Source organism: Cupriavidus sp. YR651 (genome assembly GCF_900101625.1).
Classification (GTDB): Bacteria; Pseudomonadota; Gammaproteobacteria; order Burkholderiales; family Burkholderiaceae; genus Cupriavidus.
Map to the genome: position 1 here is coordinate 1 of NZ_FMYZ01000010.1, position 55,622 is coordinate 55,622.

Below are 55,622 nucleotides of genomic sequence, written 5' to 3' on the forward strand. Positions count from 1 at the left end.
TGCCGATATCTCGGATGGCATCGCGGCGCTGATGCAGATCATCGAGAACAAGGACGGCGTGGCCAGCGGCAAGATCTTCAACATCGGCAACCCGAGCAACATCCACTCGGTGCGCGAGCTGGCGGAGATGATGCTGAAGATGGCGGCGGACTATCCGGAGTACGCCGAGGAAGCGCAAAAGACGAAGATCGTGGAAACGTCGTCGGGCGAGTTCTACGGCAAGGGCTACCAGGACGTGCAGCACCGCGTGCCGAAGATCGACAACACGATCGAGGAACTGGGCTGGAAGCCGCAGGTGACGATGGAGCAGGCGCTGCGCCGCATCTTCGAGGCTTACCGCGACAAGGTGGTGGACGCCCGCACGCTGGTCGACGCCGACAACTGAGCCCGCGACCGGCTCATCCCCTCCGGTTTGCCGGCGGTCACGCCGGCGCGTCTGCGGGTAGACTATGCCTCGCGCGCCACCCAGCGCGCGAGGTGTCTACTCATCGGAACGCGCCCCCATGCACGCCACCGGCAGGCCCTGCTACCCAGACCGATCGACAGGACGGGAACCCACCCGCTCCCCGCAAGCCTCCCCCCGGCGCCGCGGCCCGACAGCCGCCGGGCGCATCGTCCCTTCCGCCCTCGCCAGCGCCTTTGGCGTTCTCTTCACCGTTTCAGCCCCGGCCCAGCCGCAGCCCGCCGACGACGCGACCTTGCCCGACGTGGTGGTCAGCGCCAGCCGCAGCGAGCAGCGCCGCTTTGATGCGCCGGCCGCCGTCGACAGCATTCCGGTCGATCCCTTCACGGCTACATCGCCGCTGGTCAGCCTGTCCGAGTTGACGCTGACCGTGCCCGGTATTGCGGTGCGGGATCGGCAAAACTATTCCCAGGATCTCCAGATCGCGGTGCGCGGTTTTGGCAGCCGCTCCACCTTTGGCGTGCGCGGGGTCCGGCTGTTTGTCGATGGCATTCCCGCCACGATGCCGGACGGGCAGGGCCAGGCATCCACGTTCGACCTGGCCAACGCGAGCCGCGTGGAGGTGCTGCGCGGTCCGTTTGCGCAGATGTATGGCAATGCGTCGGGCGGCGTGGTGCAGGTGTTCACGCCCGATCCGCCCAAGTCCGGCTACACGGGGCGGGCGTCGACGGGCTTCGGCTCCGACGGCCAGTGGCAGGCTGGCGTATCGCTGGCGGGCGGCAACGACAAGCTTGGCGGCACGCTGGACGCGTGGACCTACCAGACCGATGGTTATCGCGACCACAGTGCCGCGCGCCGCTACCAGCTCAACGCGAAGATCGTGGCCCAGCCGACCACGGCAACGAAGATCACCGGCCAGTTCAACTACTTCAACCAGCCGCTGGCCGAGGACCCGCTCGGGCTGACGCGTGCGCAGGCCGAGGCCAATCCGCGCCAGGCCGTGCCCGCCGCCACGCAGTTCAACACCGGCAAGGAGGTCGAGCAGACCCAGGCCGGCGTGCTGGTGGAGCATCAGCTGACCGATCAGGACAGCCTGAATTTCCGGCTATACGGCGGCGGGCGGCAGCTTACGCAGCGGCTGGGGTTCAGTGGCGCCGCTCCGAGTTCGGCGGGTGGGATCGTCGACCTGGACCGGACCTACGGGGGCGGCGCGTTGTCGTGGACGCGCAAGATGACGGCGAATGGCCTGCCGCTGCAATGGACCGCGGGGATCGAGGCCAACGGCATGCGTGATGGCCGCCACGGCTATGTCAACGACAACGGCCAGCAGGGCGCGCTGCGGCGCGACGAGACCGACGAGGCCGCCGACTACGGTGCCTTTGCGCAATTCAACTGGTCCGTCCACCCGGCCTGGGAACTGGTCGGCGGGTTGCGCGCGAGCATGGTCCGGCTGCGGATCGATGACCACTTCGTGACGCCGGCCAGCCCGGACGACAGCGGCACCTCCACCTATCACAATGTCAGTCCGGTGCTTGGCGTGGTCTGGCACGCGCACGACACCGTCAATGTCTACGCCAACCTTGGCCGAGGTTTCGAATCGCCGACGCTGACCGAAGTGGCCTACGGCCCCGGCGGGGTGGGATCGAATCTTGGCCTGCAGGCGTCCACCAGCCGGCAGGGCGAGATCGGCGTCAAGTGGCAAGCGGGCGGGCAACGGCTGGAGGCGGCGCTGTTCGATGCCGATAGCCACAGCGAGATCGTGCCGCTTTCCAACGACAACGGCCGGACCGTCTACCAGAACGTGAACGGCGTGCGGCGGCGCGGGCTGGAGCTGGGCTGGCACGGCGTGTTCGGCGCGGCACAGCGGCTGGCGGCGGGGCTGGCCTACACCTACCTCGATGCCTACTTTGGTGAAGCATTCGTCAACGCGCAGGGCGCCCCGGTGGCGGCCGGCAACCGGCTGCCCGGCACCGCGCGGCACAGCTTTGGCGCCGAGGTGACCTACCGGCCGTGGGGCCAGTGGATGGTCGGCGTGGAAGCCAAGGCCGACAGCAAGGTCTACGCGGACGATCTCAATACCCAGGCGGCGCCCGGTTACTTCATCGTCAACCTGAAAACGGGCTACACATTCAAGGTGGGCGTCACGCAGCTATACGTCTTCGGCCGCATCGACAACGTGGCTGACCGGCATTACATCGGATCGGTGATTGTCAACGAGGCCAACGGGCGGTATTTCGAGCCCGCGCCGGGGCGCCGGTTCTTCGTGGGCTTGCGGGCCGCGATGTAGAGGCCCCCGCGTTGCCCGGCCATTCCGACCCGATCCCGCCCTGTGACCGACTTGCCATCCGCGCGTGCCCGGCCTAAGGTGGCGGTTTCCTCCGGTACCGCAGACACCGTCATGTCCTCGTCCATGCCCCGCGACCCCAAGCTGCGCATCATGCTGTGGGTGGTCGCCGTCGGCTTCTTCATGCAGACGCTCGATTCGACGATCGTCAACACCGCCTTGCCCTCCATGGCGCGCAGCCTCGGCGAAAGCCCGCTGCGCATGCAGTCTGTGATCATCGCCTATTCGCTGACGATGGCCGTGATCATCCCGGCCTCCGGCTGGCTGGCGGACCGCTTCGGCACCCGCACGATTTTCCAGACCGCGATTGGCCTGTTCGTGCTTGGGTCGCTGTTATGCGCATGGGCGCCGACGCTGCCATTCCTGACAGCCGCGCGCGTGGTGCAGGGTGTGGGCGGGGCGATGCTGTTGCCGGTGGGTCGCCTCTCCGTGCTGCGCACATTCCCGCGCGAGCAATATCTGCAAGCGCTGAGTTTCGTCGCCATCCCCGGCATGATCGGCCCGCTGATCGGCCCGACGCTCGGCGGCTGGCTGACGCAGACCTTCTCGTGGCACTGGATCTTCCTGATCAACGTGCCGGTGGGCATCGTCGGCGCGCTCGCCACCATCCGCTACATGCCCAATTCGCGCCTGCCGGGCATGGGGCGGTTCGATCTCGGCGGCTATGCGCTGCTGGCGACGGCCATGGTGACATTGTCGTTTTCGCTCGACGGGCTGGCGGAGATGGGCTTCCAGCACGCCACGGTGCTGATGCTGCTGATCGGCAGCATGGCCGCGCTGACCGCGTATGTGCTCCACGCCAACAAGCGCCGCCAGCCGCTTTTCTCGCTGAAGCTGTTCCGGATCCATGCCTTCAGCGTGGGCCTGCTCGGCAACCTGTTCGCACGGATCGGCAACGGCGCCATGCCGTTCCTGATCCCGCTGACGCTGCAGGTGAGCCTGGGGTATTCGCCGTTCGACGCCGGCCTGATGATGTTGCCCGTGACCGCCGCGGGCATGGCCTCCAAGCGGCTGGCCACGAGCCTGATCGAGCGCTACGGCTATCGGCGCGTGCTGGTGGGCAACACGTTTGCCGTGGGGCTGGTGATGGCATCGTTCGCGCTGATCGCGCCCGGTCGTCCGCTGGCGCTGACGCTGGTCCAGCTGGCGATCTTCGGCATGGTGAATTCGATCCAGTTCACGGCGATGAATACGGTGACGCTGAAGGATCTGACGGGAAGCAACGCCAGCAGCGGCAACAGCATGCTGTCGATGGTGCAGATGCTGTCGATGAGCCTGGCGGTGACGAGCGCCGGGGCGCTGCTAACCACGTTCCAGTCCGGCATCGGGTCACACCAGATGGACGTCCTGCCCGCGTTTCACGCCACGTTCATCTGCGTGGGGCTGATCACGTCGGCCTCGGCGTGGATCTTCATGCAGCTCGAAGCCGAGCGGGCCACGGAAGCGCCTCGCGCGCAGCCGTCGGAGGAAGTGTAGGCCGGGCAGGTGCGGCGGCTATTTTCCCCGCTCTCCCATGCATTGCGAGAGCGGAGAAAACCGTGAGGCCTTTTACCTCGCCATCAGCTCGCAGAACCACGCGATATCGACATTGCCGCCGCTGATGATCACGCCGACGCGCTTGCCCTTGAGCGCGTCCTTCATCTGCATCGCGGCGGCCAGGCCCAGGGCGCCGGTCGGTTCCACGATCATCTTCATGCGCTCGGCGAAGAAGCGCATCGCTGTCACGAGCTGCGCGTCCGTTGCGGTGAGGATGTCGGTGACATCGCGCTTGATGATGCCGAACGTGTAGTTGCCCAGGTGCTGCGTCTGCGCGCCGTCGGCGATCGTCTTCGGCGTGTCCATATGGACGATCGAGCCGCTGCGCAACGATTGCTGGCCGTCATTGCCGGCCTCGGGCTCGACGCCATAGAGCTTGCATTGCGGGGCCAGCGCACGCGTGGTCAGCGCGGTGCCCGAGAGCAGGCCGCCACCGCCGAGCGGCACGAACAGCGCGTCGAGCGCGCCCACTTCCTCGAACAGTTCCTTCGCGGCGGTGCCCTGGCCGCTCAGCACGTCCGGGTGGTCGTACGGCGGGATCAGCGTCATGCCGTGCTGTTCGGCCAATGAGCGGCCGATGGCTTCGCGATCTTCCTTGTAGCGGTCATAGATCACCACGTTGGCGCCGTAGCCCTTGGTGGCCGCCACCTTGGCAGCCGGCGCGTCGTGCGGCATCACGATGGTGGCCGGCATGCCCAGCAGCTTCGCGGAGAGTGCGATGCCTTGTGCATGGTTGCCCGAAGAGAACGCGACCACGCCGCCCTTGCGCTGCTCAGGCGTGAACTTCGACAAGGCATTGAAAGCGCCGCGGAACTTGAAGGCGCCCATGCGCTGGAAGTTCTCGCATTTGATGAAGACTTCGGCGCCGAGCATGTCGTTGAGCGTGCGCGAGGTGTTCACCGGGGTGCGATTGGCATAGCCTTCAAGGCGCTTGGCGGCGGCTTCGACGTCGGCGTAGGTGGGCAGTTGCAAGGTCGTCATGGCAAGAGGGCAGGTGGAGAGAGGAGGGATTCGATCGGATTACCACGGCCAGGCCAGGCGCGTGCCCGCGCCGTCGGCGATGGCCCGTTCGTGGAGAAAGCGGGCGACGGTCAGGTCCTGCAGCGCCAGGCCGGTCATGTCGAAAACGGTAATGTCCGTGGGCTGGCGATCGATCGCCGCCCGGGCCGTCAACAGGTCGCCGATCTCGGTGCAGGGCAGTTCCGGCGCCCACTGGCATTCGCCGATCCGGCGCGCCTGTTCGCGGTCGTCGACAAAGACTTTCGCGCGCGCCAGCAGTCCCTGAGGCAGCTCGCGCTTGCCGTCGGTATCGGCGCCCACGCAGTTCAGGTGCGTGCCGGGCTGCACGGCTTGCGCGTCAAACAACGGGCCACCGCCCGGGGTGGCGGTAATGATGACGTCGCTGTCCGCGACGGCCGCATTGCGGTCGGTGGCCAGCGCAATCTCGCACTGGCCGCTGAATGCGGCTTCGAACTCCGGATGGCGGACACCCTGCGAGCTGACATAGCGCACGAGCTTCAGTGCGGGCAGCATCCGCAAGGCATAGGCTACCTGGATGCGCGCCTGCACACCGGTGCCGAACACGCAGAGTCGCGCGCTGTCGGGACGTGCCAGTTCCGCGAGCCCGACGCCACCGGCCGCGCCGGTACGCGCGGTGGTGATGGCGTTGCCATCGAGGATGCAGACCGGTCGGCCCGTGGCCGGGTCCACCAGCATGATCGTGGCCTGATGCGTGTCCCCGCCAAGGGTGCGATTGCCGGGCCAGAAACCGGCGGCCTTGAAGCCGAGGAGATTCTGCTTGCCGACATCGCCGGCCTTGATGCCGAAGACACCGCCCGTGGCCAGCTTCTCGCGGATCACGGGAAACACGCGGCCTTCGCGATGACTATGCAGCACGAAGGCCTCGCGCACGGCGGCGAGTACGTCATCGGGTTGGAGCGCCGCTTCCACGGCGTGTTTGTCGAGCAGCAGGAGTTGGGCGTCAGCGGGCATAGCTGTAGACCGATGCGCGCGACACACCGAGATGTGCCGCGACGGTTTCCATGGCGCGTCGCACATCAAGCAGGCCGGATGCCTTCAGCTCGCCGAGCAAGGCTCGCCGGTCCTCGGTCTTGAGTGAGCGCGGGGTGGTGGCCAGCCGGGCGGCAAATTCATCGATGCGCGCCCGGATGGCGTCGGTGCCGGCGGGGTCGAGCGTTTCCCTCGGTCCCTCGGTGGCGGTTTGCACAAACTGCCCCATTGCCACCTGCAGGCTGCGGAACAGCGTCAGATCCACATTCATGCACAACGCGGCGATATAGCGGCCGCTGCTGTCCTTGATGCCGATCGACGTGCTCTTGGCCTGCCGGCCATCGGCAAACTGGTTGGCGTAGTTGGTGAGGATCTGAGGGAAGTCCGGATCGGTGATGCGCGCCTGCCCGATCTCGGTGGTGGGTTCCCCTACGGCACGGCCCGACAGGTTGTTGTGGATGGCGAGAATCGACTGCTCGGGTTCCAGCAGGTCGTGCACCACGACCTCGCAGAATGGCGCAAACGTCTGGCCGAGTCCGTCGGCAATCTGGTTGATCTGTTCGAGCAGGAGGCGCTGTTCAGCGGTCCGTTGTGGCATGGGATCTGACATGCAGGAGAAAGGCGTTTGAGCATTTTGTAAATAAATAGACAAAATGTCAAGGTGGGCGAGGAGGGCGAAATTCTCCCTCAGTGTCCTGCCTGTGCTGGTGTCGGCACACCAGCTCCCGTCATGTTGAGTTTCGTGCTGACATCGAAACTTCTTCGATGGCACCGCCTGGTCGAATGGGCGCTATGTATCCTATGTGTCGCAGTTCGGGTTCTGCGCGATCTTGCCATCTCCTGTCTCCCGCATCGCCTCCACGAACAAGGCGAAGGCCGGTGACGTCAACCGGTGGCTCGCGTAATAGAGGTGATATCCGGAGATCGGTTGACTCCAGTCCTCCAGAACACGAATCAGATGACCTGTGGCGACGTATTCGTCTGCGACTGATTCCGGGAGGTAGGCCAGTCCATGTCCCGCCAGCGCGGCATGCAAGACCATCGGGCTCAAGTTAAATACGCATTGCCCATTCACTTGCACTGACAACGCGTGCCCGTCTTTCTGGAATTCCCACGGCATCAGGCCGCCGTATGTGGGAAAGCGAAGATTGATGCAGTTGTGCTGCGCAAGGTCTTTCGGAGTGACCGGCTGCTGACGCGCACTGAAATACCTGGGCGAACCGACTACCGCCATTCGGCTGTCTCGACTGATACGCACGGCAACCATGTCTTTCGCCACGCGCTCGCCCAGACGAACCCCCGCGTCATACCGCTCCGCGACGATATCGATCAGGCGGTGCTCAACGTTGACTTCGACGTGAATATCCGGGTAGTCGCGCAGAAAGCCCTCGAGTTTGGGCCAGATGATCGCTTCGGCGGCGTGAAACGGTGCCGAGATCCGGATCGTTCCCGCGGGTTTATCCCGCAGGACGGACAACGCCGCAATCTCCGATTCGATGTCCTGAAAGCTCGGACTGATCCGACCGAGCAATCGCTCGCCGGCCGCTGTTGGGGTAACGCTTCGCGTGGTGCGGGTCAAGAGACGCACTCCCAGACGCGCCTCCAGTCCCCGCACCGTTTGGCTGAGCGCGGACTGAGACACGCCTAGTTGCGCGGCGGCCTTGGTGAAGCTGCCTTCACGTGCAACGATGAGAAAGGCGAAAATGTCATTGAAGTTCTCCCGCATCGCTCGCCCCTTATGACATTCGCCAGGCGCATCACCGTGGCCTATCGGTTGACCATTTTCTGACCTTGGGCCGAGTATCGGTCACCATGGACCGTCACGCGAGAGACCGCGTCCTCGATATCGCGCAGATCATCGACGCTCAACTCAATATTCGCGGCAGCGTTGTTTTCCTCGATGCGATGCAATTTCGTGGTGCCCGGAATGGGCACGATCCACGGCCGTTGCGCCAGCAGCCAGGACAATGCGATTTGCGCCGGCGTCACGCCCTTGCGCGATGCAATGGGTGCAAGCATATCGACCAATGCCCGATTGGCCTTGCGGGCTTCCGGAGCAAAGCGCGGCACGGTATTGCGAAAATCGCTCGCGTCGAACTGCGTGTGCTCGTTAATGGCCCCCGTCAGAAAGCCTTTGCCGAGTGGACTGAAGGGGACAAAGCCGATTCCGAGCTCTTCCAGAGTCGGCAGGATCTCCGCTTCCGGCTCGCGCCACCACAGCGAATACTCGCTCTGCAGCGCCGCGACCGGCTGGACGGCGTGGGCGCGGCGGATAGCTTGTGCGCCGGCCTCGGACAGTCCGAAATGCTTGACCTTTCCTTCGCGGATCAATTGGTTCACGGTGCCGGCGACATCCTCGATGGGCACCTGCGGGTCCACCCGGTGTTGATAGAACAGATCGATCCGATCGGTGTTCAGACGCTTGAGCGCCGCGTCTGCGACCTCGCGAATGCGTTCCGGACGGCTGTCGAGTCCGGCCTTCGGATTGCCATCACGGAAGCCGAACTTTGTGGCGATGACGACCTGGTCCCGAAACGGCGCTACGGCTTCACCGAGCACTTTTTCGTTGACGAACGGGCCGTATGCTTCCGCGCTATCGAAAAAGGTGACACCTTGCTCGAACGCCGATTGAATCAACTTGATCGCCTCGGCGCGTTCCGTCGGCGGCCCGTAGGCAAAGCTCAGCCCCATGCAGCCGAATCCGATGGCGGAGACTTCCAGTCCGCTCTTTCCAAGTTGTCGTGTTTGCATCATCCATCTCCAAGGCAAAGGTACTTCGCAGACGGCCGTCCCCACGGCTGCCTATGCGGATGCGAACTGTACCTGCCAGACGATGTGCTGATTAGACCGGTAAAACTGGATGAACCTATTAGCCTGGCTTATTAATCGCGACGCGGATTTCCCGGGAAACCACTGTCTGCTCCCGGCAATTCTTGGAAGAACCAAAAAAAAGCCCGGCAGCCATTCGCTGGCTGCCGGGCTTTTCACATCCGGTGTGACTGCAGATGCAGGCTTGCGACTGAGTCGCTTAAGCCACTTCCGCCACCCGAATCTCCACCAGCAGTTTCTTCAACTCCGGCACGCACGATCCGCAGTTGCCGCCGGCTTTCACGCACGCCGTGATCTCCGCCGGGGTCTTGAGGTCGTGCTCGCGCACGGCGTCGCAGATCGTGTTGCGGCCCACGCCAAAGCAGGAGCAGACGGTGGGACCGGCGTCGGCGCCTTTCTCCATCGGCTGGCCGAGCAGCAGGCCGATGCGGTCGCTGTCTTCCAGGCGGCCCTGGCTGAATAGCTGCGACAGCCAGGCGCGCGAGGGCAGGTCCGTGCGGGTGGAGACGAATACGCAGGCCACCAGCCTGTCGTCGACCACGTAGCCCGCGTGATAGACGCCCGCGGTGCGGTCTTCGTATTCGAGCCAGTCGGCGTCGGCATCGTGCACGCCCAGCAGTTCGCGTGCCCATGCCGAGCGATCGGCGATGACCTCGCGGCCCGCGAATTCGTAGCGCTGGAACTGCTTGCCCTGGACGCGCGTCCAGTACGTCAGGGCGTCGGCGGGCAGGTCGTTGCGGCTCAGCACAAAGCCGTGCCACGACACGCGGAACTCCTCCACGCGGACGGGGGTGTGCTTGAACTCGGGTTCGCCGGAAACCGGATCGACCGCCGGGTTCACCAGCGCGCCGACGCGCGCGTCGGAGCTGAACTGGCCGTTCCAGTGAATGGGCACGAACACGCTGCCGCGCGGAATGCCGCCGCCAAATCGCACGCGGGCGACCATCGCCCCCCAGCGGCTGCTGATGCGGGCGAGCTTGCCTTCGCCCACGCCGCAGAGCAGCGCGTCTTGCGGGTGCATGTCGACGAACGGCTCGGGCAGATGGTCCGACAGTCGCGCGGCCTTGCCGGTGCGCGTCATGGTGTGCCACTGGTCACGCACGCGGCCGGTGTTGAGGATCAGCGGAAAGTCATCGTCGGCAGCATTGGCCGGCGCACGCGGGGCGGTCGCGATAAAGCGCGCGCGGCCGTCCGGATGCGCGTAGCGTCCGTCCAGGAACAGGCGCTGCGTGCCTTCGGGCGTGGCCGGACGGACGGGCCACTGGACCGGTTCCAGCCCGTCATACGCATCCTTGCCGAGGCCGGCCAGGCCGCTGATGTCGAACGCACGCGGCGCGTGACCTTCGGTGTCATCGCCATTGCGCCATGCGCTCAGGCGTGCGTGTTCGTCGAAGATTTCGTGCTGGCCGGCGTAGTCGAAGCCGTCAAAGCCCATGCGGCGCGCCACGTCGCACAGGATCGCCCAGTCGGCGCGGGCCTCGCCCGGTGCCGGCAGGAAAGCGCGCTGCCGCGAGATCCGGCGCTCCGTGTTGGTGACCGTGCCGTCCTTCTCGCCCCAGCCCAGCGCCGGCAGCAGGATGTGGGCGGCATCGTTGGTGTCGGTGCGCGTGACGATGTCCGAGGTCACCACCAGTTCGCACCTGGCCAGCGCCCGGCGAGCCTGATCGGCGTCGGGCAGGCTGACCACCGGATTGGTGGCGATGACCCACACGGCCTTGACCTTGCCCTGCTCGATGGCTTCGAACAGATCCACGGCCTTCAGGCCCGGCTTGTCGGCCATTGCCGGCGATTGCCAGAAGTCCTGCACGATATCGCGATGGACCGGATTGGCCAGTTCCATGTGCGCGGCCAGCATGTTGGCCAGGCCGCCGACTTCGCGTCCGCCCATGGCGTTGGGCTGCCCGGTCAGCGAGAACGGGCCCATGCCCGGCTTGCCGATGCGGCCCGTGAGCAGGTGGCAGTTGATGATGCTGTTGACCTTGTCGGTGCCCGACGAGGACTGGTTCACACCCATCGAGAACGCCGTCACGGCGCGCGGCGTGGCGGCAAACAGTGCGTAGAAGGCCTGCACGTCCTGCGGATCGAGCTTGCAGTCGCGGGCGATGGCGGCGATGTCCGCGCCGCCGGCTTCGGCCACGGCAAGGGTCTCTTCCATGCCCGCGGTATGGGCGGCCACGAATGCAGTGTCGACAGCGCCTTCGCGCGCCAGGTAGCTGAGCAGGCCATTGAACAGCCGCACGTCGGTGCCGGCGCGCAGCGGCAGATGCAGGTCCGCCAGTTCGCAGGTGGCGGTGCGGCGCGGATCGATCGCGACGATCTTCATCTCGGGCCGCGCTTCCTTGGCGCGCGTCAGGCGCTGGAACAGGATCGGGTGGCACCACGCGGTGTTGGAGCCCACCAGCACCACCAGGTCCGCCTGCTCGAGGTCCTCGTAGCTGCACGGGACGAGGTCTTCGCCAAACGCACGCTTGTGGCCGGCCACCGCCGACGACATGCACAGGCGCGAGTTGGTATCGATATTGGCCGTGCCGATGAAGCCCTTCATCAGCTTGTTGGCGATGTAGTAGTCCTCGGTCAGGATCTGGCCGGACACGTACAACGCCACGGCGTCGGGGCCGTGCTTCGCGATGATGTCCGTGAAGCCGGCGGCCACCTTGTCGAGGGCGTCATCCCAGCTCACGCGGTGCAACTGGCCGTCGGCGTCGCGCACCTGTGGGTGCAGCAGGCGGCCGTTCAGATCGACGGTTTCCCCAAGGGCAGACCCCTTGACGCAGAGCCGGCCGAAGTTCGATGCGTGGTCGGCGTCGCCGCTGACCTCGACCTGGCCGTCCGCGCGCACGGTGGCGCGCACGCCGCAGCCGACGCCGCAGTAGGGGCAGGTCGTCGCGGTCGTCTTGGTGGGGGTGGCGGATACCACCGCAATATCGGACAGGTTCACGGAATTCTCTCGGTCGGTGGCGGCTCGACGGATCGGTCAGGCCGCCAGGGCCTCACATTGCGCCTTGCCAAACAGCAGGCGCTGGCGTAGCGCGGCGATGGGCTTGCCCGTCTGGATCAGGTCGAAGTACCACGGGCCGTCCTGCACATCGCCATACAGCACCGCGCCGACCAGCCGGCCGCCCTGCAGCACCAGCCGCTTGTAGACGCCACGGCGCGGATCGCGCAGGACCAGATCCTCGCTGTCTTCGCTGCCGATGAAATCCCCGGCGGAATACAGGTCGACCCCAGTTACCTTGAGCTTCGTGGCAGTGGCCTGCTGTATGTAGCGGCGATGGCCCGCACCAGCGAGGTGCGCCGCGCAGACCCGCGCCTGATCCCAGATCGGGGCCACCAGGCCGAAGGTGGCCTGGCGATGCTGCACGCATTCGCCCACGGCGTAGATGCGCGGATCGAAGGTCTGGAGCGTGTCGTCGACGACGATCGCGCGCTCGCAACGCAGGCCGGCGCCGGCGGCCAGTTCGATATTGGGGCGCACACCGGCGGTCATCACGACCAGGTCCGCCGGAATCTGGCTGCCGTCCTTGAACAGCACGCCGGTCACGCGGTCTTCGCCGAGCAGGCCGGCGGTCTGCGCACCCAGCAGGAAGCGCAGGCCCTTGCGTTCCAGCGCCACCTTCAAGAGGGCGGCGGCGGGCTTGTCGAGCTGGCGCTCCATCAGGCTGTCGGCCAGGTGTACCACGGTGACGTCCATGCCCTGGCGCAGCAGGCCGTTGGCGGCTTCCAGGCCCAGCAGGCCGCCGCCGATCACTACCGCGTGGCGATGGTTGCGCGCCGCGTGCAGCATCGTCTCCACGTCCTGGATGTCCCGGAACGCGATCACGCCGTCCAGCGTGTGGCCCGGCACCGGCAGGATGAACGGCTTGGAACCGGTGGCCAGCAGCAGGCGGTCATAGCGGACTTCCTTGCCCGAGGCGGCGCGCACGATCCGGCGCGGACGGTCGATGGCAATGACGGGGTCGCCGGCCAGCAGCTCGATGCCGTGCTGGACGTACCAGTCGCGGGTATTGAGCATGATGTCGTCGACGGTCTTTTCGCCGGCCAGCACCGGGGAGAGCAGGATGCGGTTGTAGTTGCCGTGCGGCTCGGCGCCGAACACCGTGATGTCGTACAGGTCCGGCGCCAGCTTCAGCAGTTCCTCGACCGTGCGCATGCCGGCCATGCCATTGCCGACGACGACCAGTCGGGGTTTGGCGTGGGAGGTGGCGGGGGGCGTCATGGTGTCTCCGTGTTCGCGTGGGCGAGGATCGTTTCGTGATGCGTGGGTCAGGCCGCGAGTTCTTCCTCGGCCTCGCGGTTGACCACCGTGGCGGCTACCCAGACCTTGCCGTCGTAGACGCGGGCGGCGTAGGCATCGACCGAGTTTTCCGGGGCTTCCAGGCACTCGCCGGTGCGCAGGTCGAAGTGGTGCTTGTAGATCGGCGAGGCCACCACGATGCGGTCGCCGAGGTTGCCGACCAGGCCGCGCGAGAGCACGGAGGCCTGCGAGTTCGGATCGAAATTGGCGATGGCGTAGACGTCTTCGCCGCGGCCGAGGCGGAAGACCGCCACTTGCGTCATGTCGACCAGTGCACAGACACCAGTATTGGGCACGATATCGCGCAAGGTGCAGATGGCGGTCCAGGTTTCGGGATGGTGGGCTTGGCTCATCACGTTCTCCATTGAATCAGGCTGCTTTTGCGGGCACGGCAACCACGGGGATGTGGCTCAGGCGGGAACGCTGCAAGTTTCGTTCCTCCGGCGTGGCGGGGCGGATCTGACCGCGCTCCTCCAGGAACACCAGGTTGTCGTCGCGCAGGTCGCTGTTGACGAAGTGGCGGAAGCGCTTGCGGGTTTCCGGGTCGGTGACGGCCTTCTTCCACTCGTCCTCGTAGGTATCCACCACGTGCTGCATTTCGGCTTCCAGCTCGGCGCCCACGCCCAGTTTGTCGTCGATCACCACCGACTTCAGGTAGTCCAGGCCGCCTTCGAGGTTGTCGCGCCACGTGCTGGTGCGTTGCAGGCGGTCGGCGGTGCGGATGTAGAACATCAGGAAGCGGTCGATGTAGCGGATCAGCGTGTCGTGGTCCAGATCGCCGGCCAGCAGTTCGGCGTGGCGCGGCTTCATGCCGCCGTTGCCACAGACGTAGAGGTTCCAGCCCTTTTCCGTGGCGATGATGCCGACGTCCTTGCCTTGTGCCTCCGCGCATTCGCGCGTGCAGCCGGAGACGCCGAACTTGATCTTGTGGGGCGCGCGCAGGCCCTTGTAGCGGTTCTCGATCTCGATGGCCAGGCCGACCGAATCGTCCACGCCGTAGCGGCACCACGTGGAGCCGACGCAGGACTTCACCGTCCGCAGCGACTTGCCGTACGCATGGCCGGACTCGAAGCCCGCCGCGATCAGTTCTTCCCAGATCATCGGCAGTTCCTCCAGCCGTGCGCCGAACATGTCAACGCGCGCGCCGCCGGTGATCTTGGTGTACAGGCCGTACTTCTTGGCGACCTGGCCCACGGCGATCAGGCCGTCGGGCGTGACTTCGCCGCCCGGCATGCGCGGCACCACGGAGTAGGTGCCGTCCTTCTGGATATTGGCCAGGAAGTAGTCGTTGGAGTCCTGCAGGCTGGCGTGGTCTTCCTGGAGCACGAATTCGTTCCAGCACGAGGCCAGGATGCTGCCGACGGTCGGCTTGCAGATGTCGCAGCCCATGCCGTTGCCGTGCGCGGCCAGCAGGTCTTCGAACGTCTTGAACTTGCCCACGCGCACCAGGTGATAGAGCTCCTGGCGCGAGTACGGGAAGTGCTCGCAAAGGTGGTTGTTCACCGCCATCCCTTGCTTCTTCATCTCGGCCTTCATGATCTGCGTGACCAGCGGCACGCAGCCGCCGCAGGCGGTGCCGGCCTTGGTGCACGACTTGAGCGCGCCGATGCTGGTCGCGCCATCGCCCACCGCCGCGCAGATCTGGCCCTTGCTGACGTTGTTGCACGAGCAGATCTGGGCGGTGTCGGGCAGTGCGTCGGCACCCAGTGCCGGGCGGGCCTTGCCGTCCGAGGACGGCAGGATCAGGAATTCCGGCGATTCCGGCAGCTCGATCCGGTTGAGCATCATCTGCAGCAGCGTGCCGTATTCGGCGGCATCGCCGACCAGCACGCCGCCCAGCAGGTATTTGCCGCAGTCGGACACCACCAGCTTCTTGTAGACCTGCTTGCGCTCGTCGGTGAACTGGTATGAGCGGCTGCCGGGCACATTGCCATGCGGGTCGCCGATGCTGGCCACGTCGACGCCCATCAGCTTGAGCTTGGTGCTCATGTCGGCGCCGTTGAACTCGGCGGCGTCGCCGCGCAGATGGCGGGCGGCCACGCGGGCCATGTCGTAGCCGGGGGCGACGAGGCCGTAGATCTTGCCTTGCCACAGCGCGCATTCGCCGATGGCGTAGATGTGCGGATCGGACGTCAGGCAGTTGTTGTCCACGGCCACGCCGCCGCGCTCGCCAATCGTCAGGCCGCTGGCGCGCGCCAGTTCGTCACGCGGACGGATGCCGGCGGAGAACACGATCATGTCCGTGTCCAGGTGCGTGCCGTCCGTGAAATTCATGCGATGGGTACCGTCGGTGCCATCGACGATTTCGACGGTGTTCTTGCCGGTGTGGGCCATCACGCCGAGCGCCTCGATCTTCTGGCGCAGCATGCGGCCGCCGCCTTCGTCGACCTGCACCGCCATCAGGCGCGGCGCGAATTCGACCACATGGGTCTCCAGGCCCATGTCGCGCAGCGCCTTGGCGCATTCCAGCCCCAGCAGGCCGCCGCCGATCACCACGCCGGTGCGGGCGCGCGCGCCGCATTCCTGCATCGCTTCCAGGTCTTCGATCGTGCGGTAGACAAAGGTGTCCTTGCGGTCCTTGCCGGGCAGCGGCGGCACGAACGGATAGGAGCCAGTGGCGAGGATCAGCTTGTCGTACGGCAGCGTCTCGCCGGTGGAGGTGGTCACCGTCTTCGCGGCGGTGTCGATGGCCGAGGCCTTGGCATTGAGGCGCAGCAGCATGTTGTTGTGCTGCTCGAAGAACCCCGCCGGCACCAGCGACAGGTCTTCGGCGGACTTGCCGGCGAAAAATTCGGACAGGTGAACGCGGTCGTAGGCGGGGCGCGGTTCCTCGCACAGCACCGTCACTTCGAGGTCCTGCGCGCCGGCTTCGGCCAGGCATTCCAGGAACTTGTGGCCGACCATGCCGTGCCCGACGATGATGATCTTCATGGTGCTTTCCTTGTCCGGTCTTTCGGGGGTGTTTCTAGTTGTCAGGGGAAATCAGTTGGCCAGCGCGCTGTCGTACAGCGCTTGCTCGCGGGCCTTGTGCTCGGCGCTGAAGCGCACGGCGATGGCGCACAGGGCGGCCACGGTGGCGGCCACGCCCAGGTAGGTCAGCGTCATCCGCAGGTCGCCCAGGCCCTTCATCAGGAAGCCGGCCGCTACCGCGCCCACGTTGCCGCCGGCGCCGATGATCCCGGCCACGCCGCCCAGCGCCTTGCGATCGATGAACGGCACCAGCGCGTAGGTGGCGCCGCAGGCCATGTGCGTGAACAGGCCGAACAGCAGCATCGCGACGATGGCCAGCGTTACGCTGCTGGCTTGCGCGAACCACAGCAGGCCCAGCCCTTCGCCGAGGATGAAAACGAACAGCACCATCGAGCGGGCGTCCAGGCCGCGGCGGCGGGCCACGCGGTCGGAGACATAGCCGCCCAGGGCGCGGGCAAACAGGGCCAGCAGGCCGAAGCTCGCGGCGGCCAGGCCGGCGGCCGACAGCGACAGGCCGAAGCGATCGACATAGAAGGTGGCGGCCACGTTGTGGATGAAGATCTCCACGCCGAAGCAGGCGCCGTAGGTAATGAACAGCATCCAGACGCGGTAGTTGGCGCTGGCGGCGCGGAAGCTGGCCCAGCCGCCACCACCCTTGCCGCCGCTCACGGCGATGCCGCGGGCGCGCAGGTCGGAGAAGTTGCCTTCCGGGCAGTCTTGCGTATAGCGCCAGTAGACGACGGCCATGATCAGCATCAGCACGCCCGGCACGATCAGCGCGAGGCGCCAGCCGAGGGCGTGATCCACGCCGATCATCAGGATGGCGCCCAGCAGCAGCGGCATGGCGGCTTGCGCGGCACCACCGCCGGCATTGCCCCAGCCGGCGGACGCCGCGTTGGCCGTGCCGACCACGTTGGGGGCGAACATCACCGAGGTGTGGTACTGCGTGATGACGAAGCTCGCGCCGACCGCACCGATCAGCAGGCGGAAGAACAGGAAGGTTTCATAGTTCTGCGCCATCGCCACGCCCAGCACCGGCAGGGCACCGATGGCCAGCAGGCCGGTGTAGGTCTTGCGCGGGCCGAAGCGGTCGCACATGGGGCCGATCACCAGGCGCACCAGGATCGTCACCGCCACGGCTGCGATGTTGATGTTGGCAATCTGGCCCGGCGTCAGGCCGAACTCGCCCTTGAGCACCGGCATCAGCGGCGCGCAGGCGAACCACGCGAAGAAACAGACGAAGAACGCCATCCAGGTCAGGTGGAAGGCGCGCATCTGCGGGGTCTTCAGACTCAGCAGGTCGATCCGTGTGGCTTTTCCGTTCATCCTCGTGCTCCGAAAAACAAAAGGCGTCCCGAGAGGCTGGCAAGGAGGGGCCAGTTCTGGGGACGCCGTTGTCCTGACGACAGCTACATGAGATAGCCGTCGTGCTGTGTGGGGTGGGCGGATCGCCGTTGACCGGCCCGCGCTTTATATCGCAAGCGGTGTGCCAGGTCTGGAGGTGGCGGCAAGGGCGCCTGAAACGGGGATTTTTTGTGGAAAAGCGGTGCTTGCTGCACGTTTATGCATCATGGTGCGGCGCCAGCTTGGGGCGGCCGCACGGCAATGGTGCAGTGCAATGACGCTGCGCAGTGCGCGGGGTTTGCGTCGACGGCGCGTGGCGAATCAGGACGACGGATGCGTCGACAGCGTGTTGCCGCTAGTCAGGCAGGGGTGTGGGAATGCGTTGCGGTTGGTAAGGCGGGGGAGCGAGGCGCGGCAAGTGATGCGGGCCGCATGGTCTGCCGGGGCGCTACTGGCCCCCGTGTCCGCCGTGGCTGTCGGCGGTGGCCGGGGTATCGGTCTGCGTGTCTGGTTGGCCGGCAGGTCGCGCGGCGGGCATGGGGACGGCGAGGAGCCGCATATCGGACGGTGCGACCGGATCGCCCGCCTCATCCACGAGGGCCGCGCGCACCTTGAGCCCGCTCACCTTGGAGCGGACCTCGGCGGGGCCGCAGCCCACGCCAGACAAATGGGCATCGCCCCATTGCATCAGGCCGACGAGGACCGGCAGCAATTCGACCGCCGCGCGGGTGGGGTGGTACTCGAAGCGCTCGCGCTCGCCCGGTTCCTTATAGCTGACGCGACGGAGCACGCCGGCCTCGGTCAGCGTCTTGAGCCGCGCCGACAGCACGGCCGGCGAGCACTGCAGACGCTGGAGGAACTCGTCGAAGCGACGTACACCGGAAAACACATCGCGCAAGACGAGAATCGTCCACTTCTCGCCGAGCAAGGCGAGTGCGGCAGCGATGGAGCATTGGCTGAGATCGACGGGTGGCGTGGTCGGCATGGTGATTCCAGCATAGCAGGCTAACTTCATTTGAAAAAGTCAGGGTATCGCCTATACTCCTGGCTACAGAAAATGTAGTCAGGAGTGCGTCATGCGTGGTGCAAAGGTCGACAGCAAGGCACAAGCCTCCGTCCGCGAAGAAAGCTGGATGGTCCGTGGTGGTGCACAAGTGACGCTGCGTGCCGTTCAAGAGGGCGATGGCGCCGGGCTGCGGACCTTCATCGACGCGTTGTCGCGCGAAAGCCGCTATTTCCGCTTCCTGACCGGTGGCCGCATCGCGGACGAGACCATCCACGGATTTGTGAGCCACCATCCCGGACGCGACGTGGGGCTGGTCGTGACCGCGCAGCATCCCGCTGCGGTCGAGCCGACGATCATCGCCAGCGCAGAGTACGTGGTGGGCGACGACGGTATCGCGGAGTTTGCGGTGGTGGTGGCCGATGACTGGCAAGGCCAGGGCCTGGGTCGCCGGCTGATCCAGCGTCTTCAGCAACTGGCGCGGGCTGCCAACCTGCGCGGGATGCGCGGTGACGTGCTGGCCGAGAATCGCCGCATGCTGGCCATCATGCGTGATTGCGGCTTCTCGACCCGTCGCAACCCCGAAGACAATTTGCTGCACGAAGTCGCGCTCACGCTGGCGGACGTCAGCAAGCCGGTTGCCGCCAACGCGGCGAGGCTGCCGAGGGACTGGTTCTCCGCCGCCTGACGCCCGCCAGCTTCCAGCTACGGACTACCGTTATTCCGCCTGCTTCCGGCCTTTTGCCGTGACCGTGCAGCCGATCGACGCGACGATGATGGCGCCGACGGCCACCCACTGGATGGTGGTGAGCTGCTCGTGCAGGAACACAAGCCCGGCCAACGCCCCCATCGCGGGCTCCAGGCTGAGCAGGATGCCGAAGGTACGGCGCGGCAATCGCTTCAGCGCCACCATTTCCAGCGAATAGGGAATCGCGCTGGACATCAACCCGACCGCCAGCCCCGAAAGCAGCAACGCCGGGGTGAACATCGACGTGCCGGCGTGGGCAAATCCAAACGGAAACGTGACCAGTGCGGCCATCGTCAGGCCCAGCGACGTCGCCTGGCCCCCATGCGCATTGCCGGCCATCTGCCCGAATACGATATAGAGCGCCCAGCCGACGCCTGCCGCCAGCGCGAAGCCGATGCCGACGGGGTCCAGGTGCGTGGCGGCTTCGCCCATCGGCAATAGCAACAACAGGCCGCTCACGGCGCAGCCAATCCACAGGAAGTCGATGGCCCGGCGCGACGACAGGATCGCCACCGCCAGCGGGCCGGTGAATTCGATCGCGATGGCCAGTCCCAGCGGGATCGTGCGCAGCGACATATAGAACAGCAGGTTGGTGGCGCCGAGCGCCGCGCCGTACAGCGCGATGGCCCGCGCGTTGGCCGCCGACAGCGCGAATCGCCACGGCCGCCAGACGCAAAGCAGGATCAGCGCGGAAAACCCCACCCGCAGTGCCGTGGTGCCCTGGGCCCCGAGGGCGGCAAACAGGCTCTTGGCATACGAGGTCCCGATGCAGAGTGACGCCATCGATCCGATCAGGGCCAGAACGGCGATCAGCGTATCGCTTTGTTTGATGCGGGTAAGAGGCAAGTCGGTGTCCTGGATGCAGAGGGGGGCGGTTTGCGCCGGAGCCGCATCATGCCCGAGGGCGCCCTGCGGTGCCATACACAGATGGCGGATGCCATCGCTGTACAGTTGCCCGCATTGCAACAATTTTGCGAACCTTGGCGGCGGGTTCTATGGTGGATGGACGCATCCGATGGAGCTTGCCATGGAAACCGCTGCCGCCCCCCGTCATGTCGTCATCACCGGCGCCGCTGGCGCGCTGGGCCGCGCCGTGGCCAGCCGCTTTGCCGCAGAGGGCGCCCGGCTGGCGCTCATCGATCGCGACCTGCAACACCTGCAGAGCGTGTTTGCCCATCCCGAGCCCGATCACGGCGGCATGCTGCTCCACGCGGCGGATGTCACGTCCGATACCGCCATGGGGCCGGTGTCCTCGGCCATTCTCGATGCGTTTGGCACGGTGGACGTGCTGGTCCATGTTGCCGGCGGGTTTGAAATGGGCGAGCCGACGCATGCGCTGAGCCGCGAGTCATGGATGCGGATGATGGACCTGAACGCGTGGTCCTTCGTCGCCGTGACCGGCCATTTCATTCCGGCGATGGTGTTCCAGCGCAGCGGCAAAGTGGTGGCCGTGACCGCGCGCGGCGCCCTGGCCGGCGCGGCGGCGATGGGCGCGTACAGCGCGTCCAAGAGTGCGTTGCAGCGGCTGGTGGAGAGCCTCTCCCACGAGGTGCGCGGCGCGGGAATCAACGTCAACAGCATCGCCCCGGGGATTCTCGACACCCCCGCCAACCGGCAGGCGATGCCGTCTGCCGACCCCACGCGGTGGGTATCCACCGGCGTCGCCGCGCGCACCGTGGCGTTCCTCGCTTCCGACGCCGCGCAGGCCGTGCACGGGCAGCATCTGGTGCTGGACGGGTTGAGCTAGCGCTGGAAGATCTGGCTGTCGTCGTTACGCGCCCGCCGGCAGCTTGGCTATATCCGGCCATATAAAAATATGGAATGCCATAAATATCGGCCAGAAATGATGGAATAACATAAGCCGCAGTGCGGGTGATGCCGGTGTGGTATTTCGCCCCTGACGGCGGCTAGCGCCCGGAATCGCTGCCCAGCGGGGCCGCGATGTCCTCCAGCGGCCGCCGTTCCGCATCCACCCCGAACCGCAGCGCCAGCGCGCCCGCCACGATCACCAGCGCCGCGCCGATGCCGTAGCCCACCGCCACCGCGCCACGGCTGCCGGTCTCGATCAGCATCCCGAACAAGACTGGCGCGATAAAGCCGCCCGTCCCCGTCCCCACCGCGTAGAACACGGAAATGGCCATTGCCCGCATTTCAAGTGGAAAGACCTCGCTGGCCGTGAGATACGCGGAACTGGCTGCCGCCGACGCCAGGAAGAACACCGCCGACCAGCACAGCGCCTGGGACCGCGCATCGAGCCAGCCTTCCATGAACGCCCAGCCGGTTGCCGCCAGACCGATCCCCGACAGCACATAAGTCAGAGCAATCATCTTGCGTCGCCCGATCCGGTCGAACAGGGGCCCGAGGATCAGCGGCCCCAGCGCGTTGCCGATGGCAAAGGGGAAGATATAGAGCGCGACGCGCTCGTCCGGCACGCCCTGGAAGCGGGTCAGTACCAGCGCATAGGTGAAGAAGATCGCGTTGTAGAAGAAAGCCTGCGAGATCATCAGCGCGAACGTGACGATGCTGCGCGTGCGGTAGTGCCGCACCAGCAATCGGATGACTTCCCGCAGTGTGGGCACGGCCTTGCCGGCATAGGTCACCGTTGCGCGGGCGTCGACGGCCGGCAGGGCACCGCGCCGCGCCACGATTTCCGCCTCGATGCCGGCAATCACCTGTTCCGCTTCCGCATGGCGGCCGTGCGTGGCCAGCCAGCGCGGGCTCTCCGGCACATGGCGGCGGACGAGGACGATCGCCACCGCCAGCACCGCGCCGAGCGCGAAGCACCCGCGCCATCCCCATACCGGCCCGAGCACGCGCGGGTCGAGCAGCAACAGGCTGAGTCCGGCGCCCAGCGCCGCCCCCAGCCAGAAGCTGCCATTGATGGCGAGGTTCACGCGGCCGCGCACGCGAGCAGGAATCAGTTCGTCGATGGCCGAATTGATGGCCGCATATTCCCCGCCGATGCCCAGCCCGGTCACGAACCGGCACGCCGCAAAGAACGCGAAGCCCGGCGAGAACGCGGTGGCCAGCGTCGCCGCCATATAGACCATCAGCGTGGCGAGGAAGAGCTTCTTCCGGCCGAGCCGGTCGGCCATGCGCCCGAACACCAGCGCGCCGACCACCGCGCCCGCGATATAGAGCGACCCGGACCAGCCGATCTGCGCGGCCGTCAGCCCAAGCGTATCGGGCCGTTCCAGCACCGCGCCCACCGATCCGACGAGCGTCACCTCCAGTCCGTCCAGCACCCAGGCGATGCCCAGCGCGATGGCCACGCGCCAGTGCCATGCGGACCAGGGCAGGCGGTCGAGGCGGGCGGGGATGTCGGATTGCCAGCCGGTGATAGGGGTCTCCTGTCGTTTGCCGTCGTTTGCCGTCGCATGCGGGATGTCGCGCACGAACTTGTCGTCGCGGGCCATGAGCACGGGATCGTCGCTCCGCCCAGTATAGGCAACGCCAGATGGGCGAATCCGGGAGATCCGGCGCGCAAGGGGGCGCGGGAGGGGGCGCGGGAGCGCGCGCAAGTCCGCGCGCCGGCAACTGAAATCCTCAATCACAAAAAGGGGGCGGCCCCTTTCGGTGCCGCCCCCTTGTCTTTGCCCCGGACTTTGTCCCGGACAGGAGCCCGAGGCATTTCCCGGCTGCGGCGGAAAGCCCGAACGCTTACTTCGACGCCGTGAACGTCAGCGCGTTGGACAGGTCGCCCATCGCCGGCTTGCCGTTGGCAATCAGCGACTGGTCACGCAGCTTCAGGCCCGGCAACGTCGGCAGCGCAAAACGGTGCGTGATGAAGCGCAGCACCGACGCCGTGTCGTATTGCGTATGGTCGACGAAGCCCTTCCTGGCGAAAGGCGAGATCACGATGGCCGGAATCCGCGTGCCCGGGCCCCAGAGGTCGGCCTTCGGCACTTCGGCGTGATCGTAAAAGCCGCCGTTTTCGTCATAGGTCACCACGACCAGCATGTTGTTCCACTGCGGGCTGGCTTGCAGCTTCTTGATGACGTCGGCGATATGCGCATCGCCATCAGCCACGTTCGCGTAGCCCGCGTGCTGGTTCAGGTTGCCCTGTGGCTTGTAGAACGTCACGGCCGGCAGCTTGCCCGCGGCGGCATCCGTCAGGAAATCGGCATCGAAGTCCTTCAGGTGGCTCGCGCGGTAGTCGGCGTGGTCGACCGGGCTGAAGGCCGAATAGAAGTTGAACGGCTGGTGGTGCGTCTGGAAGTTCGGCACGGCCTGGCCATTGTTGATCAGCGTGCGGTCGGCGGAAACGGCCTTCCACGCGCCCGAGTACCAGGCCCAGGTGATGCCGCGCTGGTCCAGCAGCGTCGCGATGGTGTCCTGCGATTGCGCCGGCAGCGTGTTGGCCTTGGTCGGGTCCGCCAGCAGCTTGGTGCTGTCGGTCGACGCCGGCGCGTTGCCGCTCGGCTGATAGGCCGGCTGCATCGTGTTCACGGCGTAGTAGACGCCCGTGCTGTCCTTGGCCGTCAGCGTGCTGTCGTTGACATACTGGGCCGTGCCGGTCTGGATGCTGGTCGGGCTGGTCGGCTTGATGGACAGGCCCGTGAAGTTGCCCTTGGCGTCGACGTCGATGGCCGAGATCGAACCCTTGGCCACCGAATTCTCGGCATCCGGATAGATCGGGGCGCAGGCGCAGACCAGGTATTGGTGGTTCAGGAACGAGCCGCCGAACGCGCCCATGAAGAAGTTGTCGGCCAGTGTGTATTGCTGGGCGAGCTTCCACATTGCCATGCCGCTGCCGTCGTAGTAGCCCATCACGAGGCCGCCGGCATCGGAGTACGCGGTGAACTTGTCGTTCTTGCCGCCGTTGATCTGCATCTGGTTGTTGTAGAAGCGGTGCACCAGGTCACGCGTGACCACGTTCTGGCCCACTACCACGCCCGTGCCGTTCACGCCGGCCGGATCGTCGATGCGGAACGGTTTGTTGGCCCAGCCCACCGTGCTGGCTTGCGGCAGCTGGACCGCCTGGCCCGCCGCCGTGAGGCCGCCCCAGGTCGGCGGCAGGGTGGCCAGCGCGGAGCCGTCGAAGTCCTTCTGGGCTTCCACCGTGCCCTTGGCGTCCGGGTTCACGCCCGGAATGCCGTTGGCGCCCGGGTACAGGCCGTAGAGGTTGTCGAAGCCGCGGTTTTCGGCGTAGATCACCACCACGGTCTTGATGGCGTTCAGCGCCAGGCGCTTGGTCACGCCGTCACGGATGGCCGCGCCGATATCGCCGCCAGCCGCCACGGCATCGGCGATCAGGTCGATGGCCTGCTCGATCTCGGCCTGCAGGGCAGCCTTGACCTTGGCATCCGTTTCCTTGTTGTGGTCTTGCAGGAGCTTGTCCGCGGCCACGCCCAGGCGGTTGGCCAGCTGGCTGCGCGCGTCATCCATGTTGCCGCCGTTGGCATCCATCAGGGCGGTCAGTTCGGTGGAGATGGCGCTGATCACGACGTTGGCGCCGGCCGGCGCGCGGAACACCAGCTTGCGCGACACGGCGGCATGGCCGCCACTGTCGTCGTTGCGGAAGGCATCCGTGCCGATTTCCGCCACCACGGCGCCCAGGCCGTTCAGCGTGAACGCGCCCTTGGCATCAGTGAAGGCGGACGTTTCGCTGCTGTCGCACTTGGCGTTGTTGTTGGCGTCGATGCAGACCTTGGCATGCTCGAAGTAGCTGCCGGTGACGACGCCGGAAGTCGTGGCGGCGGTGCTGCCGGAATCGCTGCCGCCGCAAGCGGACAGGCATGCGGCGGCGATTGCGGCCAGTGGCCACAGACGGGGGAGACGGCTCATAGCTTTCCTCTTTCTTATGTGTGGGAGGTACTGCGGCACTTCAAAAAAAGCGTGGGTGCTTCTGGGTGCGCCGCGAGTTTGAGCCGGGTGTGTGTCAGATTGATGATGCTCGACGCTTCACTTGGCGATCATCGAGACGGGGCGGAGCGTGGCGTTTTCGTGACTGACATGCGGCTGTCATCCGCGAGGAATAGCCTCCTGCGCCATCCCGTCGTCATTCCACCGTCATCGTTCCGTCATGCTGCTGCCGCCGTTGTTGCTGAATGCCTCGCTCCCCTCGCTGACCGTCTGGGTGCGGATCGCCGGCAGCCTGTTGATGACCGTGCTGGCCTGCCTGATGACCGGCTGCGGCAGGCAGGAGACGGCCGCGCAGGCCCCGGCGCCAGTGGTGGCGATGGCTTCGGCCCCGGCAGCGAGCGCAAGCCCGGCTCCCGGTTCGAGCCCGGCTGCGAGTGCCAGTGCAGCCAGCGCGGCCAGTGCGGTCAAGGCGGCGGCCCCCAAGCCGTTCTACGCGATGATGGCCGAGCGGCGGCCCAACATTCCGGCGCTGACGGCGCTGGGCCGCGCGCTGTTCTTCGACGCATCGCTGTCGGCGTCCGGCAAGCAGTCCTGCGCCAGTTGCCACAGTCCGGATCACGCCTACGGCCCGCCCAACAACCTGTCCGTCCAGCTTGGCGGGCCGGACATGACGCGCACGGGCGTGCGTGCCGCGCCTTCGCTGCGCTATGTGCAAAACGTGCCGCCCTACACGGACCACTATCACGAGGACGACGGCGACGACTCGGAAGACCAGGGGCCGACGGGCGGCCACAACTGGGACGGCCGCGCCAACAGCACGCACGACCAGGCGCGCATCCCGTTGCTGTCGGCCCATGAAATGGCCAACGGCGAACCGATCGTGGTGGTGGAGAAGATCCGCAAGGGCCCGCACGCGGAGACGTTTCGCAAGGTGCTCGGCCAGGATGTGCTGGACGATGACGACACCGCGTTCAATGCGGTGCTGATGGCCCTGGAGGTGTTTCAGGAGGTGCCGTCGGAGTTCTATCCCTACACCAGCAAATACGATGCGGTGCTGCGCGGCCAGGCAAAGCTGTCGCCGCAGGAACTGCGCGGCTTGCGCGTCTTCAATGATCCGAACAAGGGCAACTGCGCCGCGTGCCATCCCGGCGATATTCGCGAGGGCGCCTTCCCGGCGTTCTCGGATTTCGGCTTTATCGCGGTCGGCGTGCCGCGCAATCGCAAGCTCGCCGGCAATGCCGACCCACGGTTTTATGACATGGGCCTGTGCGGCCCGGACCGGACCGACCTGAAGGATCGCGGCGACTACTGCGGCCTGTTCCGCACGCCGTCGCTACGCAACGTGGCGCTGCGGCAGGCGTTCTTCCACAACGGGGTGTTCCACTCGCTGGACGAGGTGCTGCATTTCTATGCGGAACGGGACGTACGGCCGGGCAAGTGGTATCCGCGCGGCAAGGATGGCAAGGTCAGGAAGTACGATGACTTGCCGCCGCAGTATCACGACAACATCAACACCGAAGCGCCGTTCGGCGGCAAGCCCGGCGACAAACCGCTCATGACCGAAGGCGAGATGCGCGACGTCGTCGCGTTTCTCAAGACGCTGACAGATGGTTTTCAGGCGCCCGCCGCGCATTGACACCGGCTGCGCGCGACCGATGCACGGCGCCGCTCAGGCAATGCCCGTCGTGATCACGCGGGCATGGCGAGCGGGCATCGTGGGTGGATGAAAGCGGAACGTCAGGGAGACGTTTGAAGACGTCTGACGAGATCAGCACGTTCGCCCGACTGCCTTCAGCATCGAGCGGCCGTGCGGCGTGATTTGGGGGCAGGGACGTCGTCCCTGTTCGGATTCCAGGCTGACGAGTTGTCGGGCGATCAAGGCGTCCAGGTCGACAGGATCGATTTCGCGAGTGTCCGCGGTGGTATCGGAGCGGGTATGCGGGCCATTGCCGATCAGCATCAGCGTGGCCAGTTCGTGTGGGCTCAGCACGGTGTTCTCCTTGGCGAGAGGGGAGCGGTTGCTGGGGACTCGGGGACGCTTGGCAGTGCATCCTCCAACGGGGAGTGTGAACTATCGGCGGGCGAGATTCACGCTGCAGTGCATCGTGATGGCCTCGTCATTGTCGGCAGTCTTGGGTTTGACGAGCCCACCCGGGGCGGGTTCCATCCGATACAAAATCGATACACGCCTGCGATGCAGAGCCCGCCAGATCACGGCGGATTCCGGCCAACATTCGCCGTGTCACATCCGCGTCATGCGCCCGCCCCGTGGTTCTGCAAGGAGCGCGGCCGGGCCGCTTCGAGATACATCCCCGAATTCAGCGTATGGAATGACCGCCTGCCGGGCTGAATCACGTTGTGATAGTTCGAATCACGTTGTGATGGTTCGCATCCTGAACACGTTGAAGGCGCGCGATGCGGAACAGATGGCGGCGCTGCTGGAAAAACTCATCCTTGAGATCAGACGCAAGCTGCCGGCCAGAGCGCGATTGAAGGAATCGGACTGAGCCCTCAGGGCAGAGGCGAGCCGAGCAGCTTCCAGAGTACGAGCGCGCCGACGTTGAGCGCAACGGTCGCCCGGAACACGGTCTGGAATTCGCGCTTGCGGTTCTTGTGGCGCAGGACCTGCTGGGCGATCAGCGCGCCCGGCCAGCCACCGAATAGCGCCAGCATATGCAGGTTGGCTTCCGGCACGCGCCGCGCGTTGCGGCCGGCGCGCTGCTTGTCGTCAAAGTAGGTGATGAACGCCACCACGCTCAGAATCCCCCAGACGATGGCAACGGCCTTCGGCACGAACCCGGCCAACGCTGCCAGCCCCACGGCGGCGAGCGCCGCGAAGGCCAGCCACACGGCACCGGAACCGGAGTTCCCCGGCTGCCGCGCTCCGGCACTTTGCCTCGGTGCGCCCAGTATCGACACCTGGACCGCCTGAGGACGGCCATCCTTGCCCCGGGCGAGTTCGAACATGATGCGGTCACCGGGCTTCGGCTGCACCGACCGGTTCTGGAGCGCCGTGACGTGGAAGAAGATGTCCTTCAGGTCGGCATGGACATCGATGAAGCCATAGCCCTTCTCGGCATTCCAGGACTTGACCCGGCCCGCTTTTCTCATTGTCTTGTCTGTGTGATGTCAACGGCCCCGAGTGTAAGGGATGCCAACGTCCCTCAGCCCGGATGCACCACCACCAGCAATGCGGTGGCCGCGGTCTTGCCCGGATTGCCGATTGCATGGGCGACGTCCGCGCCATAGCGCGCGGTTTCGCCGTGCCTGAGCTTCTTTTCCTCGTTGCCGGCCCGCACGGTCATGGACCCGGAGAGCACCGACAGGTGCTCCTGCGTGCCCGTCTCATGCGGCTCGGAGGCCAGTACGCCGCCGGCCTGGATCGTCAGCTCATACCATTCGAATCGTCCCGCGAGGTCGATCGGGCCCAGGATGCGCAGTTCGCAGCGCGTATCCGGACTCTTGAGCGCGGGAATCGCATGCGGTTGCACCACGGCGATGGCCGGCGCCGGCGGAGTGGCCGCGCCATTGGCCAGGAAGTCCGTCAGGCTGACGCCCAGCGCGTTTGCCAGGCGCCACAGCACCGCCACGGTGGGGTTGGCCAGGTTCCGCTCGATCTGCGAGAGCATAGACTTGGAGACACCGGCGCGGCGCGACAGGTCGTCCAGCGACAGTTGCTGGCTCTGGCGCAGCGCCTGCAAGGCGCTGCCCACGGCGGGCGGCCCGTCAGGGCTTGCCGGCGGTTTGGCGGAGGAGGGTTGCGTCATCGTCATCTGTTCGTTATAGTGCACGAACTGTTCGTTATATGGAACGCGTTCGATTTATCGATCGAGCGATCCGAGACACTACCACCGGGAGTCTGGCCATGTCGAGTGCCGAGGCCTTCTATGCATCCATCCGCGCGGAACTGGATTCGATCCGCGAGGCGGGCCTGTACAAGCGCGAGCGCATCATCGCCACGCCGCAAGGCGCGGTGATCCGTACCGCCGATGGCCGCGAGGTCATCAACCTGTGCGCGAACAACTACCTGGGGCTGTCCTCGCACCCCAAGGTCATCGAGGCCGCCCACGAGGCGCTGCGCACGCACGGCTTTGGCCTGTCCTCCGTGCGGTTCATCTGTGGCACGCAGGATCTGCACAAGACGCTGGAGGCGCGGCTGTCGCGCTTCCTCGGGACCGAGGACACCATCCTCTATGGTTCCGCGTTCGATGCCAACGGCGGCCTGTTCGAGACCTTGCTCGGCCCGGACGATGCCGTGATCAGCGACGAACTGAACCACGCGTCGATCATCGACGGCATCCGGCTGTCCAAGGCGCGCCGCTATCGCTACAAGCACAACGACCTCGACGACCTGCGCGCCCAGCTGCAACGCGCGGATGCCGAGGGCGCCCGCTTCAAGCTGGTTTTCAGCGACGGCGTGTTCTCGATGGACGGCACCGTGGCGCGGCTCGACGAGATCCGCGAGATCTGCGACGCGCATGGCGCGCTGCTCGGGATCGACGAATGCCATGCCACCGGCTTCATGGGCAAGCGCGGACGCGGCACGCACGAGGCACGTGGCCTGTTCGGCAAGATCGACATCATCACCGGCACGCTCGGCAAGGCGCTGGGTGGCGCATCGGGCGGTTTCACCTCGGGCCGCAAGGAGGTGATCGACCTGCTGCGCCAGCGCTCGCGCCCGTACCTGTTCTCCAATACCGTGGCTCCCGCGATCGTCGGCGCGAGCATCGCGGTGCTGGATCTTCTCGAAGGCAGCACCGAATTGCGCGACAGGCTCGAGCGCAATACCGCATTCTTCCGCGCGGGCATCGCCGCGCTGGGCTTCGACATCAAGCCGGGCGATCACCCGATTGTCCCGATCATGGTCTACGACGCGGAACCTGCGCAGAAGCTGGCCGAGCGCCTGCTGGAACTGGGTGTCTATGTAGTAGGCTTCTTCTATCCGGTGGTGCCCAAGGGGCAGGCCCGCATCCGCGTGCAGATGAGCGCGGTCCACGATGAAATCACGCTGCAGCGCGCGCTGGATGCCTTTGCGCAGGCCGGACGGGAACTGGGACTGATCCGATGACTGAAGCAAGCCACACCCCCGGCACCGGCAACGTCCCCAAGATCCTGATCATCGGCGCCAACGGGCAGCTGGGCTCCGAACTGGCGCTGGCGCTGGCCGAGCGCTATGGCCGCACCCAGGTCGTGACCTCCGACGTGGTGCCTACCGGCCGCCATGTGCATATCGCCCACGAGATGGTCAACGTGACCGATCGGGGCGAACTGACCACGGTGGTGGAGCGGCACGGCATCACGCAGATCTACCTGCTGGCGGCCGCGCTGTCCGCCACCGGCGAGAAAGCGCCGCAATGGGCGTGGAACCTGAACATGACGGGGCTGCTGAACGTGCTGGAACTGGCGCGTCACCACGCCATCGAGCGCGTGTTCTGGCCGAGCTCGATTGCCGCCTTCGGCCCGACGACGCCCGCCGTGGACACGCCGCAGAAGACCATCATGGAGCCGACCACGGTCTACGGTATCTCGAAGCAGGCTGGCGAGGGCTGGTGTCGCTGGTACTTCGAGAATCACGGCGTGGACGTGCGCAGCGTGCGCTATCCGGGCCTGATCTCGCACAAGACGCCCCCCGGCGGCGGCACCACGGATTACGCAGTCGACATCTTCCATCACGCGGTCAGGGGCGAGCCCTACACCTGTTTCCTGGAGCCCGACGAGCGCCTGCCGATGATGTATATGCCGGACGCCATCCGCGCCACGCTGGAGCTGATGGAAGCGCCGGCCGACCATGTGCGGGAGCGGGGCAGCTACAACCTCGCCGCCATGAGCTTCACGCCGGCGGAGATCGCGGCGGCCATTCGCCAGCGCGAGCCGGGCTTCGAGATCCGCTACGCGCCTGACTACCGCCAGGCAATCGCCCGAGGCTGGCCCGATTCGATCGACGACACGGCCGCGCGCAGCGACTGGGGCTGGCAGCCTCGGTATGGTCTGGCTGAAATGGTCGATGACATGCTGAAGAATTTGAGAGCCTGAGGCCGAGAGGTTGTTTCAAAATGAAGCGAAGCGGTCCTGGCTAGGCGTGCGGCCGCAGACAGTACAAGTGGTACGGCAAGGCCGCGCAACGACGCCAGGATCTTTTTGAAGCAACCTCTCAGTCGGGGCGCCGTTATTGCGGCCTGGGCAAGCCGGGGCCATCCGGCGAAGGTTGCGCCACCGCCTGGGCGTCGGATTGCGGCGCGGGTTGTGGCGCTGACCGTGCCGCCGATTGGTTCGCCGATTGGTTCGCTGATTGGCTCCCTGATTGACTCACTGATTGACTCACTGGCTGAGTCCCCGGCCGCTTCGCTGGACCGGTCACGGCCTGCGCGGACGTCGGTTGACCTGCCGACTCCATTGCTGACTGCGCCGCCGCCAGGTTCGCCGCCACGCGCATGGCGGTCAGGGAGTCCGATGGCAACAGGCGATACAGATGCTCCCAGTATCGGATGGCTTCCTTTAGATCTCCGCGTTCCGCGGCGGCGCTGCCCGCCAGTGCCAGCGCCTTTGGCTCATCGGGATCGAGGGCCAGCGCTTGCCGGATCTGCTCCAGCGGCGCGCCTTCGAGCGAGCCGCCGCTCGCGCTGGCCAACGCATCCGCATAGTCGGCGCGCAGTGCCGCCGCATCGGGAACCAGGGCGACGGCCTTCGCGTACGCCGCCGCGGCGTCATCGAAGCGCTCCAGCGCACCATACGATCGCGCGAGCATGTACCACCCATCGGGATCATCGGGCGCCTTGCGCAGGCGCATGGCGAGTCGCGAGACCATCGCTTCGATCTGCGCCTGCTGGACACTGTGGTCGCCATCGCCGCTGATGGGGAACGATGCCGACTGCATCGGGATGGCGGCCATCAGCGCCCGGGGATTGCCGAGATGGAAGTAGAGAAAAGCCGCCGCCACGGGCAGCGTAACCAGCGCGGCAGCCACGGCCCATCGCGAGCGCGGCGGGCGAGCATGGGGCCGCGACGCAGATGCGGGGAGGGGTGCGAGTTGAGGCGCGGCTTGAGGCGCGGCTTGAGGCGCGGATTGCGACCCCGATTGCGACGCCGCTTGGGACCCGGATTTCGACTCGGAGTGCGCCCCCGATGGCGACGCCCCCGGCGGCGCGTGGCCGCGTCGCCGCCGACGCCGCACGATCACCACGCTGGTGCCGATCAGCAGCACCAGCGGCCCGAACCACAGCAGCCAAGTCTGCGGCCGCACCGGCGGCTTGTACAGCACGAAATCGCCATAGCGCTGCACCAGGTAGTCCTTGACGGCTTCCTCGCTCGTCCCCTGCCGCAACTGCTCGCGGATTTGCCCGCGCAGATCGACGGCCAGGTCCGCATCGGAATCCGCCAGCGTCTGGTTCTGGCAGACCAGGCAGCGGAGCTGCGCCGCCAGCGCGTGGACGCGCGCATCGAGGGCCGGGTCCGGATCGGCCGCCAGCACGGCGCCCGCCGCAAGGATCGCGACCCATGCCGCCGCAACACACCGGACCACGCGCCACATCCTATGCATGGCCTGGCTCCTGCTCCAGCTGCCGCAGCAGCGGCAGGATCTTGCGTTCCAGGATGTCCGGCGTGACCGGCCCCACTTGCCGGTAGCGCACCACGCCAGCGCGGTCGATCACATAGGTCTCCGGCACCCCGTACACGCCAAAGTCGATCCCGACCTTGCCGTCAGCATCGACCAGCGACGCCACATAGGGGTTCCCCAGGCGGCGCAGCCAGTCGCGGGCGGCAGCCGGCTGGTCCTTGTAGTTCAGGCCGTAGATCGGCACCGGCGACCGCGTTGCGAAGTCGACCAGCACCGGGTGCTCGGTCCGGCAAGCCGTGCACCAGGACGCCCAGACGTTCAGCAGCCAGATCTTTCCTTTCAGATCCGCGGCCGACATGGTGCCCTCCGGCGACATCAGCACCGGTAGCTGGAAGGCCGGCGCGGGCTTGCCGACGAGCGCGGACGGCAGTTCGTGCGGATCATGGCGCAGCCCGGCGGCGAGTGTTACCGCCAGGGCCACGAAGACCGCGAGCGGAACCAGGAATCTCGTCATGCCAGCGGCTCCTTGCGTACGGCCAGCGGCAGGGCCGGCGCCACATCACCGGCCGCATCATTCGCCAGATCGTCCGCCACACCGCCGGAACCATCTCCGGGCGCCGGCAGCGTTTCCCGCGAATGGACGCGCCGCCGGTATCGCCGGTCGCAGATGGCCACCAGTCCGCCCAGCGCCATGAGCACGCATCCGCCCCAGATCCATCCCACGAACGGCTTGACATGCAGCCGCACGGCCCAGCGCCCGTCCTCCACGGAATCGCCGATGGCGACATAGAGATCGCGGGTAAAGCCGTTGTCGATCGCGGCTTCCGTCGTGGGCATGTCCTGGCTGCGATAGATGCGTCGCTCCGGCATCAGCGTGGCCACCACGCGTCCATCCTGGCTCGCGGTGATGATCGCGCGGAACGCCGCATAGTTGGGCCCCTGCACCGGGATCACGCGGTCCAGCCGGAACGAATAGCCACCGACGCTGGCCACGTCCTGCGTGCGCATCGGCAGCTCGCGCAGGCTCTCCTGGCTATTGACCAGCGTCACGCCAGCGATGAACACGCCTACGCCCAGATGGGCCAGCAACATCCCGTAGTAGCCAGCCGGCAACTGGCGCAGGCCATGCATCCGCCGACCGAGCGAACCATGCGGACGCAGGCGGCCAGCAAGGCTGGTTAGCACGCCGGCCGCGCACCACGTTGCCAGCAGCAGGCCCAGCCCGGTGAGCGCCGAGCTATTGCGCAGAATCAGAAGCAGCAGGATCGCGATCGACAGGCTGGCGATACCCGCCCAGCGCAGCCGTGCCGCCAGTGCCGGCAGCGAGGCATGGCGCCAGCGCGCCAGCGGCGCCGCGCCCATCAGCAATACGGCGGGCGCCATCAGCGGCACGAAGACCTCCTCGAAGTAGGCCGGGCCGACCGAGATCTTGCCGAGCCCGAGCACATCCAGCAGGAGCGGATAGAGCGTGCCGAGCAGCACCGTGGCGGCGGCGACGGCCAGCAGCACGTTGTTGGCCAGCAGGAACGACTCGCGCGAAATCCCCGCAAAGGCCACGCGCACCGACAGCCGTGGCGCCCGCCATGCGTAGAGCGCGAGCGCACCGCCGGTGACGAGGCCGAGCAGGGTCAGGATGAAAATGCCGCGCCGTGGATCGACCGCGAAGGTGTGGACCGACGTCAGCACGCCCGAGCGGACCAGGAACGTGCCCAGCAGGCTTAGCGAGAAGGTGAAGATGGCCAGCAACGCCGTCCACGCGCGGAAGGCGCCGCGCTTCTCCGTCACCGCCAGCGAATGCATCAGCGCCGTGCCCGCCAGCCATGGCATCAGGGACGCGTTCTCGACGGGGTCCCAGAACCACCAGCCGCCCCAGCCGAGTTCGTAATAGGCCCACGCACTGCCCAGCAGGATGCCGACGGTCAGGAAGCTCCACGCCAGTGTGGTCCACGGCCGCGACCAGCGCGCCCAGCTTGCGTCGAGCCGTCCGCCCAGCAACGCCGCCACGGCGAACGCGAAGACCACGGCAAAGCCCACGTATCCCATATACAGCTGCGGCGGGTGAAAGACCATGCCGGGGTCCTGCAGCAGGGGATTCAGGTCGCGCCCCTCCATGGCCGGCGGCAGCAGGCGGATGAACGGATTCGACGCAAACAGCAGGAAGAGCAGGAAGCCCACGCTGATCGCACCCAGCACGCCGATGACACGCGCCGCCATTTCGACGGGCAAGGCGCGGCTGAAGCGCGCCACCGCCAGCGTCCAGAGCGCCAGCATCAGCGTCCAAAGCAGCATCGATCCCTCGTGCGCCCCCCACACCGCGGCCGCGCGATAGGCCAGCGGCAACGCCGTGTTGGAGTTGGCCGCCACATAGCGCACGCTGAAGTCGTTGTCGACAAAGGCCCACGTCAGGGCGCCATACGCCGTCAGGACCAGCGCCGCCTGCGCACAGGCGGCCGGGCGGGCCACGGCCATCAGCGTGCCGTCGCCGCGCGCGGCGCCCGTAATCGGCAGCAGCGTTTGCATGACGGCCACGAACAGGGCCAGGATCAGTGCGAAGTGGCCGATTTCTACGATCATCGCGAGGGAGCCTCCGCCATGCGTTGATTGACCTGTGCCGCCTGCTTCAGCGCATCGGCAGCTTCCGGCGGCATGTAGTTTTCATCGTGCTTCGCCAGCACTTCGCTGGCATGGAAGACGCCGTCGGCCTGCAGCTGGCCACGGGCCACTACGCCCTTGCCCTCGCGGAACAGGTCGGGCAACAACCCGCGATAGACCACCGGTACCTCACGCGCGGTGTCCGTCACGATAAAGCGGATGGTCATGCCATCGCCCTCGCGCCGTATGGAACCGGGCGCCACCAGGCCACCGAGCCGGAAGCTGCGCGCGGTGGGGGCTTCGTTGGCGACGACCTGCGTCGGGCTGAAAAAGAACACCAGGTTGCCGCGAAATGCATTCAACACCAGCGCGGTAGCTACGCCGCCGCACACCAGCGCGGCCATCAGGATCGCGAGTCGACGTTGCCGGGTCGTCATCGGGGGATGTCATCCCGTGGTGCCGCCAGTTGCCGCGCGGCCCGCGCGCGCCGGGCCAGCAGTGCCAGTTCGATGCCGAGCGCGGCAAACGCCACCACAAATGCGCCGGCCACGTAGCCGGCGTGTCCGGAAAGCAGGAAGTGCATGCTGTCCATGATCGTCTCCCGGAATTCAGTCGGTCAGCCGTGGCTCGGCACGCTCGCGCAGGATGCAGCGCACACGGACCAGTGCCACGGCAATCGTGTACATCCAGCACGCCAGCGTCATCAGCAGCATGCCGGCGAGCATGGTGGCGGCCATCGACGGTGCCGCGCTCAGGCTGACCGATGCGCCCTGATGCAGCGTGTTCCACCATTGCACGGAGAAATAGATGATCGGGATATTGACCACGCCGACCAGCGCCAGCACGGCGCAGGCGCGTTCGGCGCGGCGCGCCTCCTCGATGGACGCTTCCAGCGCCAGAAAGCCCAGGTACAGGAACAGCAGGATGAGCTCGGACGTCAGCCGCGCGTCCCAGACCCACCACGTGCCCCAGGTCGGCTTGCCCCACAGGGCGCCGGTCCACAGCGCGATAAACGTGAACAGGGCCCCCGTGGGTGCGAGCGCGGAGGCCATCATCGACGACAGCCGGGTGCGCAGCACCAGCGCCAGGGCGCAGTATCCGGCCATGACCAGATAGATGAACATCGACATCCAGGCGGCCGGCACGTGGATGAAGATGATCCGGTAGACCTCGCCCTGTTGCGCATCGGTGGGCGCCACGCGGAAACCGACGTAGAGCCCTGCCAGCAGGAACAGCAACGCCGCCGCACCGAACCAGGGCGCCAGCCGCCGCGCGAGCGGGTCGAAGCGCGCGGGCGAGGCATACGCCAGCCAGCGCGCGCGAGTCGGGTGAGACGGCCGGGTGAGGGTGGGCAGGTCGGCTGACGGACCCATGGCTTACTCCATCGCGATCCGCAAGCCGGCCGCGGCGGCCAGCGGGCACAGCAGCAACGCCAGCGCCAGACAGGCGCCCAGGAGCGAGAACTGCGGCATGACGTCCAGCCCGGCATCGGCGGCGGCGCCGGCTCCGGCGCCGAACACCAGCACGGGCACGCACAGCGGCAAGACCAGGATGCATAGCAGCACGGCACCGCCGCGCACCCCCAGCGTCAGCGCCGCGCCCACCGCGCCGATCAGGCTCAGCACCGGCGTGCCCAGCAACAAGGAAGCCGCCAGCATCAGTGCCGCGCCGGGTGGCAGGCTGTATTGCTGCGCCAGCACGGGCGTCAGCACCAGCAGCGGCAAGCCGCTGGTCAGCCAGTGCGCAGCGATCTTGGCCAGCACCAGGATCGCCAGCGGTTCGGGAGACAGCAGCATTTGCTCGAGCCCGCCATCGGCATAGTCCTGGGCGAACAGCCGTGACAGCGAAAGCATCGACGCCAGCAGCGCCGCCACCCACAGGATGCCCGGCGCCAGCAGGCGCAGCTGCTGGGGATCCGGTCCGATCGCCAGCGGAAAGAGGCTGGTGGCGATCACGAAGAACACCACCGTGCCCACCAGGTTGCCGCGTCGGCGCCAGGCCAGGGTCAGATCATGGCGCAGTGTGGCGGTGAAGGCGCCGAGCAGGCCGGGAAAGGGGGATGGCGGCGGCCCGAGCGGACTCATGCCGATCCTCCCAGACACAGCGTGGCGGTGGCCCCGTGGGCCAGCAACAGTGGCCGGTGCGTGGCCACCACGGCCATGCCGCCCGAGGCGAGGTGCGCGTCGAGCTGTTGCGTGAAGCGCGCGGCGGCGTCGTCGTCGAGCGATGTCAGCGGTTCGTCGAGCAACCAGAGCGTGCGCGGCACCAGCGAGAGACGCGCCAGCGCGACGCGGCGGCGCTGGCCTTGCGAGAGCGTGCGGACGGCCGCATCGGCCACGCGACCGAGCCCGGCTTCCGCGAGCGCCGCGCGGGCGGCTTCCGCCGTGACGGCACAGCCGGCAAGCCGCGCCGCGTAGACCAGATGTTCCGTGGCGCTGAGATCGGGGTCGATGCCATTGGCGTGGCCCACATAGCCGACCGACTGGCCGAACACGGGATCGCCCGCGCGCACGGGGCGGCCCGCCCAGGTCAGCTCGCCCGTGGCGGGCGGCAACAGTCCGGCCAGCACGCGCAGCAGCGTGGATTTGCCGCTGCCATTGGGCCCGGTCACCGCCAGCGCATGGCCCGCGTCCAGGGTCAGGTCGATGCCGCGAAAGACGGCGTGGCCGGCACGGGCGAACGCGAGTTGGCGGGCGGCAAGCATGGCGGGATCCTCAGCCGGACCGGTGGGCGTGCATCATCGTCATTCGCTGGCGCCTTCCACCTTGGAGACATCGGGCAGATGGTGGGCAATGCCCTTGTGGCAGTCGATGCAGGTCTTTTCCTTGTTGGCCAGGTACGTCGAATGCATCGCCTGCGCACGCGGGCTCTGGCGCGTGAAGTCCATCGACTGGTAGTCATGGCAGTTGCGGCATTCGAGTGAGTCGTTGGCCTTGAACCGCGCCCATTCGTGCTGCGCCAGCACGATCCGGTGCTCCTGGAATTTCTCGCGCGTGTTGACGGTGCCGAAGATCTTGGCCCAGACTTCCTTCGACGCCTGCATCTTGCGCGCCATCTTGTCGGTCCAGTTGTGCGGCACATGGCAGTCCGAACACTTGGCGCGCACGCCACTGCGGTTGGTGAAGTGGATGGTGCCCTGCAGCTCCTGGTAGACGTTGTCGTGCATCTCGTGGCAACCGGTGCAGAACGCTTCGGTATTGGTCAACTCCAGCGCGGTGTTGAAGGCGCCCCAGAACATCACGCCGGCGATGAAGCCGCCCAGCGTCAGGAATCCGAGGCTGAAATAGGCACTGGGCCGGTTGATGGTGCGCCAGTAGCGCTTGAGCAGGTCAATCATCGTGGGGTCCGCTAGGGCTTGACGGCGCTCTTGCCGCCCTTGGCCCCGGATGGGCGTTTGAGCAGCGTCTCCACGTCCGTGAACGTGTTGCCGACCAGTGGCTTGGCATCGGCCTGCGGCACGTGGCACTGGGTGCAGAAGTAGCGGCGTGGCGATACGTCCGCCAGCACGTTGTTATCGCGGTCCATGTAGTGCGTGATGCTGACCGGGATGGCCTGGGTTTCCTCCGTGCGCGTGCGCGCATGACAGAACATGCAGCGGTTGTAGTCCTTGTCGAGCTGATAGCCGTCGATCTTGTGCGGGATCGTCGGAGGCTGCATCGTGTAGTTGCGGGTCCGGCGTATGTCCTTGTTTTCCGTCGGGTACAGCAGCGGCGGCTTGGGTTCGCTGGCGATCGGCGTCGGCCCGCGCATGGCATCCACCACGCCCTGGCTTTGGCCCTGACCCTGGGCGTGGGCCATGCCGGCGACCAGCGTCATGCCGGCCGCGATCGACAGCGCCCACGGCCGCCACCTTGCGCATCGGGTGATCAACAGGTGCATGGCGGCCTCCTATACCTTCACGATCTTGACCGCGCACTTCTTGAAGTCGGTCTGCAGGGAGATCGGGCAGGTGGCGTCCAGCGTCACCTTGTTGATGAGCTGGCTGGCGTCGAACCAGGGCACGAACACCAGCCCGCGTGGCGGCTGGTCGCGGCCGCGCGTTTCCACGCGGGACCGCATGCGGCCGCGCCGCGATACCACCTCCACCTCCACGCCGCGCCGCAGCCCCAAGGCGCGCGCGTCTTCCGGATGCATGAAAACCACGGCGTTGGGGAACGCGCGGTACAGCTCGGGCACGCGTCGGGTCATCGAGCCCGAATGCCAGTGTTCGAGCACCCGCCCGGTGGCCAGCCAGAACGGATATTCCTTGTCCGGCGATTCGGCTGCGGGTTCGTACGGCAGGGCGAAGATCACGGCCTTGCCGTCCGGGTTGCCGTAGAACTGGAAGCCCGTGCCGGCCTTGACGTACGGGTCGCTGCCTTCGCGGTAGCGCCAGCGGGTCTCCTTGCCGTTGACGACCGGCCAGCGCAGCCCGCGCGCCTCGTGGTAGGCGTCGAACGGCGCCAGGTCATGCCCGTGCCCGCGCCCGAAGCTGGCGTATTCCTCGAACAGTCCCTTCTGGATATAGAACCCGAACGCCTTGGCTTCGGCGTTGTGGTGGTCGGCGCTGGCCTCCTTCTCCGGGAACTTGTCGACCTGGCCGTTGCGGAAGAGCACCTCGTAGAGCGTCTTGCCCTTCAGTTCCGGTTTCTTGGCGATCAGGTCGGCTGGCCACACCTCTTCCACCTTGAAGCGCTTGGAGAACTCGACGAGCTGCCAAAGATCGGAGCGCGCCTCGCCCGGGGCATCGACCAGCTGATGCCAGAACTGTGTGCGCCGTTCCGCGTTGCCGTAGGCGCCTTCCTTCTCCACCCACATTGCGGCGGGCAGGATCAGGTCCGCCGCGAGCGCCGTCACGGTGGGGTAGGCGTCGGACACCACGATGAAATTGGCCGGGTTGCGATAGCCGGGCAGGCCTTCCTCCATCAGGTTGGCCGCGGCCTGCATGTTGTTGTTGACCTGCACCCAGTACGCGTTGAGCTTGCCGTCCTTGAGCATCCGGTTCTGTAGCACGGCGTGATAGCCCGGCTTGTCGGGGATCGTGCCCGGCGGCAGCTTCCAGATGCGCTCCGCCTCTTCGCGATGCTTGGGGTTGGTGACCACCATGTCGGCGGGCAGGCGGTGAGAGAACGTGCCCACCTCGCGTGCCGTGCCACAAGCCGACGGCTGCCCGGTCAGCGAGAACGGGCTGTTGCCCGGCGTGGAGATCTTGCCCGTCAGCAGGTGCAGGTTGTAGATCATGTTGTTGGCCCAGCTGCCCCGCGTGTGCTGGTTGAAGCCCATGGTCCAGAACGACACCACCTTGATATTGGGATCGGCGTACAAGGCCGCCAGCGCATCCAGCTTGTCGCGCGGCACGCCGGACAGCTTGCTGACGTAGGCCGCGTCGTACTTGGCGACGAACTTCGCGAACTCGTCGAACGTGATGGGGGTGGCGGCGCCGGGGTCGGCCGCATTCTTGGCCGCCTTCTGCAAGGGATTATCCGGCCGCAGGCCGTAGCCGATATCGGTCACTCCCTGCTTGAACACGGTGTGCTTGTTGACGAAATCCTTGTTCACCTTGTTGTTGGTGATGATGTAGTGCGCGATGTAGTTCAGGATCGCCAGGTCCGTCTGCGGCGTGAAGATGATCGGGATGTCCGCCAGGTCGTAGGAGCGGTGGGTGAACGTGGACAGCACCGCCACCCTCGTCTTGGGGGCCGACAGGCGCCGGTCCGTCACCCGCGTCCACAGGATCGGGTGCATCTCCGCCATGTTCGATCCCCAGAGCACGAAGGCGTCGGCGACCTCGAAGTCGTCATAGCAGCCCATCGGCTCGTCCATGCCGAATGTGCGCATGAACCCGGCCACCGCCGACGCCATGCAGTGCCGCGCGTTGGGGTCGATATTGTTGGAACGGAAGCCGGCCTTCATCAGCTTGGACGCCGCGTAGCCTTCCCAGATCGTCCACTGGCCCGAGCCGAACATGCCGACCGCCGTGGGTCCCTTCTCCTTCAGTACGCGCTTGAACTGGGCTTCCATGACGTCGAACGCCTTGTCCCAGCTCACGGGCTGGAAGTCGCCGTTCTTGTCGTACTGGCCGTTCTTCATGCGCAGCAGCGGCTTGGTCAGCCGGTCCTGCCCGTACATGATCTTTGACAGGAAGTAGCCCTTCACGCAGTTCAGGCCCTTGTTGACCTCGCATTGCGGATCGCCCTGGGTGGCCACCACCTTGTTGTCCTTGACCGCCACCGTCACGCCGCACCCGGTGCCGCAGAAGCGGCACGGCGCCTTGTCCCACTTGAGCTTGGTCAGGTCTTTGTCGGTGACAAAGTTCGCGGCGTCAGCGGGCAGGGTGATACCGGCTACCGACGCGGTGGCCGCCACGGCGGTCTGCTTAATAAAGTCCCGGCGAGTGAGTGTCATGGACGATCTCCTCGTGCATGGCGCACGCGTCCTCGTTGTGCTGATACACAAGCGTGGCGCCCAGAACGCCATCAAGCTGGTGCAGATAGGTGAGATGGGCGGCAATGGCGCGCGAGCTCGGTGCCTCGAGCGTGACAACGAGCTTGCCGGTGTCACTGGCCGCATGGATTTCGGCGCCGGTCATGCCCTCGATGGCGGCGCGTACGTCGTCAAGACTGCCGGGCCGCACATGCACAAGCACGCCGGCGATGTGCCACTCGTCGGTGTTGCCGCTGACGTCGTCCGTGCCCCCTGACGGTAGCGGCAGGATGGGGATCGAATGCTTTGCACCTGGCATGACTGTCCTTCGGCTGCGCGCCGTTTCAATCAGTGCTGCAGGAACTGCATATCTTTCTATAAATAGCGACGCACGCGTCAGTGCGTCGGCGGCCCGCTCACAATCTGGGTCATCCAGACGATGAACCCATATCCGGCCACGATGATCACGGAAAGCACCGGCACCATCACGGCGGTCAGGAACAAAAAGCTGCGGAGCTCTTCCTGTTTGCGCTGCGGGTCGACGGTGGGTTCCATGGCGATGTGTGGTCGGGTCAGAGTGGCGAGATCGCCAACTCATTTAAGGAAGCGGCTTAGGAGGTGTCAAGCCAGCATTTCAAACACATATGTTGAATCGGGCGAGAGGGGGCTGGTGAGGCAACAGCCGCATCACGCGATGGACGTGGCTGCCGGGTGCCGCATACCGCGCTTGAACTAGTTCGTAGAGAAATAGTTTGCATCCTAATAAATTCACGTCTATCATTCGCCCCATGCCAAAGATCGATGCCCTTCGTTTCGCCTTCACCGGCCAGCTCATGCTGGCGGGTCGCCAATGGCGCCAGATCAGCCAGGCAGCGGTGACCGCCCACGGCATCTCTGCCGCGGCCGCCGCGCCGCTGCTGTTTGTTCGCCGGCTGGGTGGCGGGGTTCGCCAGGTCACGCTGGCCGACTATGTCGGCGTGGAAGGTGCCACGCTGGTGCGGCTCGTGGATCAGTTGAGCGCCGCCGGCCTGGTCCGCCGCGAGGTGGACCCGAGCGACCGGCGTGCCAATGTGCTGTCGCTGACGGAAGCCGGCGATCGCATGGCGGAGCAGATCGAAGTCGAACTCAAGCAACTGCGCGCGGAGGTCTTCGCGGAAGTCAGCGAGGCCGACATGGCCGCCACGCTGCGCGTGCTGGACGCCTTGTCACGCGCGGCAGCCGCCGCCTCATCCTCGGGCAAGCAGGAGTCCTGAACGTCATGGGTAGTTGGCCATCCGGAAGAGACTGGATCTTTTCCGTCAAAGCCTTTATCGCCGCCATGCTGGCGTTGTGGATTGCGTTGTACCTGGGCCTGCCGCGTCCTTACTGGGCGATGGGGTCGGTCTATATCGTGGCGCACCCGCTCACGGGCGCCACGCGCTCCAAGGCGCTGTACCGCGTGCTGGGCACGCTGCTGGGTGCCGCCGCCGGCGTGGCGATCGTGCCCTCGCTGGTCAACGCGCCGACGCTGCTGATGGCCGCGGTGGCCATCTGGACCGGTTGCCTGCTCTACGTGGCGCTGCTGCATCGCACGCCGCGCAGCTACGTCTTCATGCTGGCGGCCTACACGCTGCCGCTGGTGGCGCTGCCGGCCGTCGACAATCCCGCCGGCATCTTCGATATCGCCGTCGCACGCGCCGAGGAAATCTGCCTGGGTATCCTGTGCGCGAGCGTGGTCGGTGCGCTGGTGTGGCCGGCCAGTGTTGCCGACGTGCTGCGCGACAAATCCCGGCAATGGATGGGCGACGCGGCGCTCTGGGCCGGCGACATGCTGTCCGCGAGCCCCGGCGCACAGGTCACGCGCCATCACAGCCGCCACCGTCTGGCCGCCGACATCCTGGCACTCGACCAGTTGATCAGCCAGCTCTCCTATGACACCGAAACCGCCGCCAGGGTGCGCGCCGCGCGCGAACTGCGTGGCCGCATGACGATGCTGCTGCCGGTGCTGTCCTCGCTGGCCGCTGCCGTGGAGAGCCTGCAGGCGGCCGGTGGCGTACCGGCGCCGCTGGCCGCGCAGATGCAGGCCGTCAAGGCGTGGATCGAGGCAGGCGCGGTGGGGGCGCCGCCAACGCTGGCCGAGACGCCGCTCGAGGCATCGTGGGACGCCGCGCTGGTCACGGCGGCGGAAGACCGGCTGGCGCAGATGGTGGCGCTCTGGACGGACTGCGTGACGCTGTGCCGCAGTATCGGCGAGCGGCACATGGCGCACACATGGGCGCCGGAATTCCAGCGCTGGGATGTGGGCCGCGCGCGCCACTACGACCACGGCATGCTGCTGTTCTCCACCGTCACGGTGGCCATGGCCATCTTCACGATGGGCATGATCTGGATCTGGATGGGCTGGGCCGATGGCGCTGGCGCCGTGGCGCTGGGCGCCATCTCGTGCTGCTTCTTTGCCGCGATGGACGAGCCGGCACCGATGATCCGGTCGTTCTTCACCTGGAACGTGGTCTGTCTGCTGATTTCGATGGTGTTCGTGTTCGCGGTGCTGCCGGTGGCCCACGACTTCGAGATGCTGGTGATGATGTTCGCGGTGCCGTACCTGATCATTGGCCTGCTGGTGGCGCAGCCGCGCCTGGCGATGATCGGCATGCCGCTTGCCGTGGTGACCGCCAACGACATCGGCATCCAGGGCGCCTACAGCGCCAACTTCCACACCTTCTTCAACACCAATGTGGCCGGTATCGCCGGCATCCTGTTCGCGCTGGTCTGGACGCTCGCGCTGCGGCCTTTCGGCACTCGTGCGGCCACGCGCCGGCTGGTGCGTGCCGGATGGGGCGATATCGCCGCGAATGCCGTCGGCGGCAAGCCGGAGTCCCATGCCAGCCTGCGCGCCCGCATGCTGGACCGCCTGGCGCAACTGGTGCCGCGGCTGGCCGCGAGCGAAAGCGAAGTGTCCGCCGACGGCTTCAGCGAAGTGCGCGTCGGGCTGAGCACGCTGGCGCTGCAACGCGAGATGCCCGACATGCCGGCCGACCAGCAACACGCGGTGAAGCGCGTGCTGCGCAGCGTTTCGGGCTACTACAAGGCCCGGCTCGATGGCGACGCCGATGCGCCGCCGCCGGCGCTGCGCACACGACTGGCCAACGCCCGGCAGAAGGTGGGGTCGCGCATCGCGATGGCCGCGCTGGTCGAAATGCAAGTGGCCCTGTTTCCGCCGGCGGTGTCGCCGGCGCCCGTTTCCGGAAAAGCCTGATGCCCGGTGAATTCAGTATCTATGGCGTGTTCGTGCCCAGCCTGCTGGTGTGGATGCTCGCCGCCTTTGTGATCACGAGCGGCGCGCGCGCCGTGCTGACGCGCGTCGGCTTCTACAAGCTCGTGTGGCACCGTTCCCTGTTTAATCTGGCGCTGTACGCAATCGTCCTGGGTGGGGTGGTTGTGGTCGTGCCGTGGCTGCAATCATGAAACTCAAACTCTCCTCGCTCGGGCCAGTCGTGCTGACGCTGGCCGTCACCGCCGTTGGCGCGGTTGTCGTCAAGCATCTGTGGGACTACTACACCGTGGCGCCGTGGACGCGCGACGGCCACATCCGTGCCGAAGTGGTGCAGGTGGCGCCGGACGTGTCCGGCCTGGTCACGCGTATCGCCGTCAAGGACAACCAGCGCGTGAAGGCTGGCGACGTGTTGTTCGAGATCGATCATGAGCGCTACGCGCTGGCGCTGCAGCAGGCGCAGGCCACCGCCGCCGCCGTGCGCGCCAACCTGGCGCAGGCCCGGCGCGAGGCCGGCCGCAGCCAGAAGCTGGCCGAGGTGGTGTCGAAGGAAGTCATCGAGGAAGGCCTGGCCAAGGTGCAGCAGGGCGAGGCCACGCTGGCGCAGGCCGAGGCCGCCATCGGCGTTGCGAAGCTGAACCTCGAGCGCACCCGCGTGCTGAGTCCCGTGGACGGCTACGTCAACGACCGCCTGCCGCGCCTGGGCGACTACGTGAGCACCGGAAAGCCGGTGCTGTCGATGGTCGACGCGACGTCCTTCCACGTGGAGGGCTACTTCGAGGAAACCAAGCTGCACGGCATCGAGATCGGCAGCCCGGTCGACATCCGCATCATGGGCGAGACGCGCGTGCTGCACGGCCATGTGCAGAGCATCGCCGCCGGCATCGAGGATCGCGACCGCACCAGCGGGTCGACCCTGCTGCCCAACGTGAATCCGACGTTCAACTGGGTGCGGCTGGCGCAGCGCGTGCCGGTGCGGATCCAGTTCGACCAGATGCCGGCCGATGTGCGCCTGGTGGCGGGCCGCACCGCCACGGTGTCCGTGAAGACCGATGGCAAGTCGCCGGACCAGGCGGCCCCGGCTGCGCCTGCCGCGCCGGCTGCCGCAACGCCGTCCTCCCATGACAAGGTCGCGCTCGCCGGCAAGGGCGTGGCCGTAACCGGAGCTGTGCAGTGAAACGCCTTGTCCGGACCACGCTGGCGGCGATGTTGCCGCTGGCGCTGGCCGCCTGCATGACCGTCGGCCCTGACCACAAGGTGCCCGAGGATGCCGCCGTGAAATCGTCCGCCGCCAACGGCCCGTTCCAGGGCACCGACAGTCCCGCGGTGTCCATCGGCGAGGTGCCCAACGACTGGTGGCGCCTGTATGACGATCCCCGCATTGACGAACTGGTGCAGCAGGCGCTGGTAGCCAATACCGATCTGCGCGTGGCCGCCGCCAACCTCAAGCGCGCCATCGCCGTCTACCACGAGGTCGAGGCCGAGAACCTGCCGGAGACGCGGTTCCGCGCCAGTGCGGAGCGCGGCCAGATCGCCGGCGAGCCCTTGCTGAAGGAAGAGAAGATTCCAGTCTTCAACTTCGGGGACGTGGGTTTCGATGTGTCGTACCTGATCGACTTCTTCGGCAAGCTCGCCCGCGCGGACGAGGCGGCGCTGGCCGGCACGCAGGCCAGCCAGGCCGCGCTGGATCAGGCGCGCGTGGGCGTGGTGGCGGAAACCGTGCGCTCCTACATGCAGGGCTGCACGGCCACGCATGAACTGCACGTTGCGCAGCATCAGCTCGATCTGCAGCAGCGCGGCGTCATGCTCGCGCAGAAGCTGGTCGATGCGGGACGCGGCCAGCCGACGGATCTGCTGCGGGCGCAAGCGCAGGCCGATACGCTGCGCGCCACGCTGCCGAAGTATCGCGCCGAGCAGGAAGTGGCCGCGTACCGGCTGGCCGTCATGCTGGGCAAGCCGCCCACCGCGCTGGACATGCGCAGCGTGGCTTGCGAACACGTGCCGGCGCTGCGTCAGGCGCTGCCCGTGGGCGATGGCGCGGCGCTGCTGAAGCGCCGCCCGGACATCCGCCAGGCCGAACGCGAACTGGCGTCCGCCACGGCCAAGATCGGCGTGGCCACGGCGGACCTGTATCCGCAGATCCGCATCGGCGCCTCCGCCGGCTTCACCGGTATCCTCGATCACCTTGGCCAGGCGCCGACCGCGCACTGGGGCTATGGGCCGATGATCTCGTGGACGCTGCCGACCAGCGGCACGCGCGCCCGCATCCACAACATGGAGGCCGGGGCCGAAGGTGCGCTGGCGCAGTTCGACGGCGTGGTGCTGCGCGCCTTGCGCGAGACGCAGAGCGCACTGTCCGCGTACACCCACGAACTGGACCGCAATCAGGCGCTGCGCGATGCCCGCGACAAGGCGGATGAGGCCGCGCGCCAGAATCGCCTGCTGTACCAGGCCGGCCGCTCGCCGTACCTCAACAGCCTGGATGCCGACAGGACGCTGGCCGGCAGCGATGCGGCGCTGGCGGCATCCGACGCGCAGCTGGCGATGAACCAGATCAACCTGTTCGTGGCACTCGGCGGCGGCTGGCAGGACGCCCCCAAGGTGGCCAGCCACCCGGTCGGCGAGAAACACGCCGGGCCGGCGGCCGGCGAGACGCATTGAGGTAAGCTTCTGCCCCGGCCTGCGCTCATCCGGCGTGGCCTGGCCGCCGTCCGATCCGCGGCGGCGGCCCATTGATTCCCAGGAAACAAGACGTATGAAGACGCTTTCGATCTCGAAGACCCTGTCCGCCGCCGTGGTGGCGCTGGGCATCGTGGCCGCCGGCAGCGCGGCCGCCCAGGAACCGACCATCCGCGTGGGTACGGTCAGCGGCCCGGACGCCGAAGTCTGGCAAGTGGTGCAGAAGGTGGCCAAGCGCAATGGCCTGAACGTAAAGGTGGTGGAGTTCAACGACTACGTGCAGCCCAATGCGGCGCTGGATGCCGGTGACCTGGATGCCAACAGCTTCCAGCACCAGCCGTACCTGGATAGCCAGGTCAAGCAGCGCGGCTACAAGATGGTCAGCGTGGGCTACACGTATATCTCGCCGCTCGGCATCTACTCGGCCAAGCTGAAGTCGCCGAAGGACCTGCCGCAGGGCGCCAAGGTGGCCGTGCCCAACGATCCGTCGAACGAGAACCGCGCGCTGCTGCTGCTGGCCGCGCAAGGCGTGATCAAGCTCAAGCCCGGCGTGGGCACCAACGGCGTGAACGCCACCGCGCTGGACGTGGCCGAGAATCCGAAGAAGCTGAAGATCGTCGAACTCGATGCCGCCCAGCTCGCCCGCTCGCTGCCTGATGTGGGCGCCGCCGTGATCAACACCAACTATGCGCTGGCCGCCGGCATGCAGCCGACCAAGGATGCCATCGCGCTGGAAGACATCCACAGCCCGTACGCCAATATCATCGTCGTACGCACCCAGGACAAGGACAAGCCGTGGGTGAAGAAGCTGGTCGCCGCGTATCAGTCGGAAGAGGTGCGCCAGTTCATGAAGGCCCAGTACAAGGGTGCGATGGTGCCGTCGTTCTGAGCGGGGCGCCAGCCTTGCGGGAAAGCGGCGGCCTGACGTCAGTTCAAGGGCCGCCGTTTTTGTCTGGGGCGCAGGCGTTGGCGTGCCTGCCGTCTATCCATAGTCGATTTGCTTCGTTCACGGCTGGCCGGCAGGGCGCTAAGGTGTGGATCGATACAACCGGAGATACACCGTGGCCACACCCTTGAAAGTGGTTGCCGTCAACGGCAGCGCCCATCAACCGTCCCGGACGCTCGTCCTGGTTCAGGCATTGCTGGCGGAGCTCGACCAGCGCCTGGTGCTGGAGGCCCAGATCGTGGATCTGAGCGAGATCGCGCGGCCGCTTGGTCAGGCGCTGTCGCGCGAGGAACTGCCGGCGGAGATCGAAGCGCAACTGGCGGCCATCGAATCCGCCGACCTGCTGATTGCCGCCGCGCCCGTGTATCGGGGGTCGTTCCCCGGCCATTTCAAGCACCTGTTCGATCTGGTGGGGATGACGGCGCTGGTGGACAAGCCCGTGCTGGTGGCCGCCACCGGTGGCAGCGACCGCCATGCACTGGTGCTGGAGCATCAGTTCCGGCCGCTGTTCGGCTTCCTCCAGGCGCTGACGCTGCCCATCGGCGTGTATGCGTCGACGACGGACTTCGACGGCTATCAGGTTGGCAGCAAGGCGCTGCAGGACCGCATCCGCCTGGCGGCGGAGCGGGCCGCGCCGCTGTTCGCGGGGGCCGAACGCCAGCTACGGCGCGTGGCCTGACGCGCGGCGGATCAACGACGAACAAACGAAAAACGGCCCGCCATCTGGCGGGCCGTGTCGTGTGGCGAGTGGCTCAGAGGCCGAGGATCTTCTTGGCCTCGCCGAGCGATTTCACCGAGGCATCGTGATCGCCGGCCTTGTGCTGCGCCTCGCCGTCGGCACGCAGCTTCTGGACCTTGGACATGTCGGACTTGGTCAGCGCAGGCTTGGTGGCAAGCCTGGCGTCGATGGCCTTCATGTCGGCGGGGCAGTAGTGTGCCAGCGCGGCACCGCTCGCAAGGAGCAGCCCGAGCGCCGCCAGGATGTATCGCGAATTCCGCATCGCAGGTTCCTAAGAGTTGAAAGGAGCCTCAGCATGGATGTGGCCACCGCGTCGCGCATTGATGCATCGCAACGACCGCCAGAGCCTCCTGGCGAGATCCCTTCCTGTATGCGCGGAAATTGCAAACGGCCCGCCGGATAGCGGGCCGTGTCACGTCATGGTTCGGGCTGGACGGGCCGTTCAGATGCCCAGGATCTTCTTGGCATCGCCAAGGGATTTCATCGCCGCATCGTGATCGCCCGCCTTGTGCTGGGCTTCGCCCTCGGCGCGCAGTTTCTGGACCTTGGCAAGGTCCGCCTGCGACAGCGCCGGCTTGGTGGCAAGCCTGGCGTCGATGGCCTTCATCTCGTTGGGGCAGTTGTGCGCCAGCACCGCACCGCTCGCGCAGAGCAGCACGAGCGACGCCAGGATGTGTAGCGAAGTCCGCATATCAGGCTCCTGAAGTCGGGGAGGGTCCTTCAGCATAGTTCACCGCGGACACGCCTTCACGCGGCGTCCTGAATCCGGTTGCCTCCCTCTCACGCCGTTTCCGGTTTGACTGGCGACGCCTCGCGCATTGATGCATCGCAAGTGCCCCCCAGAGCCTTTCGGTGTGTTGCATTCCTGCGTCCGCAAACATCGCCGATTTACGAAAACGCGCGCAGCCACCAGATAGCGTTTCCATCACACGGCTTCCTTCGCTAGCCTGCTTCTCCAGAATTCCGTGCCGCTGATGCCGGTGCGCGACCGCCAAGCGCCCCCTGACCATCGAAGAAAGGAAACACGCAAGTGAAGATGCAACGCACGCTGCCCGCGCTCGGGTTGGCGACACTCATGGCCTTGGGGGGCTGTGCGGCGGAATCATCGAGGACCGTCGACGTGCCGCAGGTGGAGGCCGCCAGCCGGCCGTACGTCGGCGCGCGGACGCCGATTGCAGTCGGAAAATTCGATAACCGTTCCAGCTACATGCGCGGCGTGTTCTCGGATGGCATCGACCGACTGGGCGGCCAGGCTAAGACGATTCTGATCACCCACCTGCAGCAGACCCAGCGCTTCAACGTGCTGGATCGCGACAACATGCAAGAGATCGCCCGCGAGGCAAGGCTCGCCGGACAGGCGCAGGCACTCAAGGGCGCGGGTTTTGTCATCACGGGCGACGTGACGGAGTTCGGCCGCAAGGAGACGGGCGATGTCCAGTTGTTCGGCATCCTCGGCCGGGGCAAGGTGCAGGTCGCCTACGCCAAGGTGGCGCTGAACGTGGTGGATATCCGGACCTCGGAAGTTCGCTTCACCGCCCAGGGGGCCGGCGAGTACGCGCTGTCCAGCCGCGAGGTGGTGGGTTTTGGCGGCACATCGAGCTATGACTCGACGCTCAACGGAAAGGTGCTGGATCTGGCGGTCAGGCAAGCCGTGACGCGCCTGGTCGACGGCATCGAGAGCGGCGCGTGGAAGCCCGCCAACCCATGACTTGCCAATCCGAGGACGTGAAATGAAAGCGATGATGTTGCGACGATCGCGCCTTGCGGGGCTTGCGGTCGCCTCCACCCTGATTCTTGCCGGCTGCGCCGCGCCAGCCCCGACGCTCTATCAATGGGAGCAATACCAGCCCCAGGTCTACGAGTATTTCAAGGGCGAATCGAAGGCCGCGCAACTGGCCGTGCTGGAAGCTGACCTCCAGAAGATCCTGGCGTCTGGCAAGACGCCGCCACCAGGATTTCATGCGCACCTTGGCCTGCTCTACGCCGATCAGGGCAAGGACGACGAGATGATGCGGTCCTTCCAGACCGAAAAGACCCTGTTCCCGGAATCCGGAACCTATATCGATTTCCTGATGAAGAACGTCACTCGCAAAGGAGGCAAGCAATGACCGCACGCCGGACCCGCATCTTGCCCCTGCTGGCAGTTGTGTCGCTGATGGCTGGCTGCGCTGCGCCGAAGCGCACTGTCGACTACGCGGCGTTCAAGGAAAGCCGCCCGCGATCGATCCTGGTGTTGCCACCGCTGAACGAATCGCCCGCCGTGCAGGCCACGTACAGCATGATGTCGCTGTCCACCTATCCGCTGGCCGAAGGTGGCTACTACGTCCTGCCGGTCACGCTGGTCGACGAGACGTTCCGCCAGAACGGTCTGCAGACGCCGGGCGACATCCATGCCGTCGCGCCCGGCAAACTGCGCGAGATCTTCGGCGCCGATGCCGCGCTGTACCTCACGGTGTCCGACTACGGGACCAAGTACCTGGTGCTGGATAGCGTGACCGTCGTGAGGGCCAAGGCGAAGCTGGTGGACCTGAAGACCGGTGACACGCTGTGGACGGGGGCGGCATCGGCATCGAGCAACGAGGGCAACAACAGCAGTGGTGGCGGCCTCATCGGCATGCTGGTGACGGCGGCGGTCAAGCAGATCGCCAACAGCATCGCCGATACCGGCCACGGCATTGCCGCCGTGACCACGTCGCGGCTGCTGACCACCGGCACGCCGGGCGGGCTGCTGTACGGCCCGCGTTCACCGAAGTACGAAGCGGACTGAACGACGCCGGTTGCCGGGCGCCGTGGATCGGCGCCAGAGTCGGCTTGGTAGTGCCACCTGGAGGTTGGTTAAAAATGAAGCGAAGCGGTCCTGACTAGGCGCGCGGCCGCAGACAGTACAAGTGGTACGGCAAGGCCGCGCAACGACGCCAGGATCTTTTTTAACCAACCTCTAACCGTCGATGGACGGAGGTAGCCGCTCGGCTACCCAGTCGCGCGCCTGCTCATAGGCCGCGGCCAGGCGCAGTACGCTCAGGTCGTCGCGGGGCCTGCCGATCAGCTGCATCCCCATCGGCAGGCCCTCGGCGCTGAAGCCTACCGGCACGCTGATGACCGGGCACCCCGACAGCGTCCAGGCCACCACGACCTCCATCCAGCGGTGATAGGTGTCCATATGCCGGCCAGCGATTGTCTTTGGCCAGGGCTGGCCGACGTCGAACGGAAACACCTGCGCCGTGGGGACGGCGATGTAATCGAAATCGGCAAATGTGCGTTGCAGCGCGTTGTACCACGCGCTGCGGTCCGTGCTGGCGGCGTAGAGGTCGCTGGCCTTGAGGTCGAGCGCGCCTTCGATTTCCCAGATGGCCTCGGGCTTCAGTTGCGCGCGCGTGGCCTCGGCCTTGTAGAGCGCCATGCGTGCGTTGCCGACCAGGAAGTGCCGATGCACAAGCCACGTCTGCCAGATTTTCTCGGGAGGATAGGGTGGACGGATGGCGTCGACGGTCACGCCGAAATCCGGGAAAAAGCGCAGGGCCTGCTCGCACAGGGTCAGTATGCCGTCCTCCATCGGCAGGTAGCCGCCCCAGTCGCCCAGCCAAGCCACGCGCTTGCCCTTGAGGTCCGCCTCCAGCACGCCTGCGACGGTGTCCGGCGTCAGCGCCGCCAGCACCGGGTCTTCCGGCAGCGCTTGCGGCGTGCGGGCGTCGGGGCCGGCCTGCGTGGACAGCAGCAGTGCCAGGTCCGCGACGGTCCGTGCCATCGGCCCTTCGCATCCGAGTTGCGGCAGGAACAACTCCGGCGTCGGGCCATAGGGCACGCGGCCAGCCGAAGGGCGAAAACCAAACACATTGCAATAGCCGGCGGGATTGCGCAGCGATCCGCCAAAGTCACTGCCATCGGCCACCGGCAGCATCCGCAGGGCCAGGGCCGCCGCGGCGCCGCCACTGCTGCCGCCAGCGGTGCGCGAGGGGGCGTACGGGTTCAGCGTCGCGCCATAGACCGGATTGAAAGTCTGCGAGCCCAGCCCGAACTCCGGCGTGTTGGTCTTGCCGATCAGGATGGCGCCGGCCCTGCGCGCCCGCTCGACGATCAGCGCATCGGTCGCCGGCACGTTGTCCTTGTAGATCGGGGATCCGAACGTCGTGCGAATGCCGCGCGTCATGGCCAGGTCCTTGGGAGCCTGGGGCACCCCATGCAGCCATCCCGATGACTTGCCGGCCGCCAGCGCGTCGTCGGCGGCCGCGGCCTCCTTCATCAGGGCGTCCTCATCGCGCAGGGCCACGATGGCATTGCTGAGCGGGTTGATCCGCTGGATGTGGGCGAGGTAGGCAGCCATGACCTGCCGGCTGGACAAATCGCCAGCGTGGATGGCCTGGGAGAGCTGCCGGGCCGACAGCATGACGATGGGATCCGGATGGTAGGCAGGCATGGGGGAGTCGATGGAGTTGGGGCAAAGCCCAGGCAGCAGGGCGGTTGTGGCGTCAATGATGAATGATTTGGCAGGCGAAAGGAAAGCAGCCGACATGACGCATGATCCTCTCCCGGAGCGAAAACAATGACGTCAGGGAGACTTCGCGCGCAATCTGGAGGCCGGTTGTGGTCAGTTCAGCCCGCTCGAACGCCCCAACATTCCTGCATGCACCCCAAACGAAATCGTCGATTTACCGACATGGGGGCGTATCCAACAATGGTGACATTCCAGCTACGCCGTGATCCGGCCAGGAGAGCACCATGCCCGATAACTCCAATCACCCCAATCACCCCAATCACCCCAATCACCCCAATCACCCCAATCACCCCGACTCCACCATGCAGGCCCTCGTCGTCGAGGGCCCTGGCGCGCCGTTCAGGGCGATCCGCCTGCCCAAGCCCGTCGCCGGCAAGGGCCAGGTTCTGGTTCGCATCCTCGCCAGCGGCGTGAATCCGCTCGATACCAAGATCCGCGCAGGCAAGGCGGACCACGCCCGCCATCCGTTCCCGGCGGTACTCGGGCTGGATCTGGCCGGCGTGGTCGAGGCGGTGGGAGAGGGCGTCGACCGGTTCGAAGTCGGCGATGCCGTCTTCGGCATGACCGGCGGTGTGGGCGGCCTGCAAGGCTCGCTGGCCGAATACGCGGCGGTGGATGCCGATCTGCTCGCAGCGCAGCCGAAGACCGTGACGGCGCGTCAGGCCGCCGCGTTGCCATTGATCTTCATCACCGCGTGGGAGGGTCTGGTGGACCGCGCCAGGTTGCAGGCCGGCCAGACCGTGCTGGTGCACGGTGGCGCGGGGGGCGTCGGCCATATTGCGGTGCAGATCGCCGTATCGCTGGGCGCCAGGGTCTTCGCCACGGGCAGCGCGCGCCAGCGATCCACCATCGAAGGCTTCGGCGCCACGTTCATTGACTACGCGACGATGTCGGTCGACGACTACGTTCGCGAATACACGGCGAGCGAGGGCTTCGACGTTGTCTACGACACCGTGGGCGGCGCCGTGCTCGACGCGTCGTTCAAGGCCGCGCGAACCTACGGCGGTCACGTGGTGAGCTGCCTGGGCTGGGGCACGCACAGCCTGGCGCCGCTGTCATTCCGCGCGGCGACGTACTCGGGCGTCTTCACGTTGATGCCGATGCTGACGGGGAAGGGTCGCACCCACCATGGCGAAATCCTCGTGCAAGCGGCGAAGCTGATGGATGCCGGCAAGCTGTCCGTGCTGCTGGACCCGCGCGTCTTTACGCTCGAGAGCGCGCTCGATGCCCATCTGGCCATTGAAGCGGGCACGGCGCGCGGCAAGCTGGTGGTGGATATCGCCCGCTAAGCCAGCGCAGCGCGACGCCAGCGATGGCGTCGACCCAGGTATCAGTGATCGGCCAGTGCCAGCAGCGTGGCGTCCAGCAGCGCTCGCAGGCGCGCCAGCCGGCGCAGGTCGCGGTGATAGCCGACCCAGACATCGCGGCCCGGCGGCGGCGTTTCGGTCGGCACCATGCGGAGCCCGCCGACGCGCTCGGCCAGCAGCCGGGGCAAAACCGCCACGCCGGCCCCGGCGGCGCACAGCCGTGCTTGCGCCTCGCGGTTGTTGCTGCGGAAGACCACATGGCCGTTGGGCAGTTGCTGGCGCAGCCAGGTGACATCGGGCAAGTCCGCGAAGGCGCTGTCCATCGTGACCAAGCCTTGCCCGGTGCCATCACCGAGAGTTGGCGCGGTGGCATT

Annotated in this window: 54 protein-coding genes and 2 pseudogenes (1 of these 56 running past the window's edge); 20 read left to right on the plus strand and 36 right to left on the minus strand. The window is 66.5% G+C overall.

All coding sequences use genetic code 11. The annotated features are described in order from the left end of the window. The 3 genes and pseudogenes from BLR29_RS23280 to mdtD form a co-directional block, all read left to right on the plus strand. Positions 1-385: pseudogene (locus BLR29_RS23280) on the plus strand (bifunctional UDP-4-keto-pentose/UDP-xylose synthase); the annotation flags it as partial. A gap of 118 nt (positions 386-503) precedes the next feature. Continuing rightward, positions 504-2,690, plus strand: coding sequence for a TonB-dependent receptor family protein (locus tag BLR29_RS23285; protein ID WP_369804691.1), 2,187 nt, complete (start codon positions 504-506; stop codon positions 2,688-2,690). Positions 2,691-2,801: 111 nt separating this feature from the next. Then, a complete protein-coding gene (mdtD, locus tag BLR29_RS23290) occupies positions 2,802-4,223 on the plus strand; it encodes a multidrug transporter subunit MdtD (RefSeq protein WP_092140085.1) in 1,422 nt (473 codons plus the stop codon). 72 nt (positions 4,224-4,295) lie between these two features. Here mdtD and BLR29_RS23295 read toward each other — a convergent pair whose 3' ends face one another. The 11 genes from BLR29_RS23295 to BLR29_RS23345 form a co-directional block, all read right to left on the minus strand. Next, complete coding sequence (locus tag BLR29_RS23295; RefSeq protein WP_092140086.1) at positions 4,296-5,264, minus strand: threo-3-hydroxy-L-aspartate ammonia-lyase; 969 nt, start codon at positions 5,262-5,264, stop codon at positions 4,296-4,298. A gap of 39 nt (positions 5,265-5,303) precedes the next feature. After that, entirely contained in the window at positions 5,304-6,275 is a 972-nt protein-coding gene (locus BLR29_RS23300; protein ID WP_092140087.1) for an ornithine cyclodeaminase family protein, read from the minus strand. Beyond that, positions 6,265-6,891 carry a helix-turn-helix transcriptional regulator gene (locus tag BLR29_RS23305; protein WP_092140088.1) on the minus strand — a complete coding sequence of 209 codons (627 nt, stop codon included), beginning with the start codon at positions 6,889-6,891 and terminating at the stop codon, positions 6,265-6,267. Before BLR29_RS23305 ends, BLR29_RS23300 begins: the two co-directional genes overlap by 11 nt. Before the next feature lie 201 nt (positions 6,892-7,092). After that, positions 7,093-8,019, minus strand: a complete 927-nt coding sequence (locus tag BLR29_RS23310; RefSeq protein ID WP_092140093.1) for a LysR family transcriptional regulator — start codon at positions 8,017-8,019, stop codon at positions 7,093-7,095. Between the two features lie 41 nt (positions 8,020-8,060). Then, positions 8,061-9,044 carry an aldo/keto reductase gene (locus BLR29_RS23315; RefSeq protein WP_092140371.1) on the minus strand — a complete coding sequence of 328 codons (984 nt, stop codon included), beginning with the start codon at positions 9,042-9,044 and terminating at the stop codon, positions 8,061-8,063. 277 nt (positions 9,045-9,321) lie between these two features. Continuing rightward, the gene (locus BLR29_RS23320; RefSeq protein ID WP_092140101.1) at positions 9,322-12,060 is read right to left on the minus strand and encodes a nitrate reductase; all 2,739 of its coding nucleotides are present in this window, start codon (positions 12,058-12,060) and stop codon (positions 9,322-9,324) included. A gap of 36 nt (positions 12,061-12,096) precedes the next feature. Further along, a complete protein-coding gene (locus tag BLR29_RS23325) occupies positions 12,097-13,338 on the minus strand; it encodes an NAD(P)/FAD-dependent oxidoreductase (RefSeq protein ID WP_092140103.1) in 1,242 nt (413 codons plus the stop codon). A 47-nt stretch (positions 13,339-13,385) separates the two neighbouring features. Next, entirely contained in the window at positions 13,386-13,769 is a 384-nt protein-coding gene (nirD, locus tag BLR29_RS23330; protein WP_092140104.1) for a nitrite reductase small subunit NirD, read from the minus strand. A gap of 16 nt (positions 13,770-13,785) precedes the next feature. Continuing rightward, on the minus strand, positions 13,786-16,347 hold the full coding sequence (nirB, locus tag BLR29_RS23335) for a nitrite reductase large subunit NirB (protein WP_092140106.1): 2,562 nt from the start codon (positions 16,345-16,347) through the stop codon (positions 13,786-13,788). A gap of 51 nt (positions 16,348-16,398) precedes the next feature. Next, a complete protein-coding gene (locus BLR29_RS23340; protein ID WP_092140110.1) occupies positions 16,399-17,712 on the minus strand; it encodes an MFS transporter in 1,314 nt (437 codons plus the stop codon). A gap of 466 nt (positions 17,713-18,178) precedes the next feature. After that, on the minus strand, positions 18,179-18,715 hold the full coding sequence (locus BLR29_RS23345) for a winged helix-turn-helix transcriptional regulator (protein ID WP_092140111.1): 537 nt from the start codon (positions 18,713-18,715) through the stop codon (positions 18,179-18,181). Positions 18,716-18,806: 91 nt separating this feature from the next. Between BLR29_RS23345 and BLR29_RS23350 the strand changes: the two genes are divergently transcribed. Next, positions 18,807-19,421: a GNAT family N-acetyltransferase gene (locus tag BLR29_RS23350; protein ID WP_092140112.1), complete on the plus strand. Its 615-nt coding sequence runs from the start codon at positions 18,807-18,809 to the stop codon at positions 19,419-19,421. A gap of 30 nt (positions 19,422-19,451) precedes the next feature. On the opposite strand, the gene BLR29_RS23355 is transcribed toward BLR29_RS23350, so the two are convergent. Beyond that, positions 19,452-20,327 (minus strand): EamA family transporter, encoded by an 876-nt coding sequence (locus BLR29_RS23355; protein WP_255371394.1) that lies wholly within the window; start codon positions 20,325-20,327, stop codon positions 19,452-19,454. Positions 20,328-20,508: 181 nt separating this feature from the next. Here BLR29_RS23355 and BLR29_RS23360 point away from each other — a divergent pair, with 181 nt between their 5' ends. Next, positions 20,509-21,228 carry an SDR family NAD(P)-dependent oxidoreductase gene (locus tag BLR29_RS23360; RefSeq protein ID WP_092140372.1) on the plus strand — a complete coding sequence of 240 codons (720 nt, stop codon included), beginning with the start codon at positions 20,509-20,511 and terminating at the stop codon, positions 21,226-21,228. A 160-nt stretch (positions 21,229-21,388) separates the two neighbouring features. Here BLR29_RS23360 and BLR29_RS23365 read toward each other — a convergent pair whose 3' ends face one another. Both BLR29_RS23365 and acpA read right to left on the minus strand, forming a co-directional pair. Further along, entirely contained in the window at positions 21,389-22,822 is a 1,434-nt protein-coding gene (locus BLR29_RS23365; protein WP_255371407.1) for an MFS transporter, read from the minus strand. A 319-nt stretch (positions 22,823-23,141) separates the two neighbouring features. Next, complete coding sequence (gene acpA, locus BLR29_RS23370) at positions 23,142-25,268, minus strand: acid phosphatase (RefSeq protein WP_092140115.1); 2,127 nt, start codon at positions 25,266-25,268, stop codon at positions 23,142-23,144. 238 nt (positions 25,269-25,506) lie between these two features. On the opposite strand from acpA, the gene BLR29_RS23375 reads away from it, so the two are divergent. Beyond that, entirely contained in the window at positions 25,507-26,922 is a 1,416-nt protein-coding gene (locus BLR29_RS23375) for a cytochrome-c peroxidase (RefSeq protein WP_092140116.1), read from the plus strand. 132 nt (positions 26,923-27,054) lie between these two features. Here BLR29_RS23375 and BLR29_RS23380 read toward each other — a convergent pair whose 3' ends face one another. Then, positions 27,055-27,276 carry a hypothetical protein gene (locus BLR29_RS23380; RefSeq protein ID WP_092140119.1) on the minus strand — a complete coding sequence of 74 codons (222 nt, stop codon included), beginning with the start codon at positions 27,274-27,276 and terminating at the stop codon, positions 27,055-27,057. A 391-nt stretch (positions 27,277-27,667) separates the two neighbouring features. Here BLR29_RS23380 and BLR29_RS32945 point away from each other — a divergent pair, with 391 nt between their 5' ends. Further along, positions 27,668-27,793 carry a hypothetical protein gene (locus BLR29_RS32945; protein WP_255371395.1) on the plus strand — a complete coding sequence of 42 codons (126 nt, stop codon included), beginning with the start codon at positions 27,668-27,670 and terminating at the stop codon, positions 27,791-27,793. Between the two features lie 4 nt (positions 27,794-27,797). On the opposite strand, the gene BLR29_RS23385 is transcribed toward BLR29_RS32945, so the two are convergent. The 4 genes and pseudogenes from BLR29_RS23385 to BLR29_RS33235 all read right to left on the minus strand — a co-directional run. Beyond that, entirely contained in the window at positions 27,798-28,397 is a 600-nt protein-coding gene (locus BLR29_RS23385) for a DUF1294 domain-containing protein (protein WP_092140120.1), read from the minus strand. 53 nt (positions 28,398-28,450) lie between these two features. Next, positions 28,451-28,726, minus strand: a complete 276-nt coding sequence (locus BLR29_RS33225) for a cupin domain-containing protein (RefSeq protein ID WP_369804695.1) — start codon at positions 28,724-28,726, stop codon at positions 28,451-28,453. After that, entirely contained in the window at positions 28,672-28,815 is a 144-nt protein-coding gene (locus tag BLR29_RS33230; protein ID WP_369804696.1) for a hypothetical protein, read from the minus strand. The genes BLR29_RS33225 and BLR29_RS33230 overlap by 55 nt, the downstream gene beginning before the upstream one ends. 13 nt (positions 28,816-28,828) lie before the next feature. Then, positions 28,829-29,059, minus strand: a pseudogene (locus BLR29_RS33235) (helix-turn-helix domain-containing protein); the annotation flags it as partial. Between the two features lie 92 nt (positions 29,060-29,151). Here BLR29_RS33235 and kbl point away from each other — a divergent pair. Together kbl and BLR29_RS23400 are read left to right on the plus strand one after the other, a co-directional pair. After that, positions 29,152-30,354: a glycine C-acetyltransferase gene (gene kbl, locus BLR29_RS23395; RefSeq protein ID WP_092140122.1), complete on the plus strand. Its 1,203-nt coding sequence runs from the start codon at positions 29,152-29,154 to the stop codon at positions 30,352-30,354. Next, on the plus strand, positions 30,351-31,319 hold the full coding sequence (locus tag BLR29_RS23400; protein ID WP_092140123.1) for an NAD-dependent epimerase/dehydratase family protein: 969 nt from the start codon (positions 30,351-30,353) through the stop codon (positions 31,317-31,319). The genes kbl and BLR29_RS23400 overlap by 4 nt, the downstream gene beginning before the upstream one ends. A gap of 133 nt (positions 31,320-31,452) precedes the next feature. Here the strand turns inward: BLR29_RS23400 and BLR29_RS33240 are convergent, their stop codons facing one another. The 13 genes from BLR29_RS33240 to napE form a co-directional block, all read right to left on the minus strand. Next, a complete protein-coding gene (locus BLR29_RS33240) occupies positions 31,453-32,823 on the minus strand; it encodes a cytochrome c-type biogenesis protein CcmH (protein ID WP_369804692.1) in 1,371 nt (456 codons plus the stop codon). Then, positions 32,816-33,355 carry a DsbE family thiol:disulfide interchange protein gene (locus BLR29_RS23410; RefSeq protein ID WP_092140124.1) on the minus strand — a complete coding sequence of 180 codons (540 nt, stop codon included), beginning with the start codon at positions 33,353-33,355 and terminating at the stop codon, positions 32,816-32,818. The genes BLR29_RS33240 and BLR29_RS23410 overlap by 8 nt, the downstream gene beginning before the upstream one ends. Continuing rightward, positions 33,352-35,415, minus strand: a complete 2,064-nt coding sequence (locus BLR29_RS23415) for a heme lyase CcmF/NrfE family subunit (protein ID WP_092140125.1) — start codon at positions 35,413-35,415, stop codon at positions 33,352-33,354. The genes BLR29_RS23410 and BLR29_RS23415 overlap by 4 nt, the downstream gene beginning before the upstream one ends. Beyond that, on the minus strand, positions 35,412-35,870 hold the full coding sequence (gene ccmE / locus BLR29_RS23420; protein ID WP_092140126.1) for a cytochrome c maturation protein CcmE: 459 nt from the start codon (positions 35,868-35,870) through the stop codon (positions 35,412-35,414). Before ccmE ends, BLR29_RS23415 begins: the two co-directional genes overlap by 4 nt. Continuing rightward, entirely contained in the window at positions 35,867-36,025 is a 159-nt protein-coding gene (ccmD, locus tag BLR29_RS23425) for a heme exporter protein CcmD (RefSeq protein ID WP_092140127.1), read from the minus strand. Before ccmD ends, ccmE begins: the two co-directional genes overlap by 4 nt. Before the next feature lie 16 nt (positions 36,026-36,041). Continuing rightward, on the minus strand, positions 36,042-36,806 hold the full coding sequence (locus BLR29_RS23430; protein WP_092140131.1) for a heme ABC transporter permease: 765 nt from the start codon (positions 36,804-36,806) through the stop codon (positions 36,042-36,044). A 3-nt stretch (positions 36,807-36,809) separates the two neighbouring features. Beyond that, positions 36,810-37,517: a heme exporter protein CcmB gene (gene ccmB, locus BLR29_RS23435; RefSeq protein WP_092140132.1), complete on the minus strand. Its 708-nt coding sequence runs from the start codon at positions 37,515-37,517 to the stop codon at positions 36,810-36,812. Further along, a complete protein-coding gene (ccmA, locus tag BLR29_RS23440) occupies positions 37,514-38,137 on the minus strand; it encodes a cytochrome c biogenesis heme-transporting ATPase CcmA (protein ID WP_092140133.1) in 624 nt (207 codons plus the stop codon). Before ccmA ends, ccmB begins: the two co-directional genes overlap by 4 nt. Before the next feature lie 39 nt (positions 38,138-38,176). Further along, on the minus strand, positions 38,177-38,770 hold the full coding sequence (locus tag BLR29_RS23445; RefSeq protein ID WP_092140134.1) for a NapC/NirT family cytochrome c: 594 nt from the start codon (positions 38,768-38,770) through the stop codon (positions 38,177-38,179). Between the two features lie 11 nt (positions 38,771-38,781). Then, positions 38,782-39,249 (minus strand): nitrate reductase cytochrome c-type subunit, encoded by a 468-nt coding sequence (locus BLR29_RS23450; protein ID WP_092140376.1) that lies wholly within the window; start codon positions 39,247-39,249, stop codon positions 38,782-38,784. 72 nt (positions 39,250-39,321) lie between these two features. Further along, on the minus strand, positions 39,322-41,817 hold the full coding sequence (gene napA / locus BLR29_RS23455; protein WP_092140135.1) for a periplasmic nitrate reductase subunit alpha: 2,496 nt from the start codon (positions 41,815-41,817) through the stop codon (positions 39,322-39,324). Continuing rightward, positions 41,789-42,154: a chaperone NapD gene (locus tag BLR29_RS23460; protein ID WP_092140137.1), complete on the minus strand. Its 366-nt coding sequence runs from the start codon at positions 42,152-42,154 to the stop codon at positions 41,789-41,791. The genes napA and BLR29_RS23460 overlap by 29 nt, the downstream gene beginning before the upstream one ends. A 77-nt stretch (positions 42,155-42,231) precedes the next feature. Then, on the minus strand, positions 42,232-42,390 hold the full coding sequence (gene napE / locus BLR29_RS23465) for a periplasmic nitrate reductase, NapE protein (RefSeq protein ID WP_092140146.1): 159 nt from the start codon (positions 42,388-42,390) through the stop codon (positions 42,232-42,234). A gap of 233 nt (positions 42,391-42,623) precedes the next feature. On the opposite strand from napE, the gene BLR29_RS23470 reads away from it, so the two are divergent. From BLR29_RS23470 to msuE, 7 genes are all read left to right on the plus strand, one after another. After that, the gene (locus tag BLR29_RS23470; protein ID WP_092140148.1) at positions 42,624-43,088 is read left to right on the plus strand and encodes a MarR family winged helix-turn-helix transcriptional regulator; all 465 of its coding nucleotides are present in this window, start codon (positions 42,624-42,626) and stop codon (positions 43,086-43,088) included. A gap of 5 nt (positions 43,089-43,093) precedes the next feature. Further along, a complete protein-coding gene (locus BLR29_RS23475) occupies positions 43,094-45,070 on the plus strand; it encodes an FUSC family protein (protein WP_092140151.1) in 1,977 nt (658 codons plus the stop codon). Beyond that, positions 45,070-45,279 (plus strand): DUF1656 domain-containing protein, encoded by a 210-nt coding sequence (locus BLR29_RS23480; RefSeq protein ID WP_092140152.1) that lies wholly within the window; start codon positions 45,070-45,072, stop codon positions 45,277-45,279. Before BLR29_RS23475 ends, BLR29_RS23480 begins: the two co-directional genes overlap by 1 nt. After that, on the plus strand, positions 45,276-46,262 hold the full coding sequence (locus tag BLR29_RS23485) for an efflux RND transporter periplasmic adaptor subunit (protein ID WP_176861040.1): 987 nt from the start codon (positions 45,276-45,278) through the stop codon (positions 46,260-46,262). The genes BLR29_RS23480 and BLR29_RS23485 overlap by 4 nt, the downstream gene beginning before the upstream one ends. After that, on the plus strand, positions 46,259-47,746 hold the full coding sequence (locus BLR29_RS23490; RefSeq protein ID WP_092140154.1) for an efflux transporter outer membrane subunit: 1,488 nt from the start codon (positions 46,259-46,261) through the stop codon (positions 47,744-47,746). Before BLR29_RS23485 ends, BLR29_RS23490 begins: the two co-directional genes overlap by 4 nt. Before the next feature lie 94 nt (positions 47,747-47,840). Further along, entirely contained in the window at positions 47,841-48,653 is an 813-nt protein-coding gene (locus tag BLR29_RS23495; RefSeq protein WP_092140155.1) for a MetQ/NlpA family ABC transporter substrate-binding protein, read from the plus strand. Between the two features lie 172 nt (positions 48,654-48,825). After that, positions 48,826-49,389, plus strand: a complete 564-nt coding sequence (gene msuE, locus BLR29_RS23500; RefSeq protein ID WP_092140156.1) for an FMN reductase — start codon at positions 48,826-48,828, stop codon at positions 49,387-49,389. Positions 49,390-49,462: 73 nt separating this feature from the next. Here the strand turns inward: msuE and BLR29_RS23505 are convergent, their stop codons facing one another. Both BLR29_RS23505 and BLR29_RS23510 read right to left on the minus strand, forming a co-directional pair. After that, positions 49,463-49,711 carry a hypothetical protein gene (locus BLR29_RS23505; RefSeq protein WP_092140158.1) on the minus strand — a complete coding sequence of 83 codons (249 nt, stop codon included), beginning with the start codon at positions 49,709-49,711 and terminating at the stop codon, positions 49,463-49,465. Positions 49,712-49,891: 180 nt separating this feature from the next. Then, positions 49,892-50,140 carry a hypothetical protein gene (locus tag BLR29_RS23510; protein ID WP_092140160.1) on the minus strand — a complete coding sequence of 83 codons (249 nt, stop codon included), beginning with the start codon at positions 50,138-50,140 and terminating at the stop codon, positions 49,892-49,894. Between the two features lie 345 nt (positions 50,141-50,485). Here BLR29_RS23510 and BLR29_RS23515 point away from each other — a divergent pair, with 345 nt between their 5' ends. Genes BLR29_RS23515 through BLR29_RS23525 form a run of 3 tightly spaced genes read left to right on the plus strand, consistent with a single transcriptional unit; the run spans position 50,486 to position 52,216 of the window. Beyond that, a complete protein-coding gene (locus BLR29_RS23515; RefSeq protein ID WP_092140378.1) occupies positions 50,486-51,157 on the plus strand; it encodes a CsgG/HfaB family protein in 672 nt (223 codons plus the stop codon). 22 nt (positions 51,158-51,179) lie between these two features. Beyond that, positions 51,180-51,557, plus strand: coding sequence for a DUF4810 domain-containing protein (locus BLR29_RS23520; protein ID WP_218132711.1), 378 nt, complete (start codon positions 51,180-51,182; stop codon positions 51,555-51,557). Beyond that, a complete protein-coding gene (locus BLR29_RS23525) occupies positions 51,554-52,216 on the plus strand; it encodes a DUF799 domain-containing protein (RefSeq protein ID WP_092140162.1) in 663 nt (220 codons plus the stop codon). Before BLR29_RS23520 ends, BLR29_RS23525 begins: the two co-directional genes overlap by 4 nt. Positions 52,217-52,387: 171 nt before the next feature. Here the strand turns inward: BLR29_RS23525 and BLR29_RS23530 are convergent, their stop codons facing one another. Then, positions 52,388-53,863: an amidase gene (locus BLR29_RS23530; protein WP_092140380.1), complete on the minus strand. Its 1,476-nt coding sequence runs from the start codon at positions 53,861-53,863 to the stop codon at positions 52,388-52,390. 380 nt (positions 53,864-54,243) lie between these two features. Here BLR29_RS23530 and BLR29_RS23535 point away from each other — a divergent pair, with 380 nt between their 5' ends. After that, positions 54,244-55,230: a zinc-dependent alcohol dehydrogenase family protein gene (locus tag BLR29_RS23535; protein ID WP_218132714.1), complete on the plus strand. Its 987-nt coding sequence runs from the start codon at positions 54,244-54,246 to the stop codon at positions 55,228-55,230. 41 nt (positions 55,231-55,271) lie between these two features. On the opposite strand, the gene BLR29_RS23540 is transcribed toward BLR29_RS23535, so the two are convergent. Further along, on the minus strand, positions 55,272-55,622 hold the 3' portion of the coding sequence (locus tag BLR29_RS23540; RefSeq protein ID WP_092140387.1) for a LysR family transcriptional regulator. Its footprint extends 504 nt past the window's final position; only the last 351 of its 855 coding nucleotides appear in the window; its start codon lies beyond the right edge, outside the window; it ends in the stop codon at positions 55,272-55,274.

Excerpts from the sequence above, each read along its gene's own strand:
- BLR29_RS23505 (WP_092140158.1), bottom strand. The coding sequence starts at position 49,711 with ATGCGGAATTCGCGATACATCCTGGCGGCGCTCGGGCTGCTCCTTGCG.
- ccmA (WP_092140133.1), bottom strand. The coding sequence starts at position 38,137 with ATGCTTGCCGCCCGCCAACTCGCGTTCGCCCGTGCCGGCCACGCCGTC.
- nirB (WP_092140106.1), bottom strand. The coding sequence starts at position 16,347 with ATGAAGATCATCATCGTCGGGCACGGCATGGTCGGCCACAAGTTCCTG.
- BLR29_RS23340 (WP_092140110.1), bottom strand. The coding sequence starts at position 17,712 with ATGAACGGAAAAGCCACACGGATCGACCTGCTGAGTCTGAAGACCCCG.
- ccmB (WP_092140132.1), bottom strand. The coding sequence starts at position 37,517 with ATGAGTCCGCTCGGGCCGCCGCCATCCCCCTTTCCCGGCCTGCTCGGC.
- nirD (WP_092140104.1), bottom strand. The coding sequence starts at position 13,769 with ATGAGCCAAGCCCACCATCCCGAAACCTGGACCGCCATCTGCACCTTG.
- BLR29_RS23535 (WP_218132714.1), top strand. The coding sequence starts at position 54,244 with ATGCAGGCCCTCGTCGTCGAGGGCCCTGGCGCGCCGTTCAGGGCGATC.
- BLR29_RS23470 (WP_092140148.1), top strand. The coding sequence starts at position 42,624 with ATGCCAAAGATCGATGCCCTTCGTTTCGCCTTCACCGGCCAGCTCATG.
- BLR29_RS33240 (WP_369804692.1), bottom strand. The coding sequence starts at position 32,823 with ATGCATAGGATGTGGCGCGTGGTCCGGTGTGTTGCGGCGGCATGGGTC.
- BLR29_RS23300 (WP_092140087.1), bottom strand. The coding sequence starts at position 6,275 with ATGCCCGCTGACGCCCAACTCCTGCTGCTCGACAAACACGCCGTGGAA.
- BLR29_RS23495 (WP_092140155.1), top strand. The coding sequence starts at position 47,841 with ATGAAGACGCTTTCGATCTCGAAGACCCTGTCCGCCGCCGTGGTGGCG.
- BLR29_RS23520 (WP_218132711.1), top strand. The coding sequence starts at position 51,180 with ATGAAAGCGATGATGTTGCGACGATCGCGCCTTGCGGGGCTTGCGGTC.
- BLR29_RS23515 (WP_092140378.1), top strand. The coding sequence starts at position 50,486 with ATGCAACGCACGCTGCCCGCGCTCGGGTTGGCGACACTCATGGCCTTG.
- BLR29_RS23360 (WP_092140372.1), top strand. The coding sequence starts at position 20,509 with ATGGAAACCGCTGCCGCCCCCCGTCATGTCGTCATCACCGGCGCCGCT.
- BLR29_RS23305 (WP_092140088.1), bottom strand. The coding sequence starts at position 6,891 with ATGCCACAACGGACCGCTGAACAGCGCCTCCTGCTCGAACAGATCAAC.
- acpA (WP_092140115.1), bottom strand. The coding sequence starts at position 25,268 with ATGAGCCGTCTCCCCCGTCTGTGGCCACTGGCCGCAATCGCCGCCGCA.
- BLR29_RS23385 (WP_092140120.1), bottom strand. The coding sequence starts at position 28,397 with ATGAGAAAAGCGGGCCGGGTCAAGTCCTGGAATGCCGAGAAGGGCTAT.
- BLR29_RS23450 (WP_092140376.1), bottom strand. The coding sequence starts at position 39,249 with ATGACGCTGGTCGCCGGCATGGCCCACGCCCAGGGTCAGGGCCAAAGC.
- BLR29_RS23480 (WP_092140152.1), top strand. The coding sequence starts at position 45,070 with ATGCCCGGTGAATTCAGTATCTATGGCGTGTTCGTGCCCAGCCTGCTG.
- BLR29_RS23325 (WP_092140103.1), bottom strand. The coding sequence starts at position 13,338 with ATGACGCCCCCCGCCACCTCCCACGCCAAACCCCGACTGGTCGTCGTC.
- BLR29_RS23525 (WP_092140162.1), top strand. The coding sequence starts at position 51,554 with ATGACCGCACGCCGGACCCGCATCTTGCCCCTGCTGGCAGTTGTGTCG.
- BLR29_RS23445 (WP_092140134.1), bottom strand. The coding sequence starts at position 38,770 with ATGATTGACCTGCTCAAGCGCTACTGGCGCACCATCAACCGGCCCAGT.
- napE (WP_092140146.1), bottom strand. The coding sequence starts at position 42,390 with ATGGAACCCACCGTCGACCCGCAGCGCAAACAGGAAGAGCTCCGCAGC.
- BLR29_RS23345 (WP_092140111.1), bottom strand. The coding sequence starts at position 18,715 with ATGCCGACCACGCCACCCGTCGATCTCAGCCAATGCTCCATCGCTGCC.
- BLR29_RS32945 (WP_255371395.1), top strand. The coding sequence starts at position 27,668 with ATGGTTCGCATCCTGAACACGTTGAAGGCGCGCGATGCGGAACAGATG.
- BLR29_RS23415 (WP_092140125.1), bottom strand. The coding sequence starts at position 35,415 with ATGATCGTAGAAATCGGCCACTTCGCACTGATCCTGGCCCTGTTCGTG.
- BLR29_RS23410 (WP_092140124.1), bottom strand. The coding sequence starts at position 33,355 with ATGACGAGATTCCTGGTTCCGCTCGCGGTCTTCGTGGCCCTGGCGGTA.
- BLR29_RS23530 (WP_092140380.1), bottom strand. The coding sequence starts at position 53,863 with ATGCCTGCCTACCATCCGGATCCCATCGTCATGCTGTCGGCCCGGCAG.
- BLR29_RS23510 (WP_092140160.1), bottom strand. The coding sequence starts at position 50,140 with ATGCGGACTTCGCTACACATCCTGGCGTCGCTCGTGCTGCTCTGCGCG.
- ccmE (WP_092140126.1), bottom strand. The coding sequence starts at position 35,870 with ATGACGACCCGGCAACGTCGACTCGCGATCCTGATGGCCGCGCTGGTG.
- napA (WP_092140135.1), bottom strand. The coding sequence starts at position 41,817 with ATGACACTCACTCGCCGGGACTTTATTAAGCAGACCGCCGTGGCGGCC.
- BLR29_RS23350 (WP_092140112.1), top strand. The coding sequence starts at position 18,807 with ATGCGTGGTGCAAAGGTCGACAGCAAGGCACAAGCCTCCGTCCGCGAA.
- BLR29_RS23475 (WP_092140151.1), top strand. The coding sequence starts at position 43,094 with ATGGGTAGTTGGCCATCCGGAAGAGACTGGATCTTTTCCGTCAAAGCC.
- BLR29_RS23430 (WP_092140131.1), bottom strand. The coding sequence starts at position 36,806 with ATGGGTCCGTCAGCCGACCTGCCCACCCTCACCCGGCCGTCTCACCCG.
- BLR29_RS23375 (WP_092140116.1), top strand. The coding sequence starts at position 25,507 with ATGCTGCTGCCGCCGTTGTTGCTGAATGCCTCGCTCCCCTCGCTGACC.
- BLR29_RS23400 (WP_092140123.1), top strand. The coding sequence starts at position 30,351 with ATGACTGAAGCAAGCCACACCCCCGGCACCGGCAACGTCCCCAAGATC.
- ccmD (WP_092140127.1), bottom strand. The coding sequence starts at position 36,025 with ATGGACAGCATGCACTTCCTGCTTTCCGGACACGCCGGCTACGTGGCC.
- BLR29_RS23315 (WP_092140371.1), bottom strand. The coding sequence starts at position 9,044 with ATGCAAACACGACAACTTGGAAAGAGCGGACTGGAAGTCTCCGCCATC.
- BLR29_RS33230 (WP_369804696.1), bottom strand. The coding sequence starts at position 28,815 with ATGGCGCGGCCACTCCGCCGGCGCCGGCCATCGCCGTGGTGCAACCGC.
- kbl (WP_092140122.1), top strand. The coding sequence starts at position 29,152 with ATGTCGAGTGCCGAGGCCTTCTATGCATCCATCCGCGCGGAACTGGAT.
- BLR29_RS23460 (WP_092140137.1), bottom strand. The coding sequence starts at position 42,154 with ATGCCAGGTGCAAAGCATTCGATCCCCATCCTGCCGCTACCGTCAGGG.
- BLR29_RS23285 (WP_369804691.1), top strand. The coding sequence starts at position 504 with ATGCACGCCACCGGCAGGCCCTGCTACCCAGACCGATCGACAGGACGG.
- BLR29_RS23310 (WP_092140093.1), bottom strand. The coding sequence starts at position 8,019 with ATGCGGGAGAACTTCAATGACATTTTCGCCTTTCTCATCGTTGCACGT.
- BLR29_RS23295 (WP_092140086.1), bottom strand. The coding sequence starts at position 5,264 with ATGACGACCTTGCAACTGCCCACCTACGCCGACGTCGAAGCCGCCGCC.
- BLR29_RS23485 (WP_176861040.1), top strand. The coding sequence starts at position 45,276 with ATGAAACTCAAACTCTCCTCGCTCGGGCCAGTCGTGCTGACGCTGGCC.
- mdtD (WP_092140085.1), top strand. The coding sequence starts at position 2,802 with ATGTCCTCGTCCATGCCCCGCGACCCCAAGCTGCGCATCATGCTGTGG.